Below are 57,671 nucleotides of genomic sequence, written 5' to 3' on the forward strand. Positions count from 1 at the left end.
TTTCAGCCGCATCACCGGTTTCAACAGCGCCCTGTCAGTCGACCGCTCCACGCTGGACCTGGGCATCTGGGTCAATCTCAACGAACGCAAACAGATGCTCGACCTGCTGCAACGGGACGGTTTCGTAAAGGATTTCAGTTGCCATATCCGCCGCAATGACGGACAGATCCGACTTTGCGAGGTGTCCAGCCGTCCCCTGCCCATTGGCAATGAAGATTGCATGCTGACCATCGCCCGGGACATCACCGAGCGCCACTTCATGCAGGAGAAACTACAACAGGCGGCCACGGTGTTCGAAAGCACCGCCGAGGGCGTCCTGATCACCGACACGCAACAGCACATCAACGCCGTGAACCGTGCCTTCACCGAAATCACCGGCTATAGCGAAAGCGAAGCGTTGGGGCACACGCCTCGTTTACTGGCCTCCGGCCTGCATGACAGCGCCTTCTACGCCGCGATGTGGCATCAGTTGACGGCGGAGGGCCATTGGCAGGGGGAGATTTCCAACCGGCGCAAAAATGGCGAGCTATACCCCAGTTGGCTGACGATCAGCGCCGTGCGCAATCGGGACCAGCAGATCACTCACTTCGTCGCGGTTTTTGCCGATATCTCCAGCCTCAAGCATGCCCAGGCCCGACTCGATTACCAGGCACACCACGACCCGCTCACCGGCCTGCCGAATCGCACCTTGTTCGAAAGCCGCCTGCTCACAGCCCTGAACAACCAGCAGGAAAACGGCGGCCAGGGCGCAGTGTTGTTTCTCGACCTGGACCGCTTCAAGCACATCAACGACAGCCTCGGGCACCCGGTCGGCGACCTGCTCCTCAAGGGCATCGCCGTGCGGCTGCGCGAGCAGCTACGTGATATCGATACAGTAGCGCGCCTGGGGGGCGACGAATTCATCATCCTGCTGCCCGGCCTGCAACAGCCCAGCGACGCCGAGCATATCGCTCAAAAACTCCTGAACTGTTTTGCCGCGCCGTTCCAGGCGGGTGAACACGAATTTTTCATCAGCGCCAGTATCGGCACCAGCCTGTATCCGCAAGATGGCTGTGACGTGGCCACGCTGGTCAAGAACGCCGACGCGGCGATGTACCGATCCAAAGCCAAGGGTCGTAACCGGGTAGAAAGCTACACCCGCGACCTCACGGCCCAAGCCAGTGAGCGGGTGGCGCTGGAACATGAACTGCGACGGGCGATCGAGCGCAACGAGCTGTCGTTGTCTTTCCAGCCGAAAATCAGCCTGGCCGACAACCGTCTGGTGGGCGCCGAGGCGCTTATTCGCTGGACCCATCCGACCTTTGGCGACGTGCCCCCCGAACACTTCATTCCCCTGGCCGAAGAAAACGGGATGATCCTGCAGATCGGCGATTGGGTGTTGGAAACCGCCTGCCGGCAGCTCAGCGAATGGAACAGCATCCATGAGAGCCTCGGCCCCCTGTCCGTGAACCTGGCAGGCGTCCAACTGCGGCAACCCAACCTGCTGGGTCGCATCGAACAACTTCTGCGGGAAAACCATCTCGAGCCGGGCTTATTGCAACTGGAGATTACCGAAAACTTCATCATGAGCCAGGCCGAAGAAGCCTTGGCGGTTTTGCACCAACTGAAAAAACTTGGCGTGCAACTGGCCATCGATGACTTCGGCACCGGCTATTCCTCCCTGAGCTATCTCAAGCGCCTGCCGCTGGACATCCTCAAGATCGACCAGTCCTTCGTCCGCGGCCTGCCCGATGACCCCCATGATGCGGCCATCGTACGGGCAATTATCGCCCTGGGCCGCAGCATGCAATTCACCATCATTGCCGAAGGCGTCGAAACCCAGGCCCAACAACAATTCCTCGCCGATGAAGGCTGCGAACAGATCCAGGGCTACATCGTCAGTCTGCCCCTGTGTGCCGAAGAATTTGCCGCAACGTTTCTATGTGTAACCGTATCGGATTTTTCGGATAGCACAGCCGAGAAACCGTCGCTATAATCCGCGGCCTACTGAGGGCCCATAGCTCAGTTGGTTAGAGCAGAGGACTCATAATCCTTTGGTCCACGGTTCGAGTCCGTGTGGGCCCACCAACTCCAAAGCCGCGCATTGCGCGGCTTTCGCGTTTCTGGCGGAACCATCACAGATACAGTCCTATGGTCCAAAGGTACAAATTAGGTACAGTGCGGCTTCGCTTGCACGCCTTTGGAGTCCTTCAGATGGCCACAATCGTTAAAACCCCTGCCGGCACCTGGAAGGCCGTCATCCGCAAAACCGGATGGCCGACCAACGCCAAAACCTTCCGCACCAAACGCGACGCCGAGGACTGGTCACGACGCACCGAAGACGAAATGGTGCGCGGCGTGTACATCCAGCGCAGCGGCTCCGAGCGACTGACGCTCGAAAAGGCGCTCCAGCAATACCTACGTGAAGTGAGCCCTACCAAGAAGCCTACAACGCAGAGAGCGGAAGCAACCAAGGCGCAGCAACTGATACGGCACCTAGGAAAGTATTCCCTGGCAGCGTTATCGTCTGAAGTGATCGCCAACTATCGCGACACCCGGTTGGGCTCACTCACCAATCGAGGCAATCCTACGAGCAACAACACCGTACGTTTGGAGCTGGCTTTGCTGAGCCATCTGTTCACGGTAGCGATTCAAGAGTGGGGCCTTGGTTTGACCTTCAACCCAGTGCTCAACATTCGTAAGCCGAGCCCTGGCGAAGGTCGCGACCGTCGCCTATCCCGTGAGGAGGAACGACGACTACTGGCAGCCGTGAATAACCACAGCAACCCCATGCTTGGGTGGATCGTCCGTATCGCTCTGGAAACGGGAATGCGCTCTTCGGAAATCACAGGCCTACGTCGCCACCAAATCGATCTCAAAAGACGCGTGGTCCGCCTCTCAGATACCAAGAACGACAGCGCACGTACTGTTCCTCTAAGCAGGCTGGCAACGGTGACTTTCCAGGCCGCACTTGAGAACCCTACCCGGCCACAGAATTGCGATCTTGTATTCTTCGGCGAACCTGGGAAAGACGGAAAACGACGTCCCTATGCGTTTACCAAAATCTGGGGAGTGCTCAAAAAGAAGTTCGGAATGCCTGACTTGCGCTTTCACGACTTACGACATGAGGCGGTTAGTCGATTCGTTGAGGGAGGACTTTCTGATCAGGAAGTGTCAGCTATCAGTGGGCATAAATCCATGCAAATGCTGAAACGCTACACACATCTCCGGGCTGAAGATCTGGTAGGCCGACTAGATCGGATAAAAAATTAAAAACCGCATGAAAAATTTCTATCTAGACGACCGCATCAATAAATTTCGCAACTAGCTGATATGCAAATAATTAAACCCACCCGGCAAGTAACAAAAAACCAAAACAATATATTTTGGCAAACACAAATATCTATTCTTGGAAATTGCCAATAGATCAAAATGGTCAAGGGATTGACGTTGTTGCATTTGACCAAACAAACAACAACCAGAAGAATACGTCCACTTACCCATAACTTAGGTGGACTTACACATGACAACGGAAGAATACATGCTCGAGCGATTTGGCCCGCTTATGAGCATCGCGGATATTGCTTCGCTATTGGGACGTTCTCCAGATGGAGTTCGAGTAGCTCTTTACTCAAATACTGATGTGTCCCGAAAACTACATCCCACGATGATGAGGGTGGGACGCCGAGTCTATTTCCGCACTCTACAGGTTAAAGATGCCCTTGCACTGGATAGCGACAGCACTTCCCAGGAAACGCATCAATGAAACAGGACGATCGCAAAGAGCCGCAACCAAGCTCGGCGATCAGAGTAAAACGCCGTGCGTATTCGTCGGTCCCCGACGACATTTTGACTGACAGACGCTTGAGCTGGAGAGCCCGTATTGTCCTGTCATGGATGCTTGGGCGCAGTCCTGAATTTGAGTTGCGAATCGGCCCTATACGTAGACTATTCGGACTTAGCGAGCAGCAGTGGTCGAAGGTTCGCTGGGAACTGCAAAATACAGGCTACTTCCAGCAAGAGCGTGTACAGGGCGAACATGGGAAATTCGTATGGTTCCACGTAGTCACCGACACTCCAGAGATTCCATCCCCTACAAAACCAGGGGATGGTTCTCCACAGGCTGGTGGACCAGAGGGTGGCAAGCCATCGCATGGAGGAACTGGGGATATACCAACTAGACGTTCTACCAATTACGAAAGAACCAAAAAGATAAATACCACTACAACAGATACGGCGAATTCAAACACCAATCGCGAATCGCTGATATGGCCTCGCCTATCAGAGCCCGAGAAAAACGCTATTGCAGATTTGCTAGCAGGAATACCTCAGAAAAGGGCGCAAGAATTGCTCGACGAACTTGCGAGTGCATTGGAAGCGCAAAGCATCAGAACAAGCCCTAGCAGATGGTTTAGAGCTGTGGTTTCTCGATGCAAGAAAGGTGAGTTCAACCCAGCGGGAGCACTAGCCATTGCAGCCAAGCGCAATGCCTCAACCACTTCAGGTTCTGCCAAGCCAATCAAGGCAGTGCCAGGCTCACCTCATAGTGCTCAATGTCATATGCAGGAGATCAAAGCGTTGCTCGGAATAAGGGGTTCATCTTCTACGGATCGGGGGGAAAGCGTGAGCACCGTTTTTCCACCTCAACAAAAAGAGTGGCAACCATGAAGGATTTCTCTATCTCTCTTACTTTCGTCGTTGGCATCACCATGTTGCCGGCCGCCTACGCTCAAATTCCCGTAACGGTGACAACCCAGGCAAGTGACTCGCCGATGACCATGGCCGAATTTTCTGCCAACACAGCGCGCTGGGCACAGCAAGTCGAGCAGATGACTTCGCAAATTGACCAGATGAAGCAGCAATACCAGTCGATCACCGGATCGCGCGGCCTAGGCACCATCATGAATAACCCGGCTCTTCGCGATTACTTGCCGCAAGACTGGCAGCAGGTTTACGACTCAGTACAGAGTGGCGGCTATGCCGGCTTGAGTGGAAGGGCGGCTCAGATCTACAACGACAGAAAAGTCTACGACGCCTGCTCGCAGTTCATGACAACCCAACAGAGAACTTCATGCCAAGCCCAGGCGGTAAAACCTTCGCAAGACAAGGCTTTCGCCTTGGACGCTTACGACGCAGCCAAAGGCCGCTTGAGGCAGATCGATCAGTTGATGGGGAAGATCAACGACACCCCAGATCCCAAGGCTATCGCAGAGCTACAAGGTCGGATTTCGGCCGAGCAAGCGATGATTCAAAACGAGCAAACCAAGCTTCAGATGTACCAGATGGTGGCCGAAGCAGAGGACCGCTTGCAGAGGCAACAACAGCGAGAAATCAATGCACAGCTCGTCGATAAGCGCGGGTATTCGAGATTGCAAAGCTTCAACCCACTTGACCAGTAAGGTGAATGCAATGCCAATTTTTTATGTTCTTTCCATTGCCGTCGCGAGCTTTTACGCGAGCTTGATTATCAGCTTTTGGCTGGCCGTGCGCCGCTTCGGAAAACTCAAGGCCGCCTATCGCATGGAGTGGCATGTTTTCAATTTCGACGTGATTGGAACCTTCTGGGCCTCACTGGTTATTTTCTGGGCTGCTTATGACTGGCTTGACCTGCCCACCAGAGGATTCGAAAGCTGGGAGTGCTGCTTCTATGCGGTCATTTCAAGTATCGCAGCGGTGGGTATGGGCTACTTCAACGGTCGCGAACGATTCACCAACCCCACTCATGCCGGAATAGCTGAATCCGCACTCCGATTTCTTGCAGCTCGACACATCATTACGGCAGCTGAAGTAGCGCATGCCCTGCGCACGATGCCGCTGCCCATTACATGGGAAGTGAAGAAATGAAAAAGCTCTCCTTCGTTCTCGCGGTCACAGTCATCCTAGCCGGCTGTGGCGAAAGCACGCCCGTTCAAACCGTTGACTGGTACAAGAATCACGATGCGGAGCGTAAAGGCATGATCGTCAAGTGTGAGGAAAACCCGGGCGAACTGGCTGCGACGCCGAACTGTATCAACGCCAAAACCGCGGCCAATCACCTAGCGGTCGATAAACGGGACTACCCCAAGCTGGTCCCATCCAATCCACTGAAAGGAGGTTAACGATATGGAATGGACTGTATTTCAGTGGATCGGCGGAAGCCTGGACGCGATGCTGAATACCTTCGTCTCGCAAACGGCATCGAATGTGATTTTGGGTTTCCAGTTGACGATACTTACCTGCGTCACTCTCTACATCACGTTGACAGGCTATGCGATCAGCTCCGGCGCGATGGAAGCGCCTTTTCCAACGTTCCTCAAACAATGCATAAAAATCAGCATCATTGCGGCTTTTTGCATGACGGTAGATTCCTATACAGCAACGGCTGTATCGGCGATCCACGGATTAGAAAGCGGCCTAGCCGACATCGTGTCCACATCGAATGCGCACTCCACCAATATCTATCAGGTGCTGGACGAATCGACGAACAAAGGGCTCAACGTTGCTTATGACATGCTCGGCAAAGCGGCAAAACGGGAGTTCTATGAACTGGGACAGATGTTCTGGGATGCCCTAAACGCGCTTCTGATGGCGGTGGCCGTGTTTCTGATCCATCTACCGGCCGCAGCAACCATAATTCTGGCCAAGCTTGGCCTGGGCGTGCTGCTAGGGATAGGGCCGATATTCATCGCTGCACTCATGTTCCCCGTCACTGCCCAGTGGTTCGACCGATGGTTTCAGCAAGTGCTTTCATTCGCTCTGGAGATCGCCATCGCGATGGTCGTAGTCACTGTCGGCGTTACTCTCTTCAAACACCTTTTTGATCAGGTGATTGTCGTAGGCGATGACAATCCCATTACCTCTTTTTTCCAGATCCTGGCGACAGCCCTCCTCATCTTCTTTGCACTTAAGAAAACGAGCGGGCTGGGCTCATCCTTGGCCGGAGGTATTTCGTTCGGAGCCGTCACCTTCCGCAACATGGCTGATGCCGTTGGGAATGTTGTCAATCCGAAAACGACGCGGCGTGATATGCAGTCCGGGATGATGGTCACAGCAGGTCGCACCAACCACATGGTGGCAGGCAATACAGTTTGGAATCCGGCCTACCGTCAGCACGTCTTGCAAAACCTTGGGAAGAACTGGGGCCCCGCAACGGGTGGCTCCGTTAAAGGTAATTGAAGTCATTACCGCTGCGCGCCCTACGGGCTTACCCAAAGGGGCGCTGCCCCTCTGGACACCTGCCCTCGCCGGGAGGCAGGGGTGCAGAGGGGCAGCGCCCCTGCATCCCTGCCCTGAGGGTATGAGCACTCCATCAGCATCAAGGGTACGCTTCGCCGGCATCCTCGCCCGGTCCACTCGCGACGCTCGCGGCTGCGGCCTCCGGTCCCGCCCTTGACGCCGATTCCGACGCACGATCAACATCCACACTACAGTTCCTAGCCTGCCCCATCGCGACGTTTCACGAACTCAGTCAAATCAATTTCTCCATTGATGAAACACCTTGCGTGTTTCTCGTCGTCCTTGCTGAGCTGGAAGCCCTCTAAACCAACGGATGAACGTGCGTAGTTAACCGCTTTCTCTCTACGCCGCCGTTCAGCATCAGAGATTTGGGGATGATGATTTTTGTCCATCTGCCGTCCCTACCTTCAAATCCAGATGCTGTGAATTCTACTCTTTACCTATTAAAAATTTCGTCATGACGAAATTTTCGGGGAGCGGATAAACGCGGCTCTTGCTGTCCTCGAGGCAGATAGTCATCAGGGCAAACTCCAAGATGCGAGCTAATCTAGATTCGCAAACGAATGGATGCCCATGCAGGGCTGCAATTCTCGAAATAGACTTAGGACCCGCCATGCAGAAAAATTTCAGCGCCACCCCACCCATTGCTTTTGCTGCTAAAAATTGTCAGCTCATTGCCACCGTGCCAAATGGAGTAGAGGAGTACTGGTCAGCCGACATCAAGGCAGTGCGCCATGGTGTTCTGAATAAAATTTTTACGGATGTTCTATTCATCGAGAAACCGGGAGAGCTGGCTTTCCTGGCGGGCATCGAATCCCAGGATGGCGTTGATCGCCATATCCGACCAGATGCGGCGCTGAAACAAGCTGAGTTCATCAGCTTCTTGCGCTCGGAGAACGACCGTAACAGCGCTGCACTCGGGATTCTTGCAAGAGTTTTCCACGGACACGACTACGCCGTTGTGGGGAAGGCTACTGCAGCGTACATGGCTGCCAGGTCACTATCCCACGCTTTTGGCGTGGGTTACGTCGATCAGTACGGCGACTACCAGACCATACAGATCGTTCCAGGTGACGACTCCGGGTTCGATGGTAACGCGTACCTTCCTTTCGATCAGTTGGGGGAAAACTCGTGACATCATCAGCGGACTCACTCGTGATGCGCGACAAAGCCACTGCACTGCGAAATCAAATGGTTGACGTAATGGAGCGTTTTGCAAACGAGAATCCCGGCATTCCCGCGCAGGTATTGATGGCAGGACTTGGAGAATTAGTCGTCCAATTTTCGGTTAGCCAGGTTGGCCCAGGAATGACCATTCGGTTCCTGGATGACTTGAGAGAGGCGGTGCAAAGATTGGGTCAGGCACATTAAATGATGTCCTGTTCGAGCCCCTTGGGATAACGAAGGGTGTGTTGGGGTGGCCGTCTCTAATGCTCTCTGGGTTTAATCGGCGTCAAGGGCGGAACCGGAGGCCGCAGCCCGGAGCGAAGCCCCGGGACCGGGCGAGGATTCCGGCGAAGCGAACCCTTGACGCTGAAGCAGCGTTATTACCCTCATTGCAGGGGTGCAGGGAGCTCTTTCCCCTGCACCCCTGCCTCCCGGCGAGGGCAGGAGTCCAGAGGGGCTGCGCCCCTTTGGGTAAGCCCGCAGGCGCGCGCAATGTAGCCTCCCTGTCTTTTCAAACCTACATGCCCATCTCGATAGCCATGTCATCGTATTTCAGTTCGGAAGGGCTCAGAACCTTCGTCATGACGAAGAATTACGTGGGTGTGTGGGCTAGTGCAGGATAGGCAAACGCCGGCATTGTGTGCCACACAACGCTCGCCCAGGCTCCGAGTACGATATTTGATATCAACATATTCCTCTGGCCCCTTCCCAGTGATTCGCACGGAAGCTGTCGAAACCTTAGTCATGATTAAAAACTACGGCTGATGGGCTAGTGCAGGATAGGCAAGACGCCGTAACTTCGTCATACAGGCTCATTTCGACGTGAGTGAGCAAAACCGATGTCCCTCATTAGCGACGAAAATTTCGTCATGACGAAATTTCACACCATGTAGACGCTATGGAGGGCTAAGGCAGGATAGGCCAAACACTGGAACACTGTGCGCACAACACCGTACGGACGATCCAGAAGAATCGAATATGATTCACCAGTCGCAGTCAGGACCAACTTGACAGTCGTTTGCATCGGATTAGACCAACACACCGAATGACCTCGACCGGCAGAGGTCGGCCAACAGCTGCCAGTCACGAGAGACCTTTTTCGACCGATTCTGTTGAAAAAGTCGACCACCGTTTCCACGGCAGAAAAGTACGCGCCTGAGATTGAAGTCTTTATTTTGAGCAGAGGGCTTCGGGCTCAGATTTCACGTAGCAGCGCGCAAGAAGGGCGTTTTCAGCAGTCAGTACGCAGGCAGCCTGGAGAAACCGACTTTTTCAACACAATCGACCCATAGCGGATGTTCATTCTCAGATCGCTGACATCTGCTTTGCAGCAGGAGCGGCCTCTCACCTATTCAAACTAGACGCCTGTAAACTCCCGTTTAACGCTTGGCTTGACTAGACGGAGCCGGATCGCAGCGTGGATTGCCGCTCAATGAAGGGCTATAAGACATCATGTACCTCGCGTTCCCTGCTCCAGAATTTGCACTTCCAGGGGTAACGTTTTCACGAGATATCGTCCTCTAGCCGCTTGAAACGAACGCACGACGAATTTGTTTGGCCATCGAAAAGGGAGGTTTGGTTTGGCGACAAGAGCTGGCTCTCATGCGGGACGTGGGTTCCGATATCAAGATGCGGTTGCGGCAAGCCTTGCCGTGGAAGGCTTTGTCGGCCAGTTTGGGTACGGCAGCATCGTTCCTGAAGGGGGCGACGATCTTGAGCTCCGGACGGCCAGCGCTAGGACGCTCGCGCAGGTCAAGTCACGACGCGACCACATGGGCCCGTTTTCAGCTCGCTCAGTAGCGGGCTTCGTCATGAAAATGTGGGATGGAAAAGGGCTTCAACCTGACGACCAATTTTTGCTGGTGCTCGAAAGCAATGTTGGTGAACGCCGCGCTGCCATCCGCCAGTTGCAGGACCTTTCCGCCTATCCGACCGTAGTAGTTGAGCTGAAGGGACGCAAGGGGCTGGCTGGCCTCATTGCGCGAACCAAGGTGCTTGTGCTACCCGACCCTCGCGGAAGCGCAGTAGCCCAGATTTCGGCCAAACAGGCCTGCACGTTCTTCGAAGCCGAGATGTACTTCGCGGACCTCTTAGGCGTAGTGGGGCATCTTTCTGATGAGAACGGAACACGCGCTGCGAACGCCTATCTCGGGCTTGCCTTGTCTGATATTCAGCGGCGGTTCGACGCGCTACAGCCGCTTATGACATCAGCGGTAGTCGAGGCAGCGCTAACCGAGGGGTTTTGTTCAGCTGTGGATTTCCTGACGCCCGATGAGGATCCGCTGTTCTACCTGGGTGTCGATGCGCAGGCATCGCACGTAGCCGCAGGACTCGTTGTGGAACGCCCTGAGCTCCGTGCAGCCGTTCTAGAAGGACTGGAGAGCCGCAGAAACGCGCTCATTCACGGCGTTTCCGGCTCAGGAAAGTCAGCAGTCCTTTGGGAAGCCGCGTACGCCAGTCGCCACGCAGTGCGTTGGTTTCAGGTTCAGCGCCTGCCGCCGGCTGCCATTGCGTCACTTGTCCAACTTGCGCGCTCCAGACGAGCGACTGCAGATGCCCCCGTCGGCTTCATTATCGATGACGTGGGCCGAGGGTTCTCGGAGGGTTGGACCGCGTTGACTGCGGAGGTAAATCGCACTCCCGGGCTGCTGCTCTTGGCATCTGTACGAGAGGAAGATCGCTACCCACTGGTAGATAGCCGTCGTGCTGCCCAGGTCAAGGTTCAGGGCGACGACACTCTGGCTGAACGAGTGTGGCGAGAGCTGAGGGATAGAGGGCAAACCGCTTGGCAAGGATGGCGAGAACCTTGGAGTCTAGCGGCTGGCCACCTGCTTGAGTACACCCACGTGCTTACCCAGGGGCATCGATTGAGCGAGACGCTGCACGCGCAGGTTGCGGCGCGTATTAACGACGTCACTCGACACGACGAGCTGGATGTCTTGAGAACGGTGGTTTGTGTGAACGCAGCGGGTTGCAGTGCCGAGGTGTCAGAGCTGCCTCGCGTCTTGTCCAAGCCCGCGACCACGGTCTCGCTCGCGCTGACCAGACTCAAGGATGAGCACCTAGTTCAAGACGCACATGACGGCAGGATGGTGGGGCTGCATGAGTTGAGATCTGCAGAGCTCCTTCGCCTGTCTCATGAGTTCCCACCGCCCTTGTTGTCGACTACGGCCGCAACTGCGGTTTGGCTGGTGCCGGCATCCGAGATGTCTCGGTTCCTCGAGCGCACTCTATCTAGGCACGAGGGATGCGATGATGAAGTAATTGAAGGTCTGGCGCTTAGATTGAAGGCAGCACCGACACCGGCGCTCCTCAGCGCGATTCTGACGGGGCTGGACCGTACGAACGCGCATCGGGTGATCAGACTATGGCTCCAGACCGCCGAAGCACAAGCGATGGCGAAGTCGTTGCAGGGAATGCCTGCTGGACTCGCGATTGGCGACATCGAACCACCGGATATCGGTCCGACGGTACCTGCATCCCGACGCTTCACTGAAATCAGGACTGACGTTATCGCTTCAGGTTTGACCGCTCGCTTTTTGGCTCGATTAGCTCCAAGCGATCTGCGCCGCGTGCTCCAGGCGGCGAGCAGCGTGGGAGACTTGACCCGGCTCATGGCTTCGCTACTCGGTCAAGTCATCCCGACTTCGCACTTGGGTGAGCTGACCACTTTCCCCCCCCGCTCGTCGACGCGGACTTTCAAGCGGTAGTTTCGCTACTCCAAGTCACGGCAAGGGTCGACAGGGCGCTGGCGATCAGCTGGGTCAATGCAGTAGGGCAAGACGCGTTGTTCCAGCGCTTCTCCGACAATGTGGCCTGGGCTGAGGCACCGAGTCTGAGCCCTTGTGAGGAAGGTCAGGAGGTTCGCTCAGACATCTGGTTTGTAGCAACCTCGGTGCAGACCGACCTTAACCACGACGTGTATCAGACTTGTGAGGCCTTGCTGGCGCTGACACCTGCAGCAGATATTGTGTCCAGCGACGCGCTCGGATCTGACGGGGCCATCGTCCCGTCCACAGTCGAAGACTACCCGCTTGCGCGCAAACGCATGCCCAGGGCGAACGTTCCCGCGCCCGAGCAGGTCGCCCGCAATCGTGCTTGGCTGGCCATACTCAACACGTACTTGGCTACTGAGAGTTACACCGCCTATCTAGCGCAATGCTTGGATCTGCTCAATCTGCTCGTCCCTAACCTCAGAGCGCTTCTTGACGGGCAGTTCAGAGGGAAGACAGATGCCACGGCGCTCAACGCCTTGGGGCGCGTATACGAAGCAGCTATCGGCTTGGTGGCGCCACAGGAGGAGCCGCTAGCTGCTAGGGTCCAGAGGTGGTCGAGGCTGCCATCGATTCTGTCCAGTTGCTCCACGGATCTCGTCCGGAGGTTTCTTGCGCTACCGCAGGGTGCCCCGGCCTACATGGGCTGGCTTAGCGATATACAGAAGAGTATCGCTACTGCGGCGTCAGAGGAGTCATGGGATGTGTTGTCAATCGAGGCTCCCAAAGAGTTGGATGAGCTACGGCGCCTTGTGGAAATGGTGCAGACGATGGCCGGTGAGTCTGAGAAAAGAGGGCGGCATCCGTTTCTCACCCACCGTTCTCGGACGGCACCAAAGGGGAGTGCGCTTGGCAAGGCGGCACTCGCCACGCGTCGATATCGCGAAGCCGAGCTCAATAACTTGGAAGGTAGGCTAAGGACCGAGCTGACCGCCATTAGCCCTGGCATCGGCGTTCATCTGCTGGCTGAGGCCACCATTCCCGAGGTGTGGCCGCCTGCGGATGTGCTGGTCACCTTGCCTGTGAACACCGATGGAACAGACGTGGACTTGGCGAGTGGCTGGCCAGCCTGGCGTGCTCTCGTTGAAGACGGGCGCAAGATTTGCGTCCTGCCTGTCATGAATAGGCTCGGATTGACGAGCCTCGCTACATCTGGCTTCGACAGGCTGTTCCCGGTTCTACCTCATGAACTGGCGCAACCCTGGTGCGCCGCCGCAGGACTCGAGGCAGCTCCGCTGGATTCGCTAAACGCATTTACTCGTCTCACCAACCCGTTGGCAGAGCTCCAGGGCATTGATGCGTACTGGTGCAGCAAGGGAACCAGGACGCCCGAGGAGGAACGCATCTATCGGGCGGTCTCCGAGACTCTCGACGAAGCGAGGGAGGCGTGGAGCAACTTGGCGCTCACGGATGACATCAAGGGGGCTGGCCTGCAGCTCCTTGATGTCGCTCTTCAAGGCGAGTTCCCGATTGCGAATGCCGCCGCAAGGCTGCTGCACGGCGAGCGGACCCAGACTATCGATGTCATCGAGTCATTCGTCCTAGGGCTTACCTTGTTCGACTGTCAGCGCACAGGTGAGCGCAGTGCACAAACTCGGCAATGACAATGATCTACACCTACATGCTCAAGGTGGGGTGGTGGCGCGACGAAGCCCTTTGGATCCCTGCCCAGGACTGATCTGCTGCAAAGCAGCCATCGCTGAACTTCCGCCTTACCGCCTAAAGTGCACTGGAGGACTGCTCCTGGCCGATTCTGTTGAAAAAGTCGGCTATGGTTTCCACGGCAGAAAAGTACGCGTTTGAGATTGAAATCTTTACTTTGAGCAGAGGATTCCGGGCTCAGATTTCGCATAGCTGCGTGCAAAAAAGGCGTTTCAGCAGTCAGTATGAGGGCATTCTGGAAGGACCGACTTTTTCAACACAATCGGCCGATAGCTGTCGGCCGCAAGCGGCAGCTTCTGAGCCAGAGCTGCCCCGCGCTGCTGGCAGCTATAGGTCAGAAATAGACACTCAACATTGGTTAGTACGTGCACGCGATCTGATCAGGCTGCGGGTTCGTGGTATCGCCCATGGGAATCCGCTCTCGCGGAGCTAAGGCAGTTGCACTGCAGCGTTCATGAGAAACGTGACCATGAGAGCACTGTCATAAGGCTCGCTCGCCCTGGTGCCGTCTGATAGGTAAAAATCCGCTGTCGTTCCATCCGCGCCTCCGTAAATAATTAGCTCCGACGGAGGAACTCGGCCAGTTTGATCCTCAATCCGAGCAACAAATCGGACGGCGTTGATGCCATTAGCCGGGAAGAAGCGAGTATTGAGGACTGTCTTTTGGAAAAAGACATTTGATACAGGAGCGTCCGACTCGTGCTCGGCGACCTGATTAACAAGCGCCTCCTGTGACTGACCGGATCGTTGCGTTGCATCAAACCATTCGCGGAAAAGGGCAGACGTCGGCAGACCGTTATGCAGCTCATCAATGCCCTGGAGAAAGTCAGCATGGATGGCGCAAACGAATTGTGCTGCAAAAGCTCTCCGCTGCTGGTACTCAATCTCCCTCCGTGCCTCTTTACGCAGCATGGCCGCGGTTAACTCATCATTGCTCAAGAAAGCTTCTCCGGTTGTTGGCGTGATCAATTGCCGAAGATTCGTGGCGAACTGTGCAAGCGTTGGTCTTTCTGCTGAACGAATGTTACAGGTCTGAGCGATCAAGACCATCGCATGATGGATTTTCGGAATTGTCGGAAACAGGAGCGCTAGGTCGAACTCCTCTTGAAACCAGACCGGTCCCGGAAAAACTACATGCCTCTGACCATTCACCATGGCCCAGAATACTTTTCCTAGGCTGAACACGTCGCCTTTTTCATCTACATTCGCTACACGCCCTATGCTGTACTCAGGAGGCCGATAGGCCCAGGCCCCGATAGCTCGATGAGTTGGGGTTAGCCTCTCGTCCTCAGCAAGGTACGCGCATCCGAAGTCGCTAAGGGCTAGCGAGATCTCGCTATCACGTCGCTTGTAGAGCAAATTTTCGGGTTTGATGTCTCGATGGTGAACGGGCTGAGGTCGGTTCGCGAGTTGAGCAAGTGTTTCGACGATGGGCAGCAGCGCTTTTGCAGCTTTCTCGGGTTGAGCTTGGTATTCATCGATGACTTCCGCGAGATTACCCTCGAGCAGCTCCATGACGATTTCGATCTCTCCAGCACGCTTCCGCACGTCCACGATAGGTACAACCGCTAATTTAGGGTTTCCGGCCATCCCAGCTAGCAGCTGTGCTTCTCGGGCGAACCGAGCAACCGGTTCTTTCGAAGCGTTAGGTTTAAGACGTTTGATAGCATAGGTGCCGTCCGTCCAAACATGGGCGTTACCACCGTCGCCTTTGTGCTTCCACGTTAACGGTATCGAGTCGTGGTTTGGCTTCCAAGGTGGGCCGCCGGCATCTATTTCCTTGATTTCCATTACTTATTTCCATGACTAGGGATCCAACGAGAGCGGTACGATTTCACAAATAGTCTCCATTGTCTGCTCTGGCCGATTGCGCCCATTGCGAACGGCAACTTGGGTCGACTTCTGACAGACAGGGCTACCTAGTGCACAGGTCAAATCCGACGCAAACGAACGGTCAGGTCAAATGAAAATGAGTAGGCAAGTGACACGCAAATGGGTATCAGGTGGAGTGCAATTGCCCAGCCCCTCACCAAGGAGCAAAAGTGTAGGTGGACTAGTGCAGGATAGGCATACCACCGGTAAAGTACCCGCGTATTAAGCTGTTGCCTAGGAGGGAAACTGCTATGCAAAGCCAGGCTCGTTGGCAACTGTTCAATATCGACTCGTTGATTGAGGAGCTCCAGGGCGAAGCGCCTGATGGTAAGACCCTCGATTTGTATGTCGCCTCATTGGCCTTCAAAAACTTCGACTTTGTTATGCGGCGACTGCCCTTCGTGTTTGAAAGCGTGACCTACAACCCGAATGTCTGGCAGACGCTTGTGCAAGCAGCGCCGCTAAAATTCCGAATACGCGACACATTAGAGGAGGTGCTGGTATTTGTTCAGACCGAACACTGCGGCTGCCTACGAACTTATCGCTTTAAACGACAGCGGGGTTTAACCGCCGATGAAATCGTTGCCAACGGATGGGTGACGCTACCCACAACCCGAGCCCTCTATGACCAGCTCGATACGCCAGCAGCCAGATCGCTGCATGACGCGTGGCACGCATGGAGGACCCAAACCACACAAGAACCGACAGCCTTAGCTGAGGGCCGCTTCCAGAACACGTCGGTTACCCGCTCATTAATCTTCTCCGGGGTAGGTGGGTGTGTAGCTTGTGCAGCCCCGGCCGTCGCTTCTGCACGTACAACCCTAGGAACTAATGCAGGCAGAGGGGTACTCATCCAATTGCCCCTCTGTGCGGTTCATATGGAGTCTGCACGGCAGCAACCTAGCGTGATGCGATTTCTCGAGTCTTTGTTTTCAATGTCACTGAATCTTCCCGACGTTGAGCGCGCAGAGGCAATCCCCGATGAGCTAATTCCTCATATACACGCGCTGGTCGCCGAGGGGCTTAATGGCGAGGTGGGAGAAGCAGAAAAGCGACGACGTGGCTGGCACTTAAGAATTCCACTAACTGGAGGATGGCATTGGTTGCTACGGCTGAACACCCTAATGGACTATGCGTACATGCTGTACCAGCCCGGCGTATCTAAAGAAGTATATCGGGCCGATTCTGCACCGGATCACCCCGATCTGCCGTTCTTTCCAGACCATGAGCATTCCAAACCTTACAAAAAAAGCGACACGACAGCACCCAGCTTCTTATATGGAAATCCGCTTTTTGATCTTAAACGCTTATGCGATGTGGAGAGGGAGCTTCGAAATGGATAATGATGCGAAACATGATCATACCACCGGGCCCCGGCCGATTCAGCACTGGCAGCTGGAGGTTTAAGGTTGTATATAAGGACTGCTACTAGCTTTTCCAGGCTGGTATCTATCTGACATAAAGCTCCGGGCCACCAAGTGTGGCCAGAGCTAGACTCGTTAGTTCGCGGGCATAACCGCTCAAACTGGTGAACTCGGTGTTCAGGTAGGTGCGACATAGCTTCATTAGATTTATTCCAATGAGCTATTCACCGTGCATAGGTTGGCATTCCTACGTAGCAATATGGTCACCGACTATAACCGCCCCCACATGGATCAACTCAAACTACCTCAGCGAGGCACACTCCGCGAAACGACTCGCTTTGCTGCAAGGCGGCACTGCGGCGATCACCAAGGTCGACCAGTGCATCAAGCACCTGCAGCAGCTTACGAGCTAGGGGGGCAGGCAGCGGATGCAAGCGATCAGCATGCGCCTGCACCAGAGCCGCAATCGCGGCCGGTATCGAACTACCCTTCCAACCCGCGGGCAGGCGTCCGTCAACGATCTGCGACAGAATTTGGTCAGCAAACGTGTCGGCTTGGTAGGCAGCACCGGAACGCTCGCATAGGGTGACGAACTGGCGCGTGACGTAGGGGTTCCAGCCAGCGGCACGCACCATACGGTCGATCAACGGCATGACTTTCAAAAGATCATTCCAATTACCGTTAGCGAATCGAGTAGCCCCGGGGGCACGCTCAACGACCACGAAGAGAAGTGATTTGATCAACTCTGGCAGGTCGAATCCACCAATGCGCCCATCGCTATATCGCGAGCGGAGGTCATAAACCTCTAGCGTTCGTTCGAGCACAGCCTGCAGCAAATGTAGCGTGTCATCCCGGATCTCCTGCGCATCGAGAACTTCACTGCAAACCAGCGATACAGTGAAAGGGGCGAGCAATCGCATTGCAATTTCATCGGGCTGCTCAAGGATCGGCCGTAGAAGCCTCCGCAAGGTCTCGTCGCCAGAGAGATGGGGAACAACGCTTGCCAACATATTTCCCAACTGATCCTTCCACCTATAGAGGTTTGCGTCGCCACGCTCGCGCCCCCGGCGCCTTTCCGTTCGCCATGCCGGGTTGATCGTGTCTAGCGTCCAGCTGACAAACGCCTCAAGGGCATCTACATAATGCACTCGATACGAGCTCGCCATGACCGCCCCCACCGGGATGTTCTTTAGGACATTCGCGGCGTATTGGCTATCCCAAAGATCATCGGTGCTTGCCCAACCGTCTTCCTCGTCCTCATCAAAAACCGACGAACTCTCGGCATCCGAGGCAATCTGCCGCCAAGAAGGCAAGGGGCGTACCCAAACAGGCAATGGCCCTTGCTCGCTGTACTCATCGAGCGCAGCTGCTAGTGCAGTGACTCGGCGATCTATTTCCATTTGCCGCCTCGCATCGGTGTCGAGCTGGTACATGTCTCGCCTCCTTACGAGTTGTGCCAACCGCAGCCCGAGGTTTAGACCGCACCAGGCAAAGCGTGCATCGCTCCCCCAACAGCTGGCAACTTCTTCGAGCGCAACTAAGGAAATCGAGTCGAGGGGATGGGTGATTAGAAGATAGAGCTCCTCGCGGTCATCAGGATGTTCGCTGCCCGACTTAATACGCGCGGCCAATGCACGCGCCACAAAGATCTTCGGGTGCCAAGGAATCACGGATCTGGCAAATATGTCGTCGACCTCCTCACGCATGAGGCAAAAACTCTCTACCGTGGAGTCAGCCCAGGCCCTATGCTCGCCCGCATCGGAAAAGCAAATTACGGCCGCAGCGGTTCCTGCAATTGCTCCTTCGGTGAGCCCGCTGCCGGGCATCAGCGAAATTGATCGTCCTGCCGCAGCCGCTTCAATCAGTTCCACTGCACGCTCGACCGCTTCATCCGCCGAAAATCCAGGCTCCCATTGACGCGAGCTGAAGCACTTCTCCACCCACAGCCACAACTCCATCTCGCGCCCCACCTGCGCATGACGCTGTAGAGCCGCTTGCACTTCAGGAGCTGCATGCCGGGGACTACTCATAGAAATCTGGACCGCATCACTGCGGCCGGGAATCGGCTCAGCTTTGTAGTTTTCGCTATGGCCCAGTTCAGACCAAAGCTCCGCCGTACGCTGAAGCTCAGCCACATGCTCGGGGTCCTGCGCTTCTTCCTGAGAGGCGAACTCCAACTTCTTCGGAAAATCGTCTAGTGCCTCACGACATGCATCTCGCAGTGTCACATCACCACCAAGAACGAAGAGCGGCACTAAGTCGCGCAGCTCCAAAGAGCGCGATGGCATCTGCATGTTGTCAGCAACAGCTTGTCGATGCGTTGCATCAACGCTTCCCTTCTCAAAGCCGATCAGTCCGGCACTCTGCAATTGGTGCTCTTGAACCTTGCGCTGCAAGTCGAGCCGACACAGCCGGAGGCTCCTTATCAGCGCCAGCGTAGTAGGCGAAGCTTCCTTGGCTCGCAGAGCGAGGTGCACTGCAATACCCAGAACGCCAATACTGTTGTGCCCATACAGGATCTGTCGCAACACATCTTCCAGCGGGCGACCGGCATCGAGCTGAGCAATGGCCCAACGCTCCAGCGCCATAAGCGCACACTCCACCACCTGCGGTCCACCATGGCCACGGAACCAAGCGTAATGCTGGTCACTGCCCCAAAACTCGTGCCTTCCCCAAGGAAACTCCAGTACGAGCGGTAAAGGTGTATTACTGCGATGCCAGTGCCTATGCAACTGACTCCATGCCGTGGTGGCGTGGTTAACCAGATCGCGGATCAGCGCGAGCGACACTTCTGGATCGCGCATCAGCAACGAATGAAACGGTTCGCGCAGAGGCGACGCAGGGAAGTAGCCCTGATGATCAGCGCCGATCGATAACCGATCCCAGTCGTGATGGGAGAAAGAGTGCCCTAGGAAGGGGCTCGAGATCTCTAGCTCGTCGAATCGAGTCCGTTTCTCTGGTGGAATCGCTTCGACTTCTTTGCGCCGGCGGCTCTGCTGGATCGCTTCGCGGCGCCACCTCTCCAACGTGGCATCGGGCAGCTCCTCCAAAAACCATTGGCAGGCAACTCTCGCTAGCTGTGCCGGGTGTGTTTCTGCCAACACCGGCGCGTAGGTCATGAGCTCGCGGAAAGCACTGTCGGACCAGCGTTCAACTGTCTCAACCCTAGCAAGATAATCGGCCACTACATCCGGGTAGGCCCGTGCCGCGCGCAAGATCAACGCCCGCAGCTCAGTCTGTAATTCTCGGGGGGCGCGCGGCGCAGAATTGCTCGTCGGCTTGCTGTACCTGCCCCGGCGCTCCACCTCGTCATCCTCAATCGCATTCAACCAGGCTGCACACTGCGTGACGATGCGCTGCGACACTGCGTTTGGGTAGTCCGCGCAAGCAGTCTGCCAAGTTTCGAACAGTGTGACGAGATCGCTTAAGTATGCATCCGGGATCGAATCGATCTCTTGGATAACCCATATCAACAAGCGACGCCATGCCCCGAAGTCCGATGGCCACCCTAGCGAATCTGCAATACGAATGCGTGCTGCAGCATCAAGATCGCTCCCAAGGACTCCGGACAACACCATTGGATTAGGCGTCGTCTTCTCGGCCTGCATCCACACCAAAAGTTTCCCGAAGAGCTGATGGGTGTTGGCTGCCAATGCCGCAGCAAACATGTCGACGTGCTCGGCGAAGCGTGGACTGAACACAGGCGATACGAGCCAAGCACGCAACCACTGCGGCCTCACCTGAGCCTGCTCGAGCGCGCGGAGTTCGCGCGACCATTGGTCAGGTATCAGATAAGTGGCCTGCGACAGCAGTTCTACCACCCGCGCCAATGCAGGCGGTTCACCAGCCGCGGTCAAGGCATCGATCCAGTCATCTCCCTGATCCAACAACAGGTGGAGAAACGACCATTCGAAGAATATGTCGTGACTGAATTGCGCTGTATGCCCCTTACGCACCTGCTGCACCAAGCCGTCCTCCTCTAACGCCGGAAGTACCTCCTGTGTCGCGGGCGAAAGGTCACGTATGCGGATATTGCGCCCCAAATCCGGCGCGCTGCGCTGTGCTAGCTCAATCAGACCCCGCTGCCTCGCTAGCGCCTGGGGCACATGCGCGTCGTAGCCACCGCGAGTCCACCAAGCATCTACGAGATCCACCTCCGACTGAGGCGCGAATCCTGATGGATAGGCCGCCTGGGAAAACCCTCGTGCCAGAACAGCTGCAAAGAACGGGCGTCGTGCCAGTATGCGTACACGCTCATTTCCACCGATGAGGAGGGGCTGCAACGCCGGTAACGAATGCGCGAGAGAGCTAGCCTCTTCGTCCGTCAGGTTCTCCACATCCACATAACCCACACCACTTGCCAGCAGCGCAGGAGGAACCCAGTTGCGCAGAGGCTCGATACCAGCATCGCGCGCGGTAGCGACAACGCGCCAATTAGAAAGCGTCGGATTCGTCAGAAGCTGGCCAAACAAGTCGGTCACAATAGACCTCTGTTCCGGCGCAATACGGTCTAGACCATCGATGAGCAGCAAGGCATGACCGGTGGCCGCAACCTCTATGAGCAACGGCTCAATCGAGGTTGTCGTTAAGCCTATCGCGCGAGCATGCTCCGACCAACTGCGGCTAGAAATCCGGTTAGCCGTGAGGAACAAGGTGGTTCCCTCGGCGGCCAGCTCATGCACAAGATCGCGTAACAGAACTGTCTTTCCGGTACCGGGAAGCCCTTTGATCAGCGTCAGGCGGTGGGCCGCAATTTGATTACTGAGCTGGTCGCGTAGCACCTGACGAGTTAGGTGCGTCCCTCCGATGTCATTGGCCTGTTGATCAAGCCAGTGGCGGGTGCTCTCTCGCAAAATTTGCATGTCGCCGACAAAAGCGGGAGCTCCTGCGAAACGCCAGCCTGCCAACGCGCGCACCAGCGATGCGCGTGTATGCACGGAGCTGCTACCTGCGCCATCGCGAGCAATCTGGCGCAGCAGATCCCACAAATCATTAGCACGTGCCACTTGCCCCGGGGCAAGCGCACGCTGCAGGCTGGCAATTGCCTCGGCTTCGTGCGTCGATCCGACGTGAAGGAAGTCAAATCGGATCAGTACTAAGTGCGAAAAAAGGCGGTGCAACTGATCGTCAGACAGAGGTTTGCCTGTGCTCACAGCAATCATTCGAACCGCCGCGACTACAGCACGGTGAGCGGCTGAGGCACTCCCGCCCTCTTCAAACCGAGGCATGAAGGACGCAGTTGTATCAGAACCACGTGCCCACTCACAGACGGTCGTGAAAGCCCGGGATGTCTCTTCCGCCACAGCACCCGTTATCACCCCAACGCGATCTATGTGCTCGCGAAAGTCGGGCTTTTGTAACGTTTGCCAACTGTGTTGAATAATATCTCGGAAGTCGGTGTTGGTTTCCGCCCCCGAAATAGTGAGCGAACGCTTAACCTGGAGCGACAAGCGCATGACTGTTCCATCCGCCAAGGACGCCGCATCGACGATCACGTCATCGAGTGGCTCGCCAAAGTCAGCCTGCTGCTGTGCAACGCGCTTCACAACCCTACCATCAAGGGCGGCTGCAGTCGTATCACCGACCATGGCCGCCAGGTACTGCGCCGTAACAGCGTCCTCGTAGGTGAATCCAGCACCACCAGTAAGTTCAGGCGAAGTCATGCTTGTCCGTGCCTCTTATAGTCTCGTCCTAAAAGCGCTCTCAAGCATGACCGCCTTTGGAAGCTCTCAACTTGCTAGGGCCAAAGGAGTAAATTTGAACGAGCAGCGAACAATCTTATACGATCAATGTGAGCTAGATCGAAGCCTTAGCCTTCCCTCTTAATGATCGGTACAATCACGGTACAGTACCCAGTTTGAGCAACCTTCTCAAAATTACGCTCAACATCAGTAACGACGGGGCCTCCAGCTATGCCAACCTACGTTCACTTTCGAACGATTTCTCTAGATACAGCAGCTCGCCCAGCAACTCATAATCCTTTGGTCCACGGTTCGAGTCCGTGTGGGCCCACCAAATTGAAAGCCGCGCATTGCGCGGCTTTCGTCGTTTCCGGGGGGCACAAAGTTTCAGGTGGTTCACTTGATGCCAAGTGGCCGATCCAGCGACACCGCACCACCGCCACGGGCGGCGATGAGCAATAGCAAGCCTGCCCAGGAAAGATGGGTTGGCCAGGCATCAGGGTAGACAAACACTTGGATTACCAAAGTCATGCCCAGTAATGCCAATGCGGACAACCGCGAGAACAGGCCAAGCACCAGTAGCAATGGAAAAAAATGCTCACTGTAGGTTGCCAGATGCGCGGCCAGTTCCGGCGTGATTAACGGCAACGAGTATTCCGTGCGAAACAACTCATAGGTACTGGGCGTGACCGTCAAAAAGCCACTGACTTTGGTCCGTCCCGACATCAGGAAAATGGCCGCAATGGCTAGACGGGCAACCAGCACCAACAGCGAATCACCCACTATCAAGCCAAGTCGGTCTGCAATGCGGTTCCAGATACTTCTCAAGGATTGGTCGGCTGTGGACGAAGTTTTTCGTATCGCGTCCATGATGGGCTCCGCTGGGCAAGTGGGTGTTATGGGATGCTTACAGAGGCGAACGCGTCGGCTCTGAACAAGCGGGCAATGAGTTCTGAAAAATCCAGGTCAGGCTGAACTTCAAGGGCCTTTTCTGCGGCCTGTCCAAGCGGTAGGTGTGCCGCGCAGGCATCCAGGAACGTACAATCCGCGACACTGGCGGCTTGCCAACACACTTGGGCTTGCTTGCGCGTCAGAAGCGCTCCTTCGCCGCGCCAGTCGAGTTCATCGGGTATGTCCCGCTCTTCCCGATTGAAACGCCAGAGGGTATAGGCAGGGTTGTCCGGGAACCACGCCCAACGGCAAGCGGCCTTCGGTGTGAGTCGGCTGAGAGCCAAGTCCGCTGGGGATAGATTCGCAAGTTCGCTCGGATCGACGTCGGGCTCATCCGCCGCGCAATGGACCTGGGTCCAAAGCAGATCCAGGCGGGCGACATCGCCCAGATAAGGTAACTCTCGCGCATGTTCAAAAGCATTGAGAAAGTCCGGGAAGCCCGCTCCGTATTGCAGCAACCGGGAATCCGTCGGGGGCGACTGCCGGACATGGACAGTCCCGGCAGCCTTGATCCACTCGGTACCAACCAAGCGCTCGACGGTGGGAAAGTTTGCAACTAATGCGTCCACCGATCCTTTCAACACCGTATTGCGGTACACCAAAAAACCGGGCTGTTCGATCAGCGTCGTCATTTCCGTCGAATTACGTTCATATAACGCATCGATGAATGCATCCTGGAAACTTGCCAGCGAGGTGTTCATATCGTCACTTCCGATACTCGCCGATTCCCAATGTTCAATAACATCTGCGCCCTGGCTCGTTCAGCCAGCAAGACATCGAACCCAGGGATGTTGTCGTCGCGCTCGATCAGGGTCGGACGCATCCCGATCCGTTCGATAACGCGTCGATACAACTGCCAGACATCTTCAGCGATGGGGGCATCGTGCGTGTCTATCAGCAATTGCGTGTTTCCCGGGTCCACCGCGTGGCCTGCCAGATGGATTTCCATGATCGCCTCGGCCGGGAAGGCATCCAGATAACTCGACGCATCAAAGCCCAAGTTATGCGCGCTGATATGGACGTTATTGATATCCAGCAGCAACCCGCAGCCAGTCCTTATGCTCAGTTCGGTCAAGAACTCTATTTCGCTGAATTCATGCCCCGGCAAGCTCAGATAGTGAGTGGGGTTTTCAATGGCGATCGAACGTCCAAGGGCTTCTTGTGTTCGTTGGATATTGCTTGCGATGCGCTGTAACGCCTCGACTGTACGAGGAAATGGCAGCAAGTCGGGATGATATTGGCCACGCCATGCAGACCAGGCCAGATGTTCGGAAATCAGTGCAGGCTGTATCCGGTCGACCAATGCCTTGAAGCGCTTCAGATGGCTTTCGTCCGGTGGGCAATCGGCAGCCAGAGAGAGTGAAACACCGTGCAGCGACAACGGGTGTTGGCTACCAATTGCCTCAAGCCACGCGAGACGGGGGCCACCTTCTACCATGTAGTTTTCCGGATGAACTTCGAACCAGAGCCCCTCGGCAGCGCAATCAAACGCATCAGGGTAATGGTTCGGTTTCAGGCCAAGTCCGGCCCCCATCTGGAATACAGTTTTCATGGTCGGTGAGCCCCTTGGTATTGCGATTACATAGGTGTTAGAGAGCCCATGCCTTTCGGTGTCTTGATGGAGGTGCACGTACCGGCAGGAACGTTTTTCCAGGCATTTGCCTGATAATCCGTCTTCGAGGTGCCAGCACAGGTAGTGCCTGCGCCCGCTTTGCAATCGTTCTTTCCAGCAAGGGAAACGCCGTAGCATTTCTCCATGGCGCCTGCCGCTGCAGGCGTTTCGGCGGCGATGGCACCGGCGGCGAACGACGAGAAGGCAATGGCGAGGGTGGCAAGTTTCAGGTTGTTCATGATTCTCTCCAGAAGATGGGTTGGTCGCCTCATCAGTGCTGGGGCACTGTGTTTGCGATCCAACAAGTAGTTCGATGTCGTTCCGGATTCGGTTACAGCGACCGCAAAATATTTCTCAGGCCAGCAAACATAATTGCCTGTTACCTTACGGCGGGAAGTCGGATGTAAGATTCGCTGCCGCCAGCAGCAGGAACGAGATATTTTCCCTTTCGTGTAACCAGAGCGAACGATGGAACGAACTACGGATAACGATGCTTTGCGCAGCCGAGAACTCCACCTTCAGTCCTTGTTTCTCTCAGGCCTGGATGGAGACGAACGGGCTTATCGCACGTTTTTATCCGAGCTAAGCGGTCATCTTCGCGGTTTTCTACGCTCGAGGCTTCAACAGCGCCCCGGTGAAATCGAGGATTTGCTGCAAGAGGTTTTACTGGCCGTTCATAATGCGCGCCAGACTTACCAGGCAGATCAACCGCTGACGGCATGGGTCTTTGCCATTGCGCGCTACAAACTCATCGACTTTTTCCGTGGGAGGTCACGCCATGACGTGTTCAACGACTCCCTCGACGATGCGGCAGAGCTGTTTGCCGAGCCACATCTTGAACCTGCGCAGGCCAGTCGCGACCTGGGCAAGTTGCTTGAGCAACTGCCTGAACGCCAACGTCTACCTATCGTACGCGTGAAACTGGAAGGGCTGTCTGTTACTGAAGCCGCTCAAACGACGGGCTTATCCGAGTCTGCGGTGAAGATCGGGATACACCGAGGGCTTAAAGCCCTGGCGTTGAGAGTGAGAGGTACACCATGAAGACTGACGATTTGATTTCCCTGCTCGCCGCGGGTGTTGCCCCGGTCGATCGCAGGGCGCCCGCCAAGCGATTCAGCATCGCGGTTCTAGCCGGCCTTCTGGGCGCCATTTTGCTAATGGTCACATTGAAGGGCGTGCGGCCAGACTTGGGCGAGGTCATGGCGACACCCATTTTCTGGGCCAAGATCGCATTTCCCCTCTGCCTGATGATCGGCGCGCTGGGCATGGTCATGAGGCTGGCTAGACCAGGAGCAACCTCAGGGCCCGGCAAGATCCTGATTGTCGCCGCTGTCACGGCGGTGTGGGTCGGCGCTGTCTATGTACTCATGGCGACCGCACCTGATAATCGCGTTGCGATCATTCTGGGCAATACCTGGCGGGTATGCGCGCTCAATATTGCCTTGTTGTCGATTCCGGGATTTGTCGCGGTGTTCTGGGCGCTACGCGGTCTCGCCCCTACCAACCTGACACTTTCAGGCGCCTGCGGCGGACTGCTGGCCGGCTCGATGGCGACGATTGCCTACTCCTTTCATTGCCCCGAGATGCAGGTCACATTTTGGGCAGTGTGGTATTTGTTGGGCATGCTGGTCCCGACGATACTGGGCGCCCTGCTCGGTCGACGCTGGCTGCGCTGGTAGCGGCCCCTTCAGTTTTCCCCCGGGGCCCCAGGGCTACGAAGCCACGCATTCAAATCATCAAATTGCACAGTGTCGACTTACCTACGATAAAGAATCTCCTCCCATCGAGACCTCCATCATCGCCAGCACCAGCCTGCCCCGACTGTTCCTCCAACTCTTCTGGCAACTCGGCATCCTGCTGGTGCCGGCCTTTTTCGTGACCATCCTGCCGCCGCCGCTGGCCTTGCTGGCGGTCGTATTGCTCGGTTTGCTGATGGGGCTTGCCGCACGGCTGGGTTTTCTGGCGATGGGCCGAGGCGTTGCCCGGCTGACCGTCGGTGCCGTGTTTGGCCTTGGATTCAGCGTGGGCCGGGCGTTACCCGAGTGGTGGGGCATTCTCGTGGCGATCATCGGCATTGTTGCCGGGCTTGCCTGCGTCAGCACGTGGGAGCGGCGCCTTGGGCTGGCGCCGGTTTCCAGCAAAGGGCCAAGCGCCTGGGGTGGAAGCGAGACGCTATTGACCCCTGAAGGCGAGCCGATTCGCTTGTTCAACCACAGCGAAATCGCCATGGGCGGTCCCGTTTATTGCGATTACCTGTTTCCCGACGGTGTGCTTCTGCAAGGGCTTGGTTCCTCAGCGGTGTTTTCCAGCGACGGGCGATACCTTGCCGCGCCAGTGCCGTCTCGGCAGGAGTGGGGCTTGGTCATCCTCGATCGTCAGCAGCGCAAGGTTTACCGTTGCGCTGAAAGCGAGTTCTGGGAACTGGACGCGTTCAATCCTGACGAATTAATCGGCCGTTACAGCCCGCTGGTGGACAACAGCGCTCGCCAGGCGCGGCTGGAGGATCTGCTGCAAACCGCAGAGGTTGTCGACTTGATCCCCGTCGCGGATCTTTGGCTGGAGCCCGGCTGGCACCCGGATAATTTCCAGCACACCTTCGAGCGACCGTCCGCAGATGGTCGACAATGCCTGGTTGGCAACATCGTCTTGCCGGCGACGTTCCGCGATTTGGCCCAACCCCTGGAGCCACTGCATTCGCCACGTTATTCAATCAGCATCAACGGACAACTGTCCGGGCTTCTGATGGCCGCCGATGCGCCGTTGGTGTGGAGCAGCGATCACCGTGCCCTGGTGTGCCTGGCCGAGGAACAGGCCAACGCTGCCCAGGGCGAACGGTATTGGTCGTGGCGATTGGATGACGGCTGGCGCGCCCTGCCCTCGCCTTGGATCAAGAGCACCGCCGAGCCGTCCTTTTATTGGCACCAGTTGCTCAAGCTTGATGCAGGCCAGGTACATATCGAGTCGTACCTCGACTATCCGCGACCGGGTTGCGGCCGATATGGCTACCGCCTGGACAGTATCCACGGCGATACCGAGACGCAGACAAGCCATGACGCCCGAGGCCGGATCGAGGTTGGCGAGTTCAAGCTGACCCGCACGGCCATCGTGATGCCATTGGACAGCCAGGGCCGTCGGGGTGACTCGCACATCGAGACGCAGCCGCTGCAGGGCGGCGTCGGCGGGCTCCTGACCTGGCTGGGCGACAACGCCGAAGGACTTGGCGGTTATCGCTGCCAGATCGGTGACTGGCTCCTGCCGGGGCGCTGGCTATTGGATCATCGCGTCTCGGACTGCGGACGCTACCTGGCGTTGCTGCCCTTCGCAGGCTCGACGACCGTCGCAACCCATGCAGTAATTGCACACGTGCAGGAGCAACGCCTGCTGGAAGGGCCTGCCATGTGGGTCGCACGGATACTGGATTTTCGGGACGGCCGGTTGAGCCTTGCGGTGGTTGAAGGTCGTCTCGACAATGACCTGCAAAGCAGCCCGCTACAGCGTTTCAACGTCGCGGCTCCAGAGGTCGGCAGGGACGCGTCTTTCTGTGGTCCCGATGAGCAATCCCGACTGTTCTACAACACGGTGCAGTTGCAGCCGGCGGACTCACAACTAAGCATCGTCCCCCCATGGCGCTTGGTGGACAGGCCGCAAGCGGCGACCGCCGATGGCGACTTCATCCAACCCGCACCGAATGACCAGGACGCCTCCTGGCTGTTCGGCAGCGAGACCGAATACGCCGACAGTTGGGTGCGGGCCGGTACGCCTCGGCTCGGCGGGCACTTGCTCACTGCTTCGGGCTGCGCCTTGGTCGATCTGGCGCCTTCGATGATCTGGTCAAAGGATGGCCGCTACCTGGCCCTGACCTGCATGGCAACCGACGTGACAGAACTGTGCGGTCGCTACCGGGGGTGGCAACTGCTGCTGCTCGACGTCCAGGCGCACACGCTGCGGATACACCCACGATGGCTGGGCAATCGGCCCGAGTTCGAGGGTTTCGATGAAGGAAAGCTGCGGGTGCGGTGTTTCGAGCACGACTGGGAAACCGAAGGTGATGAGGATAAAGGCACGGCGCAGTCGTTCTTACTGGAGGATTTGCTGCAACTGCCCACTGAACAGCTGATGGGCGAGGACGGCCTCTGGCTCAGGCCTTCGCAAGCGCACTTGGCCCCAGCCTGGCGAGCGCTGGCCTTGCCCGCCATCAGCTACTTCGAACGCCGAAGCCTGTAAGATGCCCGCCATTGATGCCTGCGCCGGAGCTGACCTTGACTGATACTCGCCCTCCCGTCCTCGACGAAATCGATCGCCAACTCATTGCGGCGTTGCAAATCAACGCCCGGGAAAGTGTCGCCATGCTTGCCCGACAATTGGGCATAGCCCGCACTACGGTGACGTCGCGCCTGGCTCGCCTGGAAAAATCCAAGGTGATTACCGGGTACGGCGTGCGTCTCGGGCAGCGGGTTATCGACGGCGGCTTGCAGGCTTACGTCGGAATCAAGGTCCAGCCACGCTCGGGGAAAGACGTATTGCGACGCTTGAGTACGATGGCCCAGGTGCAGCAGTTGTGCGCGGTCAGCGGCGAATTCGACTATGTCGCCTGGCTGCGCACGGATTCACCGGAGCAGCTGGATCAGTTGCTGGACCAGATCGGTAGTGTGGACGGCGTTGAGAAAACCACCACTTCGATCATCCTCAGCAGCAAAATCGACCGGGGACAGCCGGTCTAGGATCGCTCAAAGCAAGAAGACCTCGTCATAACGCTCGCCGGATAACGAGAAATGACGAAAAACCTCTCAAAACGACGACACATTGCGTCTTATTAACGTGTTTCACCCTCTCTAGAATGGCTGGCATCTTTCCTATACTCAGATGCGAACACCGCGTCGAGTCGCCCTTCAAGGTCAGCCATGAACAAGAACAATCGCCACCCCGCAAACGGCAAGAAACCCATCACCATTTTCGGCCCGGACTTTCCGTTCGCCTTTGACGACTGGATCGAACACCCGGCCGGGCTGGGCATGATCCCGAAGCACAACCACGGCGCCGAAGTGGCGATCGTCGGAGCCGGGATCGCCGGCCTGGTGGCAGCCTACGAGCTGATGAAAATGGGCCTCAAGCCAGTGGTGTACGAGGCGTCGAAGTTGGGCGGGCGCCTGCGCTCCCAGGCGTTCAACGGCGCCGAAGGCATCGTTGCCGAACTCGGTGGCATGCGGTTCCCGGTGTCGTCCACGGCGTTCTATCACTACGTCGACAAGCTGGGCCTGGAGACAAAACCCTTCCCCAACCCGTTGACCTCGGCCTCGGGCAGCACGGTCATCGATCTCGAAGGCCAGACCTACTACGCGGAAAGCATGGCCGATCTTCCCGCGCTATTTCAGGAGGTCGCCGACGCCTGGGCCGACGCACTGGAGGCTGGCTCACGCTTCAGCGAAATCCAGCAAGCGATCCGAGACCGCGACGTGCCGCGCCTGAAGGAGCTGTGGAACACCCTGGTGCCACTGTGGGACGACCGCACCTTCTACGACTTTGTCGCCACGTCCAAGGCTTTCGCCAAGCTCTCGTTTCAGCACCGCGAAGTGTTCGGCCAGGTTGGCTTCGGCACTGGCGGCTGGGATTCGGACTTTCCCAACTCGATGCTGGAAATCTTCCGCGTGGTAATGACCAACTGCGACGACCATCAGCACCTGGTGGTCGGCGGTGTCGAGCAAGTACCCCACGGCATCTGGAAACACGTGCCGGAGCGCTGCGTGCATTGGCCTCAAGGCACCAGCCTGAATTCGTTGCACCTGGGCGCGCCCCGCAGCGGCGTGAAGCGCATCGCCCGCGCCGACAATGATCGGTTCAGCGTCACCGACGTCTGGGGCGACACCCGGGAATACGCCGCCGTGCTGGTGACTTGCCAGACCTGGCTGCTGACCACCCAGATCGAATGTGAAGAAGCGCTGTTCTCGCAAAAAATGTGGATGGCCCTGGACCGCACCCGCTACATGCAAGCATCGAAGACCTTCGTGATGGTCGACCGGCCGTTCTGGAAGGACAAGGACCCGGAAACCGGCCGTGACCTGATGAGCATGACCCTCACCGACCGGCTGACCCGCGGCACTTACCTGTTCGACAATGGCGACGACAAGCCAGGCGTGATCTGCCTCTCCTACTCGTGGATGAGCGATGCGTTGAAAATGCTGCCGTATCCCGCGGAAAAACGCGTGAAGCTGGCACTGGATGCGCTGAAGAAAATCTATCCGAACGTCGACATTGCCGCACGGATCATCGGCGATCCGATCACCGTGTCATGGGAAGCCGACCCGTATTTCCTCGGTGCCTTCAAAGGCGCCCTGCCGGGTCACTATCGTTACAATCAGCGCATGTATGCGCACTTCATGCAGGACGACATGCCGGCCGAACAAAAAGGGATCTTTATCGCCGGCGATGACGTCTCATGGACACCCGCCTGGGTTGAAGGCGCGGTCCAGACCTCGCTCAACGCCGTGTGGGGGATCATGAAACACTTCGGCGGTGAAACTCACCCCGAGAACCCGGGTCCAGGTGATGTGTTCGACGAAATCGGTCCGATCGCCTTGCCCGAATAAGGAGTTGTCGATGCGCGTAGCCCTTTACCAATGCCCGCCGCTGCCCATGGATCCGGCCGGCAACCTGCAGCGCCTGCATCAAGTCGCGCTGGAAGCCAGGGGCGCCGATGTGCTGGTTGTGCCGGAGATGTTCCTCACCGGCTACAACATCGGCGTCGATGCGGTGAATGTACTGGCCGAGGTCTACAACGGCGAATGGGCGCAGCAAATCGGCCGCATCGCCAAGGCGGCCGGCCTGGCCATTCTTTATGGCTACCCGGAACGCAGCGAAGACGGGCAGATCTACAACGCCGTCCAACTGATCGATGCCCACGGCGAACGCCTGGCCAACTACCGCAAGAGCCACTTGTTCGGCGACCTCGACCACACCATGTTCAGCGCTGGCAACGCAGCACTGCCTATCGTGGAGCTCAACGGTTGGAAGCTCGGTTTCCTGATCTGCTATGACCTGGAATTTCCCGAGAATGCCCGACGCCTGGCGCTGGCCGGTGCCGAGCTGATCCTGGTGCCGACCGCCAATATGCAGCCCTATGAGTTCATTGCCGATGTCACCGTGCGCGCTCGGGCCATCGAAAATCAATGTTTCGTGGCCTACGCCAACTACTGCGGCCACGAAGGTGAGCTGCAGTATTGCGGGCAAAGCAGCATCGCCGCCCCGGACGGCAGCCGTCCGGCACTGGCTGGGCTGGATGAGGCGTTGATCGTGGGTGAATTGGACCGGCAACTGATCGAGCAGTCGCGGGCGGCCTACAACTACCTGCACGACCGACGTCCTGCGCTCTACGGCGACTTGCATAAACACTGATCCGGACTAATCCGCTAGCATGAGCACATCCCAGTCCTGGAAGCGCTCATGCCGGCCCCCGATTCCCTCCGCCCCCCCACCGAAACCCTGACCAACGGCCTGCAAGTGACGTTGCGTCATGCTCCCGGCCTCAAGCGTAGCGCTGCGGTGTTGCGCGTGGAGGCCGGCAGCCACGATGCACCTGAGGCGTGGCCGGGGCTGGCGCACTTTCTCGAACACCTTTTCTTCCTCGGGACGGCACGTTTTCCCGCTGGACAGGACCTGATGGCCTACGTGCGGGACCACGGTGGACAAGTCAATGCGCGCACCAGTGAACGCATCACTGAGTTTTTCCTGGAGCTGCCCCCATCCGCCCTGCCCGGTGGGCTTGAACGGTTGGCAGACATGCTCGCCCACCCGCGCCTGGATGAAGCCGATCAGATGCGCGAACGGGAAGTGCTGCACGCGGAGTTCATCGCCTGGTCCCAGGACGCGACGGCCCAGCGGCAGGTGGCCTTGTACGAAGGATTGTCGGAGGAACACCCGCTGCGTGGCTTCCACGCGGGCAATCGCGACAGCCTCGCCGTACCTGAGCCTGGATTCCAACTGGCGCTGCACGATTTCTTTCAGCGGTTCTATCACAGCGGCCAGATGAGCTTGAGCCTGGCCGGCCCGCAAGGAACTGATGCCCTGGCGGCGCTGGCCGTCCAGTTCGGCAACAGCATACCCAGCAGCGAAACGCAGGTCAGGCAGGCGCCGCCGAAGCTCATGACATCGACCGAGACCGGTTATCAGTTGGCCCGACAAGGCTCGCTCGATGCGTTGTTCGCTTTTGAAAACTTGCCCGCAGCCTCGCCCCAAACCTTTGATTTCCTCTGCCACTGGCTGAACACCCATAAACCGGGAGGGCTGCTCGCAACGTTGCGCCAGCGTGGCCTGGCTGACAGCCTCAAAGCCATGTCGCTGTACGAATTTTCCGGCCAGGCACTGCTTCACATTGAGTTAAAGCTCGACAGCGACCGAGCGCCAACGGACAGCCAACCCCTGCTACGCGACTGGCTGGGGTTCTTTGCCGCACAGGATGACTGGGCATCGATGCGCCAGGAGTTCGCTGCCTTTCGCCAGCGTCAGCAAGAGACCGCAACAGCCCTGCAATTGGCTCGCTGGGACAGCGAAGGACGCCACGGTCCACTGTCGGAAAACCACTTGATGCGCCTCAGGGAAGTCCTCAAGCAATTACACGCTGTGGATCACCCCGTCGAACCGTGGCGATTGCCCTCGCCCAACCCATTCCTGCAAGCCACCCGCGAACCACCCCGCGCCGGATTGATCCGCGGCCAGACCAGTGCCCACCGAGGCCTGCGAACATTCGCACAGGACCGCAGCCGGGGCCGCCGGGAACGTTCGCCCCTGCAGTTCAGCCAGGCATTGCCGGATACCTCGCCTGAAGGCGCGGTGTATCTGCGTTGGCAATTCGCGGCACCCGCATCGCCCGACCTGCAATCCAGGCTCGATCGTCACTCGGCGGATCTGCGCGAAGATGCCCGACAGGCCGGCGTGGACGTCGTCTTCGACTCCGATGCCGAACAATGCCTGCTGAAACTGATCGGCTTGCAGGCGCCGATGCCGTCGGTATTCGAGCACCTGATGGAAAAACTGCGCCAGCCATTACCGCCTGTCCTGGCCGATAGCGAGGCGCCCCTGATACCGATTCGACAGCTGTTACGGGAATTGCCAATTTTCTTCCAGCAAAACCCACGACACGCCTCGCCGTCGTTGCGCGGTAGCGATCAAAGCGTCTGGACGAACGCCCAGTGGGACGGTTTGGCCGTCGGCCTGACGGCGGCCACTCAAGCGGCGCTGGCCCCCGTGTTGGCGCGAACTCCAGGCGTTGCCCGGGAAGAGCCGGAGTTAACGGTCGCGCCTGTTCCGGTACGCACTTGGCATACGCACAAGACCCTGGGTGATGACCACGCATTACTCATGTTCTGCCCCACGCCAACCGAGGACTTGTCCGACGAGGCTGGGTGGCGCTTGCTCGCCCATCTGTGCCAAACCCCTTACTACCAGCGCCTACGGGTCGAGCTGCAGTTGGGCTATGCAGTGTTCAGTGGCTTGAAGCAGATCCATGGTCGGACCGGCTTGTTGCTCGGCGCGCAGTCGCCCGGTGCCTCTGCGGCGCAGTTGTCTGAACATATGACGCAGTTCCTGGAAACCTTGCCGAAGCTGGTCGAGCAGATTGACGACTCGATCCTGGCCAGCCAACAGCAAGCCCTGGCCAGCCAGATGAACAGCGCTGAAATGCCCATCGCCCAGGCAGCCGAACTGCTCTGGCAGGGCAAACTGGCCGGTCGCCCATCGGATTACTTGCAGCGGTTACCCGACGCCATAACGTCCATGACACGCGAACAACTGATCGACTCAGCCTACCGTTTGGTCCAAGCCCAAGGCGGACGTTTCTGTTTGAGCAACGCGCCGTGCCCGGGAATGCCCTGGCAAGCAGCAGCGAGATGATCGTTACCAGGCGTGCAATGAGCTTTCTCAAAGATTCGCGGCGAACGAATTTGTCAGATTTAGTAACATAGCCGCCTAAGCATCTGAACATCTCCTAACGGAGGTGGACTATATGTATAGATCCAAACCGTTCCACCCCAACCAAAGGAGTATTCCCATGTCCTGGTCCAAACCCGCATATATCGATCTGCGTATCGGCTTCGAAGTCACCATGTACTTCGCCAGCCGTTGATTGCTGCAGGCGGTAGTACGCAACACCACGCCTCGGTCATCCGGGGCGTTTTTCATTTTGGTTTGCAGATGGAGCGGCCATGTTCGTCCAGATTCTAGGTTCCGCCGCCGGCGGCGGTTTCCCCCAGTGGAACTGCAACTGCGCCAATTGCGCAGGTTTTCGCAACGGCAGCCTGCGGGCCCAGGCGCGTACCCAGTCGTCTATCGCGATTTCCGATGATGGCGTGAGCTGGGTGTTGTGCAACGCCTCCCCCGACATCCGCGCCCAACTCCAGGGGTTCGCCCCGATGCAACCCGGCCGGGCACTGAGGGACACGGGCATTGGCGCGATCATCCTGATGGACAGCCAGATCGACCACACCACCGGCCTGCTCAGCCTGCGCGAAGGTTGCCCGCACCAGGTCTGGTGCACCGACATGGTCCATGAAGACCTGAGCACCGGCTTCCCGCTGTTCAACATGCTGACCCACTGGAACGGTGGCCTGAGCTGGAACCGCATCGAACTCGACCAGAGCTTCACCATCGCCGCCTGCCCGAACCTGCGCTTTACCCCACTGCCCCTGCGCAGCGCCGCCCCACCCTATTCCCCACACCGCTTCGACCCGCACCCGGGCGATAACATCGGGCTGATCGTCGAAGACCTGCGCACCGGCGGCAAGCTGTTCTACGCGCCGGGCCTGGGCAAGGTCGACGAACCGTTGCTGGACATCATGGCCAGCAGCGACTGCCTGCTCGTGGACGGCACGATGTGGGACGACGATGAAATGCAGCGCCGTGGCGTCGGCACCCGCACCGGCCGGGAAATGGGCCACCTGTCCCAGAATGGCCCTGGCGGCATGCTTGAAGTACTGGAGCGGCTGCCAGAGCAGCGCAAGGTCCTTATTCATATCAACAACACCAATCCGATCCTGGACGAAGACTCTCCCGAGCGGGCCGAGTTGGTGCGACGCAATGTCGAAGTCGCCTACGACGGCATGAGCATCGAACTGTAGGAGGGCCCGAAATGACTGACACGCCATTGACCACCGCAGAATTTGAAGCAGCCTTGCGCGCCAAGGGCGCCTTCTACCATATCCATCACCCGTACCATGTGGCGATGTACGAAGGCCGTGCCACTCGCGAGCAGATCCAAGGCTGGGTCGCGAACCGCTTCTATTATCAAGTGAACATCCCACTCAAGGACGCAGCGATCCTGGCCAATTGCCCGGATCGGGAGATCCGCCGCGAGTGGATCCAGCGCCTGCTCGACCATGACGGCGCCCCCGGTGAAGATGGCGGCATCGAAGCCTGGCTGCGGCTGGGCCAGGCGGTGGGCCTGGATCCCGACCAGTTGCGTTCCCAGGAGTTGGTGCTGCCGGGTGTGCGCTTCGCCGTAGACGCCTACGTCAACTTCGCCCGCCGGGCCAGCTGGCAGGAAGCTGCCAGCAGCTCGCTGACCGAATTGTTCGCCCCGCAGATCCATCAATCGCGCCTGGATAGCTGGCCGCAGCATTATCCGTGGATCGATCCAACCGGCTACGAGTACTTCCGCACTCGCCTGGGCCAGGCACGGCGTGACGTGGAACATGGCTTGGCAATCACTTTGCAGCACTACACTACTCGCGAAGGCCAGGAGCGCATGCTGGAGATCCTCCAGTTCAAACTGGATATTCTCTGGAGCATGCTCGACGCCATGAGCATGGCCTACGAACTGAACCGCCCGCCGTATCACACCGTGACCGACCAACGGGTTTGGCACAAAGGGATTGCCTTATGAGTTTCGATCGCAGCAAAAAACCCAACTGGCGCCCCGGCTATCGCTTCCAGTACGAACCGGCCCAGAAGGGCCATGTGCTGCTCTATCCTGAAGGGATGATCAAGCTGAACGACAGCGCGGCGCTGATCGGTGGCTTGATCGATGGCGAGCGCGATGTCGCGGAAATCATCGCTGAACTGGACAAACAATTTCCCGGTGTGCCTGAACTCGGTGACGACATCGAGCAATTCATGGAGGTCGCCCGTGCACAGCACTGGATCACCCTTGCCTGAGAAGCCCGCCGTTGGTCTGCCGCTGTGGCTGCTGGCCGAACTGACCTATCGCTGCCCGCTGCAATGCCCGTACTGCTCCAACCCGCTGGACTTTGCCGAGCAAGGTAAAGAGCTGAGCACCGAGCAGTGGTTCAAGGTCTTTCGCGAAGCCCGGGAAATGGGCGCCGCGCAATTGGGTTTTTCCGGTGGGGAGCCGCTGGTGCGCCAGGACTTGGCGGAGCTGATTGGCGAGGCGCGCAGGCTGGGTTTCTACACCAACCTGATTACCTCCGGCATCGGCTTGACCGAACAGAAGATCAGCGACTTCAAGAAAGCCGGCCTGGACCACATCCAGATCAGTTTCCAGGCCAGTGATGAGCAGGTGAACAACCTGCTGGCCGGTTCGAAGAAAGCGTTTGCGCAAAAACTGGAAATGGCCCGGGCGGTGAAAGCCCATGGTTATCCGATGGTGCTGAACTTCGTGACCCATCGGCACAACATCGACAAGATCGACCGCATCATCGAGCTGTGCATCGCCCTGGAAGCCGACTTCGTCGAACTCGCCACGTGCCAGTTCTACGGCTGGGCGCACCTCAACCGCGTTGGCCTGCTACCCACCCGGGAACAGCTAGTGCGGGCCGAGCGCATCACCAATGAATACCGGGCCAAGCTGGAAGCCGAAGGCAACCCGTGCAAGTTGATCTTCGTGACTCCGGACTACTACGAAGAACGCCCGAAGGCCTGCATGAACGGCTGGGGCAGCATTTTCCTGACCGTCACACCGGACGGCACGGCCCTGCCCTGCCATGGCGCCCGGCAAATGCCGGTGCAGTTTCCGAATGTGCGCGACCACAGCATGCAGCACATCTGGTACGACTCGTTCGGCTTCAATCGTTTCCGGGGTTATGACTGGATGCCCGAACCCTGCCGCTCGTGCGATGAAAAGGAAAAGGATTTTGGCGGCTGCCGTTGCCAGGCGTTCATGCTCACAGGCGACGCCAGCAATGCCGACCCGGTGTGCAGCAAATCCGAACACCACGGGATGATTCTGCAGGCTCGCGAAGACGCCGAGCATGCCACGCAAACCATCGAGCAACTGGCATTTCGCAATGAACGAAATTCACGCCTCATCGCCAAGGGCTGAACCGCTCAGCGCCGCCCAGGCTGTCGCGGCAGGCATCGACTTCGCCGAGCTGCAACTGGGGCCCCTGGGCCTGTTCTGGAACGAATACCGTCCCGAAGACGGTGCCTGTCGGATCTGGCATTGGCGAGACGCCAAGGTCCGCTGCCTGACCCCGGATGGATTCAGCGTGCGCAGCCGGGTCTATGAATATGGCGGCGGATCGTTCTGCCTGAGCGATGATGGCGTGCTGTTTGTCAACGAGGCCGACCAGCAGGTGTATCACCAGTCACTGGACGCAGGTCGCCCTGTGGCGCTGACCTCGGGCGACCGCCGATATGGCGACCTGCACTTCGCCCCAGGGCAACTGCTGGCGGTAGAGGAGCACGCCAAACAGCATCGCCTGGTGTCGATCGGGCTGGCCGATCATCAGCGACGCGTGCTGGCCGAAGGCGCGGATTTCTACGCTGCGCCGATCCTGAGTCCGGATCAGAAGCGTCTCGCCTGGATCGAGTGGAGCCGCCCTCATCAGCCCTGGACAGCTACGCGGCTGCTGCTGGCCGAGCGCAACGATTCAGGTTGGGGTGAGCCGCGCTGTGTGGCCGGCCAGGGTGAGGAGGAATCCATCCAGCAACCGCGGTTCGACGCGGCCAATCGCCTCTACTGCCTGACCGACCGCGGCGGTTACTGGCAGCCTTGGGTCGAAAACGCTGGTGTCCTGGAGCCATTGACTGCCGCCGAAGCCGATCACGCCCCCGCGCCTTGGCAGTTGGGAGGCTGTACCTGGCTGCCAATGAACGATGACACCTACCTGGCAAGCTGGACCGAAGCGGGTTTTGGTCGGCTGGGCCTGTGCCATCGCGGCACGACGGAGGATTTCACCGGGACCTATAGCCGCTTCCGCAGCTTGGCGGTGGATGAGCAATTCGTTTATACCATTGCTGCTTCGCCCACCAGCCCGTCGGCAGTCATTGCCATTGGACGACAAAGCCACGACGTTATAGTCCTGGCCGGCGGCGTTGCGCCGCTACCGGCCGAGCAGATCAGCCGCCCGCGAACCTTGCGCTATCCAGTTGCTTCAAGTGAGGCCCACGGGTTCTTTTATCCAGCCATGGGCGCCAAGGCTAAACCACCGCTAGTGGTGTTCATCCATGGCGGGCCGACGTCAGCCTGCTACCCCATGTTTGACCCGCGCATCCAATACTGGACCCAGCGCGGCTTTGCCGTGGCCGACCTCAATTATCGTGGCAGCAGCGGCTATGGCCGGGCCTATCGGCAGGCGCTGCATCTGAACTGGGGAGTGGTGGATGTCGAGGATGCCTGCGCCGTCGTTGCACATCTGGACGAGCAGGGCCTGATCGATGGCCGCCTTGCGTTCATTCGCGGCGGCAGCGCCGGTGGTTACACGACCCTTTGCGCCTTGGCGTTCCGGAACGTATTCCGTGCCGGCGCCAGCCTCTACGGGGTCAGCGATCCGGTTGCCCTGGGTCGCGCGACGCACAAATTCGAAGGCGACTACCTGGACTGGCTGATCGGCGACCCAAAAGTGGATGCCGAGCGCTACCGGGCGCGCACGCCGTTACTTCACGCAGACCAGATCCGCGCGCCGATGATTTTTTTCCAAGGCGAGCTGGATGCCGTGGTCGTACCGCAGCAGACCCGCGATATGGTCGAGGCCTTGAAAGACAATGGAGTTCCAGTGGAGGCGCACTACTACCCGGACGAGCGCCACGGCTTTCGCAAGGCTATGAACCAGGCGCATGCGCTGGAGCATGAGTGGTTGTTTTATCGAAAGGTGATGAACGCTGGCTTATGAAAGCGACGAGCGTTTGTGGCGAGGGAGCTTGCTCCCGCTCGATTGCGCAGCAATCGCAAAAGCTTGGGGCTGCTCCGCGTCTCAGCGGGAGCAAACTCCCTCACCACAAAGGAATCCCCAATAAAGGAATCCTCTGACTGCAGGGCTTCAGCGCTTGGCGATGATGTACACCGCATGCACGATGCCGGGGATATAACCCAACAGTGTCAACAAAATGTTCAGCCAGAACGCCCCGCCAAACCCGACTTGCAGGAAAACACCCAGCGGTGGCAGCAGGATGGCGATGATGATGCGAATGAAATCCATGGATGACTCCCTGATGAGCGATGGCCACGTTGCCATAGCCCATGGACACCTGTCCGCTCGTCGGGGTTCAGTAATTGCTAGCGGGAGGCGATTCGAAAGCGTCCGCCGATAAAAACGCGGGCAAAAGAAAACCCCGCCGAAGCGGGGCTTTGCAGACTGTTTCCCTGACATCCATTTCACTCCGCCTTCCTGGCAGAATCCTACGTGTCCGTGTTGTTACTTTTGCGCGTCCTGCGCTACGTCCATGGAAGCTAGATTAGCCGTGGATCCAATCGGCCGATAGAGGGAAATCGCCAGCACGTCATGTAAGCATTTGCTTACATGACGATCTTTCTCAGAACTGGCCCGGCTCCAGCAGGAACAGCGACTCACTGCCCGCTTTCACCGAAGCGCTCAAGGAATGGATCCGCGGCAACAGGCGAGCGAAGTAGAACCGCGCCGTGCCCAGCTTGCCCGCGTAGAAATCATTCTGGCTTTCCTTGCCCAACGCCGCCCGGGCCATCAATGCCCACATGTAGGCATAAGCGGTGTAGCCGAACGCTTGCAGGTACTCCACCGAAGCCGCGCCGATTTCGTTCGGGTTGCTTTTCGACCGATCGAGCAGCCACTCGGTCAGTTCGTCCAGCGTGCCGACGGCATCGTTCAATGGCTTGGTGAACTCCGCCAACTCGCTGCCTGCCGTCGCGGTGAAATGGCGGATCTCATCGGCGAACAATTTATAGAACGCCCCGCCACTGCCGACGATCTTGCGTCCCACCAGGTCCAGCGCCTGGATACCGTTGGTGCCTTCGTAGATCTGGGTAATGCGCACATCGCGCACCAGTTGCTCCTGGCCCCATTCGCGGATGTAACCGTGACCGCCAAAAATCTGCTGGCCATGGACGGTGGTTTCCAGGCCCAGGTCGGTGAGGAAAGCCTTCGCCACTGGCGTCAGCAGCGCCACCAGGTCTTCGGCACGCTTGCGGGTGGCGGGGTCTTCGCTGAACTTCGCGGTATCCAGTTGCATCGCCACGTAGGTGGAAAAAGCGCGGCCACCTTCGTTAGAGGCTTTCATGGTCAGCAGCATGCGGCGCACGTCAGGGTGGACGATGATCGGGTCAGCGATCTTGTCCTTGTTCTGCGCGCCGGTCGGCGAACGGCTTTGCAGGCGGTCGCGGGCGTATTCGATGGCGTTCTGGTAGGAGCGCTCGCCGGTGGCCAGACCTTGGATACCAACGCCCAGGCGCTCGTAATTCATCATGGTGAACATCGCCGCCAGGCCTTTGTTCGGCTCGCCGACCAGATAACCCACGGCCTCGTCGAAGTTCATCACGCAGGTGGCGGACGCCTGGATACCCATCTTGTGCTCGATCGAACCGCAGTTGGCCGCGTTGCGCGCGCCCAGGCTGCCGTCGGCATTGACCATGAACTTCGGCACCAGAAACAACGAGATGCCTTTCGGGCCGGCCGGTGCGTCCGGCAGTTTTGCCAGCACGAGGTGGATGATGTTTTCGGTGAGGTCGTGCTCGCCGCCGGTGATGAAGATCTTCGTGCCGCTGACTTTGTAGGAACCGTCGGCCTGAGGTTCAGCCTTGGTCCGGATGATCCCCAAGTCGGTGCCGGCATGGGGCTCGGTCAGGCACATCGAACCGGCCCACACGCCGGCGTACATGTTCGGCAAGTACGCGGCCTTCAACTCTTCGCTGGCGTGGGCATTGATCGACAGGCAGGCACCGGCGGTCAGCATCGGGTACAGGCCAAAGGAGAGGCTGGCGGAGTTGACCATTTCCTCGACCTGGGCCGAAACAGCCTTGGGCATGCCCATGCCACCGTACGCCGGATCTCCGCCGACACCCACCCATCCGCCCTCGGCATAGGTCTTGTAGGCCTGTGGGAAACCTGCCGGTGTCGTCACGGCGCCGTCAGCCCAGTGGCAACCTTCTTCGTCAGCCGCGCGGCTGAGGGGCGCGACGCTTTTGCTGGTGACCTTGCCGGCCTCTTCCAGGATCGCTTCGACAGTTTCAGCGTCTACGGTATCGGCCAGCGCCGGCAATTGGGCCCAGAGTTTTGCGACCTCGAACACTTCATTGAGGACGAAGCGCATATCGCGCAGGGGCGCTTTGTAGTCAGCCATGGCAAACCTCGCAAGATCTAAACAATTGGTTCGTAGGAAAGCGGTTTCGCAATGGCCCCGAGTGTACCCCAACAACTTTTGCGACACATAGGGTCAACCCATGACTGTTTTGTTATTTTTAGTCACTGCGAAAGCATGGATGTCTATCGTGGCGAGGGTGCTTGCTCCCTCACCACGAAGAAATGTTTCAGCCCATCAAAGCGCAAACAACTCCGCCGGCAACTTCATCAGGCATTCGCTTCCCGCCTCGATTGCAGCCCGATGGCTGGCCGTACGCGGCAGCAGGCGCTTGAAGTAAAACTCACAAGTCACCAGCTTCGCCCGGCAGAAATCCGCGTCCCCGTCGCCACCGTCGAGTTGCGCCTGGGCCACCAACGCCATGCGCAACCACAGGTAAGCCAGGATGATATAGCCGCTGTACATCAGGTAATCCACCGAGGCGGCCCCCACCTCGTCGGGATTTTTCATGGCAGCCATGCCGACCTGGGTCGTCAATTCGCCCCATTGCTGGTTGAGCCCGTCCAGTTGCGCAACGTATGCCTTGAGCTGTGGGTGCCCGGCATTGGCGGCGCAGAACTTATGGACGATTTTGGTGAAGCCACGCAGCAACTTGTCTTGGCTGCCCAGCACCTTGCGTCCCAGCAAGTCCAAGGCCTGGATGCCGTTGGTGCCTTCGTAGATCGGCGCGATTCGACAATCGCGCACCAGCTGCTCCATGCCCCACTCGCGGATAAAACCGTGGCCGCCGAAAATCTGCATGCCGTGGTTGGTCACTTCCAACCCCGTGTCGGTCATGAAGGCCTTGCAGACTGGCGTGAGGAAAGCCAACAGGTCTTCAGCCTCCTGGCGGGCGGTTTCGTCGCGGCTCAAGTGCGCGGTGTCGAGCAATTGCGCAGTGAAATACGTCAGCGCCCGGTTGCCTTCGTTGAAGGCCTTCATCGTCAGCAACATCCTGCGCACATCAGGGTGAACGATGATCGGGTCGGCGGCTTTGTCCGGCGCCTTGGGGCCGGTCAGCGAGCGCATCTGCAAACGATCGTTGGCGTATTTGATCGCCCCCTGGAAACTCGCCTCGCCCAGGCAAAGGCCCTGCATGCCGGTGCCGAGGCGCGCATGGTTCATCATGGTGAACATGCAGTTGAGGCCCTTGTTCGCCTCGCCGATCAGGAAGCCCTTGGCACCGTCGAAGTTCAGCACGCAGGTAGCCGAGGCCTTGATGCCCATCTTGTGCTCGATCGACCCGCAGGAAACGCCGTTGCGCTCTCCGGCCTCGCCCGCGGCGCCAGGCAGGAACTTTGGCACGATGAACAACGAGATGCCCTTGGTCCCGGCGGGCGCATCCGGCAGTTTGGCGAGCACCAGATGAATGATGTTGTCGCTCATGTCGTGCTCGCCGGCGCTGATGAAGATCTTGCTGCCAGTCAGCGCGTAGCTGCCGTCGGCCTGGGGCACGGCGCGGGTCTTGATGATGCCAAGGTCAGTGCCGCAGTGGGCTTCGGTCAGGCACATGGTGCCGGTCCACTGGCCGGCGGTGAGTTTGCTGAGGTAGGTCTGCTTCTGCTCCTCTGTCCCATGGGCGTGGATGGCCGACATCGCTCCGTGGGTCAGGCCGGGGTACATGCCCCAGGACGTGTTGCTAGAACCAATCATCTCGCTGATGACCAGGCCCAGGGAACTGGGCAGGCCCTGGCCGCCGTACGCCGGGTCCGCCGCCAGGCCGTGCCAGCCGCCTTCCACATATTGAGCGAACGCCTGCTTGAAGCCTGCCGGCGTCGTCACCACGCCGTTGTCGAAATGGCAGCCCTCTTCATCACCCGGGCGATTGAGAGGCGCCAGCACGTTCTCACAGAACCGAGCGCCTTCCTCCAGAATGGCGCTGACCATGTCCGGGCTGGCATCGCTGGCACCCAGTTCGGCATAGCGGCCATGGAAATCGAAGACGTGGTCGATCAAAAAGCGCATGTCGCGCAGCGGAGCTTTGTACTCGGGCATGGTGGTTTTCTCCGGTAGCAGATTCATTCCAACCTACTGCCGGCCATCGTGGCCCACAATCACAGTCCAGGCGCTGAATGCGCCATCATCACTCAACCCGCGGCGGCTTCCATGCGCACTGCGCCGCGACGATTCTGCCCATAGGCAATTACACAGTTTCGCCCCGCGCCCTTGGCGTTATAGAGCGCTTGGTCCGCCGATTTGAGCACCTCTTCGGGCGTGCGCTGCTCGATGCGCTCGGCCACGCCGATGCTGACCGTCACCGATACGCTGGAGGCGCCAGCGCCGGCCCGACGCTGGCGACCTTGTTGATCGTCCTGGGGACGGCTGTCGGGGTTGCGCAGTTGAATCGCGTAGGTCTCGATGGACTGGCGGATGACTTCCAGGTGGGGCATGCACTCATCGATGGTCTTGCCCGCGAACACCAGGGCGAACTCCTCGCCGCCATAGCGATACGCCCTGCCGCCACCGCCGATCTTCGACAGCTTGCTGGCCACCAGGCGCAGCACTTGGTCACCGACATCGTGGCCATGGGTGTCGTTGAATTTCTTGAAATGGTCCACGTCGCTCATCGCCAACACATAATTGCGACCCAGGCGCTGCATGCGTTCGTTCAATGCACGACGTCCCGGCAGGCCGGTGAGTTCGTCACGAAAGGCCATTTGATACGCCTCGTGGGCGACCGCCGCGGCAATCATCAACATCACCTGGCTGCACATGATGTTCAGGGTGAACGGCAAGATGAATGTCTTCGGCAGCATCCAGAACAACCCGAGCAGCCCCACCAATTGCGCGGCGTGCAGCGGCCGGGGGTTGCGCCAATATTGCCAGGCCAGGAGCAGGAATGCGGCGGCGAACATTGGGTAGGACAACTGAATCAGGCTCATCCAGGCGCCATACAACGCGGGCCAGCGGATCTCCGAAAGCCACAACAGCAATGCCTGTGGAAAACTTTGCTCCAAGGCCAGCGCCACGCTGCCGAAAACCAGCAACACCGCGAACCGCGCCACCATGTCCTGGAACAGGTGGGTGCGCTCCTGCCACGCCGCGAACAGCCCGAACAACAGCGGCAGCAACAGGCAGACGAGATGGAACACCACCGCCGCGTCTTCACGCACCTTACCGTTATCGCGGTAGAAATCGGTCTGGGTATCCAGCAGGAAGTAGGCGATGTACACCGTGACCATCAAAAACAGTTCACGTTGACGTCGGTAGACGGCGCAATACGCCCCGCCCAGTAGCAACACCAAGGTAGGAAGCACGTTGAACAGGGAGGTAAAGAAGACGTTGAGATCCTTGACGTAGGCAGCCGCAAGCCCCGACAACAACAGTAGCAGTGACGGTAGGAAATGGCTCAGGCGTACAGCGGAAGAACGCGGCAAGGGTAAAGCTCCGACCCGACTGATCAAAGAGGGCATTGTGCACGTGAGATGTGACCGATGTCACACTGCCATCGCTGTAACGGCAGAGGCCGGAGTTTTCTTAAGGCTCTGTTGGATGAATATTGTTTCAGGATCGCTATCGATCTCTCTGGGGATTTAGGGCAGCCATGAAAAAGCCGCTGCTCCCTGAGAAGCAGCGGCTTGTGAAGAACCGCCTAAGGCTTAGTAGCCCAGCGCGAAGTCTTCTTCTTTCATGTCCATCAGGTTGTTGGCGCCCGACAGCATGGTGGCCACGTGGGTACGAGTTCGCGGCAGGATGCGCTGGAAGTAGAAGCGCGCGGTCTGCAGCTTGGCCGTGTAGAACGCCTCTTCGCTGGTGCCAGCTGCGAGTTTTTCCGCCGCCAGGCGCGCCATGTCGGCCCAGAAGTAAGCCAGGCAGGCGTAGCCGGAGTACATCAGGTAATCCACCGAGGCCGCGCCGACTTCTTCGCGATCCTTCATGGCCGCCATGCCGACCTTCATGGTCAGCTCGCCCCATTCCTTGTTCAACGCAGCCAGGGGTTCGACGAACTCCTTGACCGCTTCGTTGCCTTCGTTGCCCTGGCAGAACTTGTGGACGATCTTGGTGAAGCCCTTGAGCGCTTCGCCCTGGGTCATCAGTACTTTGCGACCCAGCAGGTCCAAGGCCTGGATACCAGTGGTGCCTTCGTACAGCATCGAGATACGGCTGTCGCGTACGTTCTGCTCCATGCCCCACTCGGCAATGAAGCCGTGGCCGCCGTAGATCTGCACGCCGTGGTTGGCCGACTCAAAGCCGACTTCGGTCATGAAGGCCTTGGCGATCGGGGTCATGAACGCCAGCAGCGCATCAGCCTTCTTCTTCTCTTCTTCGTCCACGCCGTATTTGACGATGTCGACCTGCTTGGCGGTGAAGTAGACCATCGCCCGGTTACCTTCGGCGAAGGCTTTCATGGTCAGCAGCATGCGACGCACATCAGGGTGCACAATGATCGGGTCGGCGGCCTTGTCCGGCGCTTTCGGACCAGTCAGGGAACGCATTTGCAGGCGGTCGCGGGCATATTTCAGGCCGCCCTGGAAGCCGATCTCGGCGTGGGCAAGGCCTTGCAGTGCGGTCCCCAAGCGTGCGGTGTTCATGAAGGTGAACATGCAGTTCAGGCCTTTGTTCGCCGGGCCGATCAGGAAACCGGTGGCCGCGTCGAAGTTCATCACGCAGGTGGCGTTGCCGTGGATGCCCATCTTGTGTTCCAGGGAACCGCAGCTCACGGCGTTGCGCTGACCCACGGTGCCATCGGCGTTAGGCAGGAATTTGGGCACGATGAACAGCGAGATGCCCTTGGTGCCAGCCGGTGCGTCCGGCAGGCGTGCCAACACGATGTGGACGATGTTGTCGGCCATGTCGTGTTCGCCGGCAGAAATGAAGATCTTGGTGCCGGTTACTTTGTAGGAGCCGTCAGCCTGAGGCTCGGCCTTGGTACGCAGCATGCCCAGGTCGGTGCCGCAGTGCGGTTCGGTCAGGCACATGGTGCCGGTCCATTCGCCGGACACCAGCTTGGTCAGGTAGGCCTCTTGCTGCTCGGGCGTACCGTGCTCGGAAATGGTGTTCATCGCGCCATGGGACAGGCCTGGGTACATGCCCCACGACCAGTTGGCTTCGCCGACCATCTCGCTGATCGCCAGGCCCAGGGACTCCGGCAGACCTTGACCGCCGTGCTCTACGTCGTGGGCAAGGCTTGGCCAGCCACCTTCGACGAACTGCTTGTAGGCTTCCTTGAAGCCGGTCGGCGTTTTCACACCGGACTCGCTCCAGGTGCAACCTTCAAGGTCACCCACGCGATTCAGCGGCGCCAGTACCTGCTCACAAAACTTGGCGCCTTCTTCGAGAATGGCGTCAACCATGTCCGGAGTTGCGTCCTGGCAAGCCGGAAGGCTCTGATAATGCGCTTCGTAGCCAAGCAGTTCGTCACGAACGAAGCGAATATCACGCAAGGGGGCCTTGTAGTCAGGCATAGCGATAAACCTCTGCTGATGTAACCGGGAATGAATGACCGCGGCGAATTGTTGTGACGGTCAAACAGGTGTTTGAAACATACGTTTACGCCCAAATCTTGTCAAGCGTCGATCTTTTGCCGTTCGTCATCAGCTTAAAAAAATGGCGGACACGGGAAATTCCATCGCAATGAAGAATTCGCAATGCGCGTAGGAAAAGATTAGTTGAGCAATAGGACGTTAGAGACAAGAACGCCGCGAATAATCGCGGCGTTTTCGTGAATCTGGAAGAACAGGGTCAGGCAAACGTATCGATCAATGTACCGAGCATTTCGTCGGATGCCTTGGCGACGTTCACGCCCAATTGCACCTGGAACTTGCCCTGGGCCAAGTCGACCATGTTGCTGGCCAGGTCTGATTGCTGGCTGCGATCCACTGACCGCAAGCGATCGACCTGTACCTCGGACGACTGGCTGGTGACCGAACGCTCGATCGTGTTGTTGGCGATCTGGCTGGAGGCCTGATCGACACGGTTCTGCCCTGTCTGAATCGTGCTCAGACCGGCATAGAACGCGGTGTTTCCTGAGATTTCCATGGCGGGGCTCGTCTACTTGAAGGGGTCGACATCGGCATTGAATCAGATGGCTAGGCAAAAGGCCCGACAAAAACACTAATGGCACAGTGCCTTGTCATAGGCAAAACCTTGGCGAAATATCAGTCAAGCAGATCCAATTGCAGGTGTCCGGCCACCGCTTCGGCCGTCACGCTCTGGATTCGCGCCACCCTGCCCAGGCACGGCGCTGGAAGTCGTTCGGCCAGGGTTGCCAGGTTTTCCTCCAGGCGAGAGGTGGCCGGGTCGATGATATTCGCGACCCAACCGGCAAGCGGCAAGCCGTCACGGGCGATAGCCTCGGCGGTCAGCAACGCATGGCTGATACACCCCAGGCGCACGCCCACCACCAGGATCACCGGCAAGTCCAACGCAATTGCCAAGTCGGAAAGATTGTCCTGGCCGGACAGCGGCACGCGCCAACCGCCCGCGCCTTCAATCAAGGTGAAATCGGCGCCCAGCGCCAGCACTTCGCGCATCGGACTTAGCAGCGACTGCACCGTCAACGCAACACCCGCCTCCCGGGCAGCCAAGTGCGGCGCTATGGCCGGTTCGAACGCCACCGGATTGACCTGCGCATAAGTCAACGGCACCGAGCATTCGGCCAGCAGCGCCAAGGCATCAGCGTTGCGCAGGCCCTTGGGCGTCACGTCGCAGCCAGAGGCCACGGGCTTTCCGGCTGCCGTGCTCATGCCGGCTTGTCGCGCTGCGTGCAGCAGGCCCGCTGCAACGGTGGTCTTGCCTACATCGGTGTCGGTGCCGGTAATGAAATAGGCCTGGCTCATAGCGGTTTCTCCAATACGACGTAGACCACTTGGTAGGTCGCCGGCAGCCCTTGTGCCTGACGAAACTGCTCATAGGCTTCAACCAGCGCAAGGATCCGCGCCCTGCCCGTCAAGCCGCCAGGGCGGCCAGGGTTCAGATTATGGGCACCCAGTGCTTTCAATTCGTGGGTCAGGCTGCGCACATCAGGGTAATGCAATACATGGGGGCGATTTTCAAGGCTGACGACATTCAGCCCGCTGTCCGCGCAGAGCTGTTGATACGTCTCGAATCCACGGAAACGGTTGACGTGCACCATGCCATCCACCTGACGCCAGCTGTCGCGCAATTCGTACAAAGTGCCCGCGCAGAGACTGCTGAAGGCGAACACTCCGCCCGGTTTCAAGACCCGATGGGCCTCGCTCAGCACCGAAGCAAAATCGGCACACCACTGCACCGCCAGGCTGGAGAACACCAGGTCGCAACTCGCCGCCTGCAAAGGCAGCCGCTCGGCATCGCCGGCAATAAAATGCGCGGCGCCACCTTGGGGACGAGCATGATTGAGCATACCTTCGGCGATATCCAGCGCCAGGCCGCTGTCTTCGCCGAAACGAGCACCCAACGCGCGGGTGAAGTAGCCGGTGCCGCAACCCAAGTCCAGCCAACGTTGCGCAATGAACGAGGGCGACAAGCGCCCTAACAACTGTTGGCCGACGTCGCGCTGCAACTCGGCCACGCTGTCATAGCTGGCTGCCGCCCGGGAAAACGAAGCCGCCACCTGGCGCTTGTCGGGCAAGGCGTCGGGCACACGGGGAAGAGACAAATCAGTCATCACCGGACTCATGCAAAAAAGCCTGGATCGCCGCCGCTACACCGTGCGGGTCCTCCAGAAGGAATCCGTGGCCGGCCTGTTCGATCAGACCGATTTCGACATCCGGCAGCAACGCCAGCAACTCGCCCGCCGCCTCGGCCGGCACCAAGGCGTCGAGCCCGGCAAACAGATGCAGTTGCGGACCACGAAAACTCTGCAACGCGGTGCGCGTGTCCAATTGCGCGAGCAATTCGAGCCCGGCCATCAATACTTGCGGCGAAGTGCCCGGCGCCCCGGCCAGCAGCAGTCGTGACAACCCGCGCGGATCGCTGCAGCCCTGGGCACAGAGCAGGCTGAAACGCTTGAGGGTCTGGCGTGGGTCGGCCGCACACCCTGCAAGAAATCCGTCGAAGGTCTCGCCGGCCATTGCGCTCGGCCATTGTTCATGGGCGACGAAAGACGGATTACTGGCCAGAGTCAGCAAGCCGCAACAGCGCTCGCCCCGCCGCGCCGCCAATGCCGAGGCCAACATGCCGCCCAAGGACCAGCCGCCGACCCAGGCGTCCTGAGGCACAGCGGCGTCCAGTTCGTCGAGCCACTCATCAGGATCGCTCGACAGCAATGCCGGCAGCGGCTCGACTTCTACGTGCAAGTGTTCGTCGAGCCCTTGCAGGGCCGCCGCCAGCGGCTCCAGCGGAGAAACGCCCAGACCCCAACCGGGCAACAGGATCAGTCGATCACGCATGGCTTGGCTCCGGTCCCAGTTGGACAAAACACTCTGCCAGTGCCTCTAACAATAGTTGCACCTGGGCTTCGCTGTGTGCGGCCGTCAAGGTGACCCGCAGGCGGGCGCTGCCGGCCGGCACGGTGGGCGGGCGGATTGCCGTGACCATCAGCCCGCGCTCACGCAACATCTGCGACAAGCACATGGCCCGCCCCGCATCGCCAATCAGGATCGGCTGGATAGGCGTGAAACTGTCCATCAGTTGCAAACCAATCTGCTCGGCGCCTTGGCGGAACTGACGGATCAGCCGCTGCAGATGCTCTCGTCGCCAATGTTCGCTGCGCAGCAGTTCCAGGCTCTTGAGCGTCGCGCAGGCCAGGGCCGGCGGTTGGCTGGTGGTGTAGATGTAGGGGCGTGCGAACTGGATCAGGCTTTCGATCAGTTCTTCACTGCCCGCCACAAAGGCACCGGCGGTACCAAAGGCCTTGCCCAGTGTGCCGACCAGCACGGGCACGTCTTCCTGGCTCAGGCCGAAATGTTCGACGACACCGCCGCCGCTAACGCCCAACGTGCCGAAACCGTGGGCATCGTCGACCATCAGCCAGGCGCCCTTGGCCTTGGCTTCACGGACGAGGGCCGGCAAGTCGGCGATGTCGCCATCCATGCTGAACACCCCATCGGTGACCACCAAAGTGTCGCCCACGGCTTTTTCCAAGCGTTGGGCCAGGCTTCGGGCGTCGTTGTGCAGGTAGCGATTGAAACGCGCACCGGACAGCAACCCGGCGTCGAGCAGCGAGGCGTGGTTAAGACGATCCTCCAGCACTGTGTCGCCCTGCCCCACCAGCGCAGTGACCGCGCCGAGATTGGCCATGTAGCCCGTGGTGAACAGCAACGCCCGCGGGCGCCCCGTCAGGTCGGCCAAGGCTTCTTCCAGGGCGTGATGCGGGCCGCTGTGACCGATTACCAGATGAGATGCCCCACCCCCGACGCCCCAACGGGCCGCCCCGGCGCGCCAGGCTTCGATCACTTGCGGATGATTGGCCAGGCCCAGGTAATCGTTGTTGCAAAATGCCAACAACGGCCGGCCGTCCACCACCACTTCCGGGCCCTGGGGGCTTTCAAGCAGCGGGCGCTGGCGATAGAGATTGTCGGCACGACGGGCAGCCAGGCGTGCGGCGAGATCGAAGGGCATGCAGGCCTCGGGGTGAACCATTTATTCAAGACAGATAAATCCAATGCGGGAGCGGGCTTGCTCGCTCCCACACCTGGTTTTGCGTGAACTCAAACAGCCGCGTTATAGAACTGCTCGCTGCTCTTTTGCTCCACCAGCGCCTGTTCGATTGCCGCCTGGTGCACCTCATCGGCATGCTCTTCGCGGGCTTCGGGCTGGATGCCCAGGCGCGCGAACAATTGCATGTCCTTGTCGGCTTGCGGGTTGGCGGTGGTCAGCAGCTTATCGCCGTAGAAAATCGAGTTCGCGCCGGCAAAAAACGCCAGGGCCTGCATCTGCTCGTTCATCGCTTCGCGGCCGGCAGAGAGGCGTACGTGGGATTTAGGCATCAGGATCCGCGCCACGGCGAGCATGCGGATGAAATCGAAGGGATCGACGTCCTCGGCATTCTCCAGCGGCGTGCCGGCGACCTTCACCAGCATGTTGATCGGAACCGATTCCGGGTGCTCCGGCAGGTTCGCCAGTTGGATCAGCAGATTGGCGCGGTCGTCCAGGGACTCGCCCATGCCCAGGATGCCGCCGGAGCAGATCTTCATCCCCGAGTCACGCACGTAGGCCAGGGTTTGCAGGCGCTCGCTGTAGGTGCGCGTGGTGATGATGCTGCCGTAGAACTCAGGCGAGGTGTCCAGGTTGTGGTTGTAGTAATCCAGGCCGGCCTGGGCCAGTGCTTCGGTCTGCTCCTGGTCGAGGCGACCCAAGGTCATGCAGGTTTCCAAGCCCATGGCCTTCACGCCCTTGACCATCTCCAGCACGTAAGGCATGTCCTTGGCCGACGGGTGCTTCCACGCCGCGCCCATGCAGAACCGGGTCGAACCGATGGCCTTGGCGCGCGCGGCCTCTTCGAGGACCTTCTGCACTTCCAGCAACTTCTCTTTTTCCAGCCCGGTGTTGTAGTGGCCGGACTGCGGACAATATTTGCAATCTTCCGGACAAGCGCCGGTCTTGATCGACAGCAGCGTGGAAACCTGGACGCGATTGGCGTCGAAGTGCGCGCGGTGCACGGTCTGCGCCTGGAACAGCAGGTCATTGAATGGCTGAACGAAGAGTGCTTTGACTTCGGCCAAAGACCAGTCATGACGCAGGTTGGCAGTGGTGCTGGCGCTCATGGGCATTTCCTTGATTATGCTTGGCTGGCGCCTTGGGAATCGAATACCCACAGGCGCGACACGGATGTTCGGCATATTTAAGGAAGAGTCATGCGCTGTCAACCACGATACAAATTACCGGTTTACATCTGGTTAAAAAACAAACAACCATGCCTTTTATGCGGTGAGACCACCGACACACCGCAACCCATCTGCACGCCGTGCGAAAGCGAACTGCCTTGGCTCGGCGATCAGTGCAGCGTCTGCGCACTTCCGCTGCCCACGCCCGCACTTCGCTGCGGCCAATGTGCTACGCGTCCTCCGGCCTTCGAACGGGTCGTGGCGCCATGGATCTATGACTTCCCGGTGGACACCTTGGTCACGCGTTTCAAGCATCAGGCGAAGTGGCCGCTTGGACGCTTGCTCGGCGAACTGTTGGCGCAGTCGGTCCAGCATCATTTTGATGAAGGGCTGGAGCGACCCGATGCGCTGGTGCCGGTGCCATTGGCGGCTCGACGATTACGCCAGCGCGGGTTCAACCAGGCGACATTGCTGGCCCGCTGGCTGAGCGGGCCGCTGGAAATACCTTGCGAAGAAAACCTGCTGCAACGCGTCCAGGACACGCCTGCACAACAAGCCCTCGACGCCCCGGCAAGACGTCGGAACCTGCGCCACGCCTTCGCCCTGGCGCCTGGCGCCACCTTGCGAAACCGTCACCTGGCGCTGGTGGACGACGTGCTCACCACAGGCGCGACGGCCCAGACGCTTGCACGCCTGCTGCTAGACGCTGGCGCCGCCCGGGTCGATGTGTATTGCCTGGCTCGAACGCCGAAACCCGGCGACCCGGCTTGACGCGCAGCGGCCGAGGCGCCAACGTCCAGGCATCAAATCCTGCGCAGCCCTTGTCATGTCATTGCCTACACTCCTGACCCAGCACATCGTCCGCCGACCACAACGCATTGCGCTGTTGCAGCACATCGCCGAGCAGGGCTCGATCACCCGGGCGGCCAAGAGCGCCGGGCTGAGCTACAAGGGAGCATGGGATGCGATCGATGAGTTGAATAACCTGGCGGACCGGCCACTGGTCGAGCGCAGCGTTGGCGGCAAGGGCGGTGGTGGCGCAAAGCTGTCGGAGGAAGGCTTGCGCGTGTTGCGTCTTTACCAGCGCCTGCAAACCTTGCAGGCGCAACTTCTGGAAGCCAGCGAGGACGCTGGCGACCTGGGCTTGCTCAGTCGCCTGATGCTGCGCACCAGCGCCCGAAACCAATTGCATGGCAAGGTCTTGACCATCACAGCCCAGGGCCACAACGATCACGTGCGCCTGGAACTGGCCCGCGGCCTGGTCATCGAAGCGCAGATCACCCACGACAGTACAGTGCGCCTGGAATTGGAGATCGGCACCGAAGTGGTCGCCCTGATCAAGGCCGGCTGGCTGGAGCTGTACTCCGCCGATCAGCCGGAGGATTCGTCGACCAATAACCTCCAGGGAATCATCGAACACATTGCCATCGCCGAGGACGGGCCCAGCGAAGTGCGTATCGGGCTGCCCAACGGCCAGACCCTTTGCGCACTGGCCGCCCCATTTCAATTGGCTGAGCGAAACCTGGCCGCAGGTTCAACGGTGCAGGTGCGGTTTTCTTCGACAAATGTGCTGCTCGGCACACCGCTGTAGAGCGCTGAAACATAATCTTCATCGACCCGCTTTAAGGTGACTGCCAAAACCAGCAGGGAGCCTGATGATGAGCCTATTAGAAGAAAACCAATCCACCGACCTGGAAAAGATCGTCGGCCTGAGCCGTCGCAGTTTCATCGGCGCTGGCGCCTTGTGCGGCGCGGCGATGTTCCTGGGCGGCAACCTGCTGAGCCGCAGCGTCATGGCGGCCGCCGTGAGTGAAGGCAACAAAAGCATGCTGGGCTTCAACAGCATTGCTGCCTCCACCGCCGACACCATCACCTTGCCGCCAGGCTACAAAGCCTCGGTGCTGATCAGTTGGGGCCAGCCACTGAAGAAAAATGCACCGGCGTTCGACCCCAGCGGCAATGGCACCGCCCGTGCTCAAGAAATGCAGTTTGGCGACAACAACGACGGCATGAGCCTGTTCGAATTCCCCGGCGACAAAAACCGGGCGCTGTTGGCGATCAACAACGAATACACCAACTACCAATACCTGTTCCCTCACGGCGGCCAACCGCAATCGGCCGAAGACGTGCGCAAGGCCCAGGCCAGCGAAGGCGTGTCGGTGATCGAAATCCAACGCCGTCGCGGCCAGTGGCAGTTCGTCCAGGACTCGCGTTACAACCGCCGGATCCATGGCAACACGCCGATTCGCCTGCGTGGCCCGGCAGCCGGGCACGACTTGCTGAAAACAAGTGCCGACAAGAGTGGCAAGAAAGTGCTCGGCACTTTCCAGAACTGTGCCAACGGCATGACCCCGTGGGGCACCTACCTGACCTGCGAAGAAAACTTCACTGACTGCTTCGGCAGCAGCAAGGCGGACCTGCAATTCGACGCGGCACAGAAACGCTATGGCGCGACCGTCGCCAGCAGTGAAATCAACTGGCACTTGCACGACCCGCGTTTTGACCTGGCGAAGAACCCCAACGAACTCAACCGCCACGGCTGGGTGGTGGAAATCGACCCGTTCGATCCAGAATCCACGCCGGTCAAACGCACCGCCCTGGGCCGTTTCAAGCATGAAAACGCGGCCCTGGCGCAGACCAATGACGGTCGCGCTGTGGTGTACATGGGCGACGACGAACGTGGCGAGTTCATCTACAAGTTCGTCAGCCGCGAGCGCATCAACCATCGCAATGCCAAGGCCAACCGCAACCTGCTGGACCACGGCACGCTGTACGTAGCGCGCTTCGATGCCGGCGACGGCAACCCGGACCATCCCAAGGGCAAAGGCCAGTGGATCGAACTGACCCATGGCAAGAACGGCATCGACGCCAGCAGCGGTTTCGCTGATCAGGCCGAGGTGTTGATCCATGCACGCCTGGCCGCCACGGCCGTGGGCGCCACACGCATGGACCGTCCGGAGTGGATCGTGGTCAGCCCCAAGGACGGCCAGGTCTATTGCACCCTGACCAATAACTCCAAGCGCGGCGAAGCTGGCCAGCCGGTGGATGGGCCGAACCCTCGGGCCAAGAACGTCTACGGGCAGATCCTGCGCTGGCGCACCGACCGCGACGACCATGCTTCCAAGACCTTCGACTGGGACCTGTTCGTGGTCGCCGGCAACCCGACGGTACACGCCGGCACGCCGAAAGCCGGATCGTCCAACATCAACCCGCAGAACATGTTCAACAGCCCCGATGGCCTGGGCTTCGACAAGGCCGGGCGGTTGTGGATCCAGACCGACGGAGACTCGAGCAACGCGGGCGACTTCGCGGGCATGGGCAACAACCAGATGCTTTGCGCCGACCCCAACAGTGGCGAAATCCGTCGCTTCATGGTCGGGCCGGTAGGCTGCGAAGTGACCGGCATCAGCTTCGCGCCGGACTACAAGACCCTGTTCGTCGGCATCCAGCATCCCAGCGGTGGCTCGACCTTCCCTGAGCACCTGCCCAACGGCAAGCCGCGCTCCTCGGTGATGGTGATCACCCGGGAAGACGGCGGGGTCATCGGCGCCTGACGCTTCGTGGCGAGGGAGCAAGCTCCCTCGCCACGAAGTCTCAACGATCAATCCTGACTGCTTTGCGCTACCATGCTGGGCCGGACGCGGCAGCCCTGCCGCTGCGCAGGAGTCAGCATGTCCCATCCGTTCGAAACCCTCACGCCCGACCTGGTCCTGGATGCCGTTGAAAGCATCGGCTTTCTCAGCGACGCCCGGGTGTTGGCCCTCAACAGCTACGAGAACCGTGTCTATCAGGTGGGCATCGAAGATGCCGAGCCGCTGATCGCCAAGTTTTATCGTCCGCAGCGCTGGACCAACGAAGCCATCCTGGAAGAGCACCGCTTTACCTTCGAACTGGCCGATCACGAAGTGCCCGTGGTGGCGCCGCTGATCCACAACGGTGCCAGCCTGCATGAGCATGCCGGGTTTCGTTTCACCCTGTTTCCCCGACGAGGTGGCCGGGCACCGGAGCCAGGCAATCTCGATCAGCTCTATCGCCTGGGCCAACTGCTCGGGCGCTTGCATGCGATCGGAGCCACCCGACCGTTCGAGCACCGTGAAGCACTGGGCGTGAAGAATTTCGGACATGACTCGCTGGAAACGGTGTTGAACAGCGGTTTCGTCCCCACCAGCCTGCTACCGGCCTACGAGTCGGTGGCCAGGGATCTGCTCAAGCGTGTCGAAGATGCCTACGCCGCC

The 57,671-nt window shown here is 58.9% G+C and carries 47 protein-coding genes and 1 tRNA gene (2 of these 48 cut by a window edge); 30 read left to right on the forward strand and 18 right to left on the reverse strand.

From position 1 onward, the window contains the following. From JZ00_RS06270 to JZ00_RS06300, 8 genes are all read left to right on the forward strand, one after another. A protein-coding gene (locus JZ00_RS06270; RefSeq protein WP_039590753.1) for a bifunctional diguanylate cyclase/phosphodiesterase crosses the window boundary here: on the forward strand, positions 1-1,975 show its 3' portion. The gene continues 1,769 nt to the left of window position 1, outside the view; 1,975 of the gene's 3,744 nt are visible here — the last part of the coding sequence; its start codon lies off the left edge, out of view; its stop codon occupies positions 1,973-1,975. A 15-nt stretch (positions 1,976-1,990) separates the two neighbouring features. Continuing rightward, a tRNA-Ile gene (locus JZ00_RS06275) sits at positions 1,991-2,067 on the forward strand. A gap of 126 nt (positions 2,068-2,193) precedes the next feature. Then, entirely contained in the window at positions 2,194-3,252 is a 1,059-nt protein-coding gene (locus JZ00_RS06280) for a site-specific integrase (protein WP_039590751.1), read from the forward strand. 489 nt (positions 3,253-3,741) lie between these two features. Further along, entirely contained in the window at positions 3,742-4,647 is a 906-nt protein-coding gene (locus tag JZ00_RS30760; protein ID WP_152668407.1) for a hypothetical protein, read from the forward strand. Further along, a complete protein-coding gene (gene virB5, locus JZ00_RS06285) occupies positions 4,644-5,378 on the forward strand; it encodes a P-type DNA transfer protein VirB5 (RefSeq protein ID WP_039590749.1) in 735 nt (244 codons plus the stop codon). Before JZ00_RS30760 ends, virB5 begins: the two co-directional genes overlap by 4 nt. A 10-nt stretch (positions 5,379-5,388) precedes the next feature. Continuing rightward, positions 5,389-5,823: a hypothetical protein gene (locus JZ00_RS29705; protein WP_052742285.1), complete on the forward strand. Its 435-nt coding sequence runs from the start codon at positions 5,389-5,391 to the stop codon at positions 5,821-5,823. Then, on the forward strand, positions 5,820-6,077 hold the full coding sequence (locus JZ00_RS06295; RefSeq protein WP_039590748.1) for an EexN family lipoprotein: 258 nt from the start codon (positions 5,820-5,822) through the stop codon (positions 6,075-6,077). Before JZ00_RS29705 ends, JZ00_RS06295 begins: the two co-directional genes overlap by 4 nt. 4 nt (positions 6,078-6,081) lie before the next feature. Next, positions 6,082-7,134 carry a TrbL/VirB6 family protein gene (locus JZ00_RS06300; RefSeq protein WP_039590747.1) on the forward strand — a complete coding sequence of 351 codons (1,053 nt, stop codon included), beginning with the start codon at positions 6,082-6,084 and terminating at the stop codon, positions 7,132-7,134. Between the two features lie 257 nt (positions 7,135-7,391). Here JZ00_RS06300 and JZ00_RS29970 read toward each other — a convergent pair whose 3' ends face one another. Continuing rightward, positions 7,392-7,586, reverse strand: a complete 195-nt coding sequence (locus JZ00_RS29970) for an antitoxin VbhA family protein (protein WP_082112049.1) — start codon at positions 7,584-7,586, stop codon at positions 7,392-7,394. Positions 7,587-7,807: 221 nt separating this feature from the next. Between JZ00_RS29970 and JZ00_RS06305 the strand changes: the two genes are divergently transcribed. The 4 genes from JZ00_RS06305 to JZ00_RS06320 all read left to right on the forward strand — a co-directional run bounded on the left by JZ00_RS06305 (position 7,808) and on the right by JZ00_RS06320 (position 13,738). After that, positions 7,808-8,329, forward strand: coding sequence for a hypothetical protein (locus tag JZ00_RS06305; RefSeq protein ID WP_039590746.1), 522 nt, complete (start codon positions 7,808-7,810; stop codon positions 8,327-8,329). 23 nt (positions 8,330-8,352) lie between these two features. Next, positions 8,353-8,565: a hypothetical protein gene (locus JZ00_RS06310; RefSeq protein ID WP_039590745.1), complete on the forward strand. Its 213-nt coding sequence runs from the start codon at positions 8,353-8,355 to the stop codon at positions 8,563-8,565. A gap of 1,448 nt (positions 8,566-10,013) precedes the next feature. Further along, on the forward strand, positions 10,014-12,071 hold the full coding sequence (locus JZ00_RS06315; protein WP_152668408.1) for a hypothetical protein: 2,058 nt from the start codon (positions 10,014-10,016) through the stop codon (positions 12,069-12,071). Between the two features lie 77 nt (positions 12,072-12,148). Continuing rightward, positions 12,149-13,738, forward strand: a complete 1,590-nt coding sequence (locus tag JZ00_RS06320; RefSeq protein ID WP_046509285.1) for a hypothetical protein — start codon at positions 12,149-12,151, stop codon at positions 13,736-13,738. A gap of 487 nt (positions 13,739-14,225) precedes the next feature. Here JZ00_RS06320 and JZ00_RS06325 read toward each other — a convergent pair whose 3' ends face one another. Further along, positions 14,226-15,587, reverse strand: a complete 1,362-nt coding sequence (locus JZ00_RS06325; protein ID WP_039590742.1) for a protein kinase domain-containing protein — start codon at positions 15,585-15,587, stop codon at positions 14,226-14,228. A 332-nt stretch (positions 15,588-15,919) separates the two neighbouring features. Here JZ00_RS06325 and JZ00_RS06330 point away from each other — a divergent pair, with 332 nt between their 5' ends. Beyond that, on the forward strand, positions 15,920-17,011 hold the full coding sequence (locus tag JZ00_RS06330) for a hypothetical protein (protein ID WP_039590741.1): 1,092 nt from the start codon (positions 15,920-15,922) through the stop codon (positions 17,009-17,011). Between the two features lie 317 nt (positions 17,012-17,328). Here JZ00_RS06330 and JZ00_RS06335 read toward each other — a convergent pair whose 3' ends face one another. From JZ00_RS06335 to JZ00_RS06355, 5 genes are all read right to left on the reverse strand, one after another. After that, on the reverse strand, positions 17,329-22,695 hold the full coding sequence (locus JZ00_RS06335; protein ID WP_039590740.1) for an NACHT domain-containing protein: 5,367 nt from the start codon (positions 22,693-22,695) through the stop codon (positions 17,329-17,331). Between the two features lie 414 nt (positions 22,696-23,109). Continuing rightward, the gene (locus tag JZ00_RS06340) at positions 23,110-23,583 is read right to left on the reverse strand and encodes a DoxX family protein (RefSeq protein WP_039590739.1); all 474 of its coding nucleotides are present in this window, start codon (positions 23,581-23,583) and stop codon (positions 23,110-23,112) included. A gap of 26 nt (positions 23,584-23,609) precedes the next feature. Next, positions 23,610-24,365 (reverse strand): HvfC/BufC N-terminal domain-containing protein, encoded by a 756-nt coding sequence (locus JZ00_RS06345; RefSeq protein WP_039590736.1) that lies wholly within the window; start codon positions 24,363-24,365, stop codon positions 23,610-23,612. Then, a complete protein-coding gene (gene bufB, locus JZ00_RS06350; protein WP_039590734.1) occupies positions 24,362-25,216 on the reverse strand; it encodes an MNIO family bufferin maturase in 855 nt (284 codons plus the stop codon). The genes JZ00_RS06345 and bufB overlap by 4 nt, the downstream gene beginning before the upstream one ends. A 26-nt stretch (positions 25,217-25,242) precedes the next feature. Further along, entirely contained in the window at positions 25,243-25,515 is a 273-nt protein-coding gene (locus JZ00_RS06355; RefSeq protein ID WP_039590731.1) for a BufA1 family periplasmic bufferin-type metallophore, read from the reverse strand. Positions 25,516-25,744: 229 nt separating this feature from the next. On the opposite strand from JZ00_RS06355, the gene JZ00_RS06360 reads away from it, so the two are divergent. The 13 genes from JZ00_RS06360 (at position 25,745) to JZ00_RS06420 (ending at position 40,332) form a co-directional block, all read left to right on the forward strand. Continuing rightward, complete coding sequence (locus JZ00_RS06360; protein ID WP_039590729.1) at positions 25,745-26,317, forward strand: sigma-70 family RNA polymerase sigma factor; 573 nt, start codon at positions 25,745-25,747, stop codon at positions 26,315-26,317. Further along, positions 26,314-26,955 (forward strand): DUF1109 domain-containing protein, encoded by a 642-nt coding sequence (locus JZ00_RS06365; RefSeq protein WP_039590727.1) that lies wholly within the window; start codon positions 26,314-26,316, stop codon positions 26,953-26,955. The genes JZ00_RS06360 and JZ00_RS06365 overlap by 4 nt, the downstream gene beginning before the upstream one ends. A gap of 103 nt (positions 26,956-27,058) precedes the next feature. After that, a complete protein-coding gene (locus tag JZ00_RS06370; RefSeq protein ID WP_039590883.1) occupies positions 27,059-29,500 on the forward strand; it encodes a hypothetical protein in 2,442 nt (813 codons plus the stop codon). 35 nt (positions 29,501-29,535) lie between these two features. Then, positions 29,536-29,997 carry an Lrp/AsnC family transcriptional regulator gene (locus JZ00_RS06375; RefSeq protein WP_039590881.1) on the forward strand — a complete coding sequence of 154 codons (462 nt, stop codon included), beginning with the start codon at positions 29,536-29,538 and terminating at the stop codon, positions 29,995-29,997. Between the two features lie 180 nt (positions 29,998-30,177). Then, positions 30,178-31,860, forward strand: a complete 1,683-nt coding sequence (locus tag JZ00_RS06380) for a flavin monoamine oxidase family protein (RefSeq protein WP_039590725.1) — start codon at positions 30,178-30,180, stop codon at positions 31,858-31,860. 10 nt (positions 31,861-31,870) lie between these two features. Continuing rightward, complete coding sequence (locus JZ00_RS06385) at positions 31,871-32,665, forward strand: carbon-nitrogen hydrolase family protein (protein ID WP_039590723.1); 795 nt, start codon at positions 31,871-31,873, stop codon at positions 32,663-32,665. A gap of 48 nt (positions 32,666-32,713) precedes the next feature. Further along, positions 32,714-35,158: a pyrroloquinoline quinone biosynthesis protein PqqF gene (gene pqqF, locus JZ00_RS06390; RefSeq protein ID WP_039590721.1), complete on the forward strand. Its 2,445-nt coding sequence runs from the start codon at positions 32,714-32,716 to the stop codon at positions 35,156-35,158. Positions 35,159-35,315: 157 nt separating this feature from the next. Continuing rightward, positions 35,316-35,390, forward strand: a complete 75-nt coding sequence (pqqA, locus tag JZ00_RS29980; protein ID WP_003177660.1) for a pyrroloquinoline quinone precursor peptide PqqA — start codon at positions 35,316-35,318, stop codon at positions 35,388-35,390. Positions 35,391-35,469: 79 nt separating this feature from the next. After that, positions 35,470-36,381, forward strand: a complete 912-nt coding sequence (gene pqqB, locus JZ00_RS06400; RefSeq protein ID WP_039590719.1) for a pyrroloquinoline quinone biosynthesis protein PqqB — start codon at positions 35,470-35,472, stop codon at positions 36,379-36,381. Between the two features lie 11 nt (positions 36,382-36,392). Then, a complete protein-coding gene (gene pqqC / locus JZ00_RS06405) occupies positions 36,393-37,145 on the forward strand; it encodes a pyrroloquinoline-quinone synthase PqqC (protein WP_039590717.1) in 753 nt (250 codons plus the stop codon). Further along, the gene (gene pqqD / locus JZ00_RS06410; RefSeq protein ID WP_039590715.1) at positions 37,142-37,417 is read left to right on the forward strand and encodes a pyrroloquinoline quinone biosynthesis peptide chaperone PqqD; all 276 of its coding nucleotides are present in this window, start codon (positions 37,142-37,144) and stop codon (positions 37,415-37,417) included. Before pqqC ends, pqqD begins: the two co-directional genes overlap by 4 nt. Beyond that, on the forward strand, positions 37,410-38,540 hold the full coding sequence (pqqE, locus tag JZ00_RS06415; protein ID WP_152668413.1) for a pyrroloquinoline quinone biosynthesis protein PqqE: 1,131 nt from the start codon (positions 37,410-37,412) through the stop codon (positions 38,538-38,540). The genes pqqD and pqqE overlap by 8 nt, the downstream gene beginning before the upstream one ends. After that, the gene (locus JZ00_RS06420) at positions 38,506-40,332 is read left to right on the forward strand and encodes a S9 family peptidase (protein WP_039590711.1); all 1,827 of its coding nucleotides are present in this window, start codon (positions 38,506-38,508) and stop codon (positions 40,330-40,332) included. The genes pqqE and JZ00_RS06420 overlap by 35 nt, the downstream gene beginning before the upstream one ends. A gap of 147 nt (positions 40,333-40,479) precedes the next feature. Here JZ00_RS06420 and JZ00_RS29985 read toward each other — a convergent pair whose 3' ends face one another. The 11 genes from JZ00_RS29985 to bioB form a co-directional block, all read right to left on the reverse strand. Then, positions 40,480-40,638 carry a YqaE/Pmp3 family membrane protein gene (locus tag JZ00_RS29985; RefSeq protein ID WP_003177654.1) on the reverse strand — a complete coding sequence of 53 codons (159 nt, stop codon included), beginning with the start codon at positions 40,636-40,638 and terminating at the stop codon, positions 40,480-40,482. A 334-nt stretch (positions 40,639-40,972) separates the two neighbouring features. Next, entirely contained in the window at positions 40,973-42,751 is a 1,779-nt protein-coding gene (locus tag JZ00_RS06430; RefSeq protein ID WP_039590709.1) for an acyl-CoA dehydrogenase C-terminal domain-containing protein, read from the reverse strand. Between the two features lie 195 nt (positions 42,752-42,946). Then, positions 42,947-44,743 carry an acyl-CoA dehydrogenase C-terminal domain-containing protein gene (locus tag JZ00_RS06435; RefSeq protein WP_039590706.1) on the reverse strand — a complete coding sequence of 599 codons (1,797 nt, stop codon included), beginning with the start codon at positions 44,741-44,743 and terminating at the stop codon, positions 42,947-42,949. Between the two features lie 92 nt (positions 44,744-44,835). Further along, on the reverse strand, positions 44,836-46,125 hold the full coding sequence (locus tag JZ00_RS06440) for a GGDEF domain-containing protein (RefSeq protein ID WP_039590705.1): 1,290 nt from the start codon (positions 46,123-46,125) through the stop codon (positions 44,836-44,838). A gap of 222 nt (positions 46,126-46,347) precedes the next feature. Beyond that, on the reverse strand, positions 46,348-48,153 hold the full coding sequence (locus tag JZ00_RS06445; RefSeq protein WP_039590703.1) for a phenylacyl-CoA dehydrogenase: 1,806 nt from the start codon (positions 48,151-48,153) through the stop codon (positions 46,348-46,350). A 277-nt stretch (positions 48,154-48,430) separates the two neighbouring features. Next, entirely contained in the window at positions 48,431-48,727 is a 297-nt protein-coding gene (locus JZ00_RS06450) for a hypothetical protein (protein ID WP_039590701.1), read from the reverse strand. 119 nt (positions 48,728-48,846) lie between these two features. Beyond that, complete coding sequence (gene bioD, locus JZ00_RS06455; protein ID WP_039590699.1) at positions 48,847-49,527, reverse strand: dethiobiotin synthase; 681 nt, start codon at positions 49,525-49,527, stop codon at positions 48,847-48,849. After that, positions 49,524-50,336 carry a malonyl-ACP O-methyltransferase BioC gene (gene bioC / locus JZ00_RS06460; RefSeq protein WP_039590697.1) on the reverse strand — a complete coding sequence of 271 codons (813 nt, stop codon included), beginning with the start codon at positions 50,334-50,336 and terminating at the stop codon, positions 49,524-49,526. Before bioC ends, bioD begins: the two co-directional genes overlap by 4 nt. Continuing rightward, positions 50,329-51,060 (reverse strand): alpha/beta fold hydrolase, encoded by a 732-nt coding sequence (locus JZ00_RS06465; protein WP_039590696.1) that lies wholly within the window; start codon positions 51,058-51,060, stop codon positions 50,329-50,331. Before JZ00_RS06465 ends, bioC begins: the two co-directional genes overlap by 8 nt. Then, positions 51,053-52,231 carry an 8-amino-7-oxononanoate synthase gene (bioF, locus tag JZ00_RS06470; protein WP_039590694.1) on the reverse strand — a complete coding sequence of 393 codons (1,179 nt, stop codon included), beginning with the start codon at positions 52,229-52,231 and terminating at the stop codon, positions 51,053-51,055. The genes JZ00_RS06465 and bioF overlap by 8 nt, the downstream gene beginning before the upstream one ends. 89 nt (positions 52,232-52,320) lie before the next feature. Continuing rightward, complete coding sequence (gene bioB / locus JZ00_RS06475) at positions 52,321-53,376, reverse strand: biotin synthase BioB (protein WP_039590691.1); 1,056 nt, start codon at positions 53,374-53,376, stop codon at positions 52,321-52,323. Positions 53,377-53,466: 90 nt separating this feature from the next. Between bioB and JZ00_RS06480 the strand changes: the two genes are divergently transcribed. From JZ00_RS06480 to JZ00_RS06495, 4 genes are all read left to right on the forward strand, one after another. Next, the gene (locus tag JZ00_RS06480; protein ID WP_039590688.1) at positions 53,467-54,207 is read left to right on the forward strand and encodes a ComF family protein; all 741 of its coding nucleotides are present in this window, start codon (positions 53,467-53,469) and stop codon (positions 54,205-54,207) included. Positions 54,208-54,262: 55 nt separating this feature from the next. After that, entirely contained in the window at positions 54,263-55,027 is a 765-nt protein-coding gene (locus JZ00_RS06485) for a TOBE domain-containing protein (RefSeq protein ID WP_039590686.1), read from the forward strand. A gap of 67 nt (positions 55,028-55,094) precedes the next feature. Next, on the forward strand, positions 55,095-56,990 hold the full coding sequence (locus tag JZ00_RS06490; RefSeq protein ID WP_039590684.1) for a PhoX family protein: 1,896 nt from the start codon (positions 55,095-55,097) through the stop codon (positions 56,988-56,990). 117 nt (positions 56,991-57,107) lie between these two features. After that, positions 57,108-57,671, forward strand: partial view of a serine/threonine protein kinase gene (locus tag JZ00_RS06495; protein WP_039590683.1) — the 5' portion only. Its footprint extends 411 nt past the window's final position; the window shows 564 of its 975 coding nt (coding positions 1-564); it begins with the start codon at positions 57,108-57,110; its stop codon lies off the right edge, out of view.

Source organism: Pseudomonas frederiksbergensis, assembly GCF_000802155.2.
Taxonomy (GTDB): Bacteria; Pseudomonadota; Gammaproteobacteria; order Pseudomonadales; family Pseudomonadaceae; genus Aquipseudomonas; species Aquipseudomonas frederiksbergensis_A.

What these genes read in the sequence shown, in the direction of transcription:
- bioC (WP_039590697.1), bottom strand. Translation starts at nt 50,336, where the DNA reads ATGACTGATTTGTCTCTTCCCCGTGTGCCCGACGCCTTGCCCGACAAG.
- JZ00_RS06450 (WP_039590701.1), bottom strand. Translation starts at nt 48,727, where the DNA reads ATGGAAATCTCAGGAAACACCGCGTTCTATGCCGGTCTGAGCACGATT.
- JZ00_RS06435 (WP_039590706.1), bottom strand. Translation starts at nt 44,743, where the DNA reads ATGCCCGAGTACAAAGCTCCGCTGCGCGACATGCGCTTTTTGATCGAC.
- bufB (WP_039590734.1), bottom strand. Translation starts at nt 25,216, where the DNA reads ATGAAAACTGTATTCCAGATGGGGGCCGGACTTGGCCTGAAACCGAAC.
- JZ00_RS06295 (WP_039590748.1), top strand. Translation starts at nt 5,820, where the DNA reads ATGAAAAAGCTCTCCTTCGTTCTCGCGGTCACAGTCATCCTAGCCGGC.
- JZ00_RS06330 (WP_039590741.1), top strand. Translation starts at nt 15,920, where the DNA reads ATGCAAAGCCAGGCTCGTTGGCAACTGTTCAATATCGACTCGTTGATT.
- JZ00_RS06490 (WP_039590684.1), top strand. Translation starts at nt 55,095, where the DNA reads ATGAGCCTATTAGAAGAAAACCAATCCACCGACCTGGAAAAGATCGTC.
- JZ00_RS06365 (WP_039590727.1), top strand. Translation starts at nt 26,314, where the DNA reads ATGAAGACTGACGATTTGATTTCCCTGCTCGCCGCGGGTGTTGCCCCG.
- JZ00_RS06380 (WP_039590725.1), top strand. Translation starts at nt 30,178, where the DNA reads ATGAACAAGAACAATCGCCACCCCGCAAACGGCAAGAAACCCATCACC.
- JZ00_RS06445 (WP_039590703.1), bottom strand. Translation starts at nt 48,153, where the DNA reads ATGCCTGACTACAAGGCCCCCTTGCGTGATATTCGCTTCGTTCGTGAC.
- JZ00_RS06385 (WP_039590723.1), top strand. Translation starts at nt 31,871, where the DNA reads ATGCGCGTAGCCCTTTACCAATGCCCGCCGCTGCCCATGGATCCGGCC.
- JZ00_RS06340 (WP_039590739.1), bottom strand. Translation starts at nt 23,583, where the DNA reads ATGGACGCGATACGAAAAACTTCGTCCACAGCCGACCAATCCTTGAGA.
- pqqC (WP_039590717.1), top strand. Translation starts at nt 36,393, where the DNA reads ATGACTGACACGCCATTGACCACCGCAGAATTTGAAGCAGCCTTGCGC.
- JZ00_RS06355 (WP_039590731.1), bottom strand. Translation starts at nt 25,515, where the DNA reads ATGAACAACCTGAAACTTGCCACCCTCGCCATTGCCTTCTCGTCGTTC.
- JZ00_RS06325 (WP_039590742.1), bottom strand. Translation starts at nt 15,587, where the DNA reads ATGGAAATCAAGGAAATAGATGCCGGCGGCCCACCTTGGAAGCCAAAC.
- pqqD (WP_039590715.1), top strand. Translation starts at nt 37,142, where the DNA reads ATGAGTTTCGATCGCAGCAAAAAACCCAACTGGCGCCCCGGCTATCGC.
- pqqB (WP_039590719.1), top strand. Translation starts at nt 35,470, where the DNA reads ATGTTCGTCCAGATTCTAGGTTCCGCCGCCGGCGGCGGTTTCCCCCAG.
- bioD (WP_039590699.1), bottom strand. Translation starts at nt 49,527, where the DNA reads ATGAGCCAGGCCTATTTCATTACCGGCACCGACACCGATGTAGGCAAG.
- virB5 (WP_039590749.1), top strand. Translation starts at nt 4,644, where the DNA reads ATGAAGGATTTCTCTATCTCTCTTACTTTCGTCGTTGGCATCACCATG.
- JZ00_RS29985 (WP_003177654.1), bottom strand. Translation starts at nt 40,638, where the DNA reads ATGGATTTCATTCGCATCATCATCGCCATCCTGCTGCCACCGCTGGGT.
- bioF (WP_039590694.1), bottom strand. Translation starts at nt 52,231, where the DNA reads ATGCCCTTCGATCTCGCCGCACGCCTGGCTGCCCGTCGTGCCGACAAT.
- bioB (WP_039590691.1), bottom strand. Translation starts at nt 53,376, where the DNA reads ATGAGCGCCAGCACCACTGCCAACCTGCGTCATGACTGGTCTTTGGCC.
- JZ00_RS29705 (WP_052742285.1), top strand. Translation starts at nt 5,389, where the DNA reads ATGCCAATTTTTTATGTTCTTTCCATTGCCGTCGCGAGCTTTTACGCG.
- JZ00_RS06345 (WP_039590736.1), bottom strand. Translation starts at nt 24,365, where the DNA reads ATGAACACCTCGCTGGCAAGTTTCCAGGATGCATTCATCGATGCGTTA.
- pqqF (WP_039590721.1), top strand. Translation starts at nt 32,714, where the DNA reads ATGCCGGCCCCCGATTCCCTCCGCCCCCCCACCGAAACCCTGACCAAC.
- JZ00_RS06465 (WP_039590696.1), bottom strand. Translation starts at nt 51,060, where the DNA reads ATGCGTGATCGACTGATCCTGTTGCCCGGTTGGGGTCTGGGCGTTTCT.
- JZ00_RS06485 (WP_039590686.1), top strand. Translation starts at nt 54,263, where the DNA reads ATGTCATTGCCTACACTCCTGACCCAGCACATCGTCCGCCGACCACAA.
- JZ00_RS06360 (WP_039590729.1), top strand. Translation starts at nt 25,745, where the DNA reads ATGGAACGAACTACGGATAACGATGCTTTGCGCAGCCGAGAACTCCAC.
- JZ00_RS06305 (WP_039590746.1), top strand. Translation starts at nt 7,808, where the DNA reads ATGCAGAAAAATTTCAGCGCCACCCCACCCATTGCTTTTGCTGCTAAA.
- JZ00_RS29970 (WP_082112049.1), bottom strand. Translation starts at nt 7,586, where the DNA reads ATGGACAAAAATCATCATCCCCAAATCTCTGATGCTGAACGGCGGCGT.
- JZ00_RS06420 (WP_039590711.1), top strand. Translation starts at nt 38,506, where the DNA reads ATGAACGAAATTCACGCCTCATCGCCAAGGGCTGAACCGCTCAGCGCC.
- JZ00_RS06310 (WP_039590745.1), top strand. Translation starts at nt 8,353, where the DNA reads ATGCGCGACAAAGCCACTGCACTGCGAAATCAAATGGTTGACGTAATG.
- JZ00_RS06430 (WP_039590709.1), bottom strand. Translation starts at nt 42,751, where the DNA reads ATGGCTGACTACAAAGCGCCCCTGCGCGATATGCGCTTCGTCCTCAAT.
- JZ00_RS06480 (WP_039590688.1), top strand. Translation starts at nt 53,467, where the DNA reads ATGCGCTGTCAACCACGATACAAATTACCGGTTTACATCTGGTTAAAA.
- JZ00_RS06335 (WP_039590740.1), bottom strand. Translation starts at nt 22,695, where the DNA reads ATGACTTCGCCTGAACTTACTGGTGGTGCTGGATTCACCTACGAGGAC.
- JZ00_RS30760 (WP_152668407.1), top strand. Translation starts at nt 3,742, where the DNA reads ATGAAACAGGACGATCGCAAAGAGCCGCAACCAAGCTCGGCGATCAGA.
- JZ00_RS06300 (WP_039590747.1), top strand. Translation starts at nt 6,082, where the DNA reads ATGGAATGGACTGTATTTCAGTGGATCGGCGGAAGCCTGGACGCGATG.
- JZ00_RS06280 (WP_039590751.1), top strand. Translation starts at nt 2,194, where the DNA reads ATGGCCACAATCGTTAAAACCCCTGCCGGCACCTGGAAGGCCGTCATC.